General features: G+C 48.3%; 53 protein-coding genes and 4 pseudogenes (1 of these 57 running past the window's edge). 17 read left to right on the plus strand and 40 right to left on the minus strand.

Going from position 1 to position 57671, the window contains the following annotated elements; translation table 11 throughout:
• The 38 genes and pseudogenes from IPL71_RS08510 to IPL71_RS08695 form a co-directional block, all read right to left on the minus strand.
• Nucleotides 1-254, minus strand: a 254-nt coding sequence (locus IPL71_RS08510) for a glycoside hydrolase family 2 protein (RefSeq protein ID WP_345320704.1), incomplete at its 3' end; no start/stop codon positions are given.
• Nucleotides 247-1929: a beta-mannosidase gene (locus IPL71_RS08515; protein WP_345320706.1), complete on the minus strand. Its 1683-nt coding sequence runs from the start codon at nucleotides 1927-1929 to the stop codon at nucleotides 247-249. The genes IPL71_RS08515 and IPL71_RS08510, both read right to left, overlap by 8 nt.
• A gap of 128 nt (nucleotides 1930-2057) precedes the next feature.
• A pseudogene (locus tag IPL71_RS08520) lies at nucleotides 2058-2474 on the minus strand (glycosyl hydrolase 2 galactose-binding domain-containing protein); the annotation flags it as partial.
• A gap of 98 nt (nucleotides 2475-2572) precedes the next feature.
• Nucleotides 2573-3793 (minus strand): MFS transporter, encoded by a 1221-nt coding sequence (locus IPL71_RS08525; RefSeq protein ID WP_345320709.1) that lies wholly within the window; start codon nucleotides 3791-3793, stop codon nucleotides 2573-2575.
• A gap of 28 nt (nucleotides 3794-3821) precedes the next feature.
• Nucleotides 3822-4562, minus strand: coding sequence for a glycoside hydrolase family 3 C-terminal domain-containing protein (locus IPL71_RS08530; RefSeq protein ID WP_345320710.1), 741 nt, complete (start codon nucleotides 4560-4562; stop codon nucleotides 3822-3824).
• Nucleotides 4563-4570: 8 nt separating this feature from the next.
• On the minus strand, nucleotides 4571-5656 hold the full coding sequence (locus IPL71_RS08535) for a glycoside hydrolase family 3 N-terminal domain-containing protein (protein ID WP_345320712.1): 1086 nt from the start codon (nucleotides 5654-5656) through the stop codon (nucleotides 4571-4573).
• A 71-nt stretch (nucleotides 5657-5727) separates the two neighbouring features.
• Nucleotides 5728-6552 (minus strand): ABC transporter ATP-binding protein, encoded by an 825-nt coding sequence (locus tag IPL71_RS08540; RefSeq protein ID WP_345320714.1) that lies wholly within the window; start codon nucleotides 6550-6552, stop codon nucleotides 5728-5730.
• Nucleotides 6545-7552, minus strand: coding sequence for an ABC transporter ATP-binding protein (locus tag IPL71_RS08545; RefSeq protein ID WP_345320716.1), 1008 nt, complete (start codon nucleotides 7550-7552; stop codon nucleotides 6545-6547). Before IPL71_RS08545 ends, IPL71_RS08540 begins: the two co-directional genes overlap by 8 nt.
• Before the next feature lie 9 nt (nucleotides 7553-7561).
• Nucleotides 7562-8119 (minus strand): ABC transporter permease, encoded by a 558-nt coding sequence (locus IPL71_RS08550; RefSeq protein WP_345321109.1) that lies wholly within the window; start codon nucleotides 8117-8119, stop codon nucleotides 7562-7564.
• A 15-nt stretch (nucleotides 8120-8134) separates the two neighbouring features.
• The gene (locus IPL71_RS08555; protein ID WP_345320718.1) at nucleotides 8135-8809 is read right to left on the minus strand and encodes a hypothetical protein; all 675 of its coding nucleotides are present in this window, start codon (nucleotides 8807-8809) and stop codon (nucleotides 8135-8137) included.
• 14 nt (nucleotides 8810-8823) lie between these two features.
• Nucleotides 8824-9827, minus strand: a pseudogene (locus IPL71_RS08560) (ABC transporter permease).
• Between the two features lie 161 nt (nucleotides 9828-9988).
• Nucleotides 9989-11878, minus strand: a complete 1890-nt coding sequence (locus tag IPL71_RS08565) for an ABC transporter substrate-binding protein (RefSeq protein ID WP_345320720.1) — start codon at nucleotides 11876-11878, stop codon at nucleotides 9989-9991.
• A 370-nt stretch (nucleotides 11879-12248) separates the two neighbouring features.
• Complete coding sequence (locus IPL71_RS08570; RefSeq protein WP_345320722.1) at nucleotides 12249-13280, minus strand: LacI family DNA-binding transcriptional regulator; 1032 nt, start codon at nucleotides 13278-13280, stop codon at nucleotides 12249-12251.
• Between the two features lie 229 nt (nucleotides 13281-13509).
• On the minus strand, nucleotides 13510-14544 hold the full coding sequence (locus IPL71_RS08575) for a class II D-tagatose-bisphosphate aldolase non-catalytic subunit (protein ID WP_345321111.1): 1035 nt from the start codon (nucleotides 14542-14544) through the stop codon (nucleotides 13510-13512).
• Nucleotides 14545-14559: 15 nt separating this feature from the next.
• On the minus strand, nucleotides 14560-15183 hold the full coding sequence (locus tag IPL71_RS08580; protein WP_345320724.1) for a carbohydrate kinase family protein: 624 nt from the start codon (nucleotides 15181-15183) through the stop codon (nucleotides 14560-14562).
• The gene (locus tag IPL71_RS08585; RefSeq protein ID WP_345320726.1) at nucleotides 15125-15472 is read right to left on the minus strand and encodes a carbohydrate kinase family protein; all 348 of its coding nucleotides are present in this window, start codon (nucleotides 15470-15472) and stop codon (nucleotides 15125-15127) included. Before IPL71_RS08585 ends, IPL71_RS08580 begins: the two co-directional genes overlap by 59 nt.
• A 1-nt stretch (nucleotide 15473) precedes the next feature.
• A complete protein-coding gene (locus IPL71_RS08590; RefSeq protein WP_345320727.1) occupies nucleotides 15474-16421 on the minus strand; it encodes a tagatose 1,6-diphosphate aldolase in 948 nt (315 codons plus the stop codon).
• 94 nt (nucleotides 16422-16515) lie between these two features.
• Nucleotides 16516-17277: an endo alpha-1,4 polygalactosaminidase gene (locus IPL71_RS08595; RefSeq protein ID WP_345320728.1), complete on the minus strand. Its 762-nt coding sequence runs from the start codon at nucleotides 17275-17277 to the stop codon at nucleotides 16516-16518.
• Between the two features lie 103 nt (nucleotides 17278-17380).
• Nucleotides 17381-18713, minus strand: a pseudogene (gene melA / locus IPL71_RS08600) (alpha-galactosidase).
• Between the two features lie 76 nt (nucleotides 18714-18789).
• Entirely contained in the window at nucleotides 18790-19335 is a 546-nt protein-coding gene (locus IPL71_RS08605; RefSeq protein ID WP_345320729.1) for a GNAT family N-acetyltransferase, read from the minus strand.
• A 72-nt stretch (nucleotides 19336-19407) separates the two neighbouring features.
• On the minus strand, nucleotides 19408-21147 hold the full coding sequence (locus IPL71_RS08610; RefSeq protein ID WP_345320730.1) for a right-handed parallel beta-helix repeat-containing protein: 1740 nt from the start codon (nucleotides 21145-21147) through the stop codon (nucleotides 19408-19410).
• Nucleotides 21099-21566, minus strand: coding sequence for a hypothetical protein (locus tag IPL71_RS08615; protein ID WP_345320731.1), 468 nt, complete (start codon nucleotides 21564-21566; stop codon nucleotides 21099-21101). The genes IPL71_RS08610 and IPL71_RS08615 overlap by 49 nt, the downstream gene beginning before the upstream one ends.
• Nucleotides 21567-21751: 185 nt before the next feature.
• Nucleotides 21752-23320 (minus strand): glycosyltransferase family 117 protein, encoded by a 1569-nt coding sequence (locus IPL71_RS08620; protein ID WP_345320732.1) that lies wholly within the window; start codon nucleotides 23318-23320, stop codon nucleotides 21752-21754.
• On the minus strand, nucleotides 23317-25194 hold the full coding sequence (locus tag IPL71_RS08625; RefSeq protein ID WP_345320734.1) for a DUF4832 domain-containing protein: 1878 nt from the start codon (nucleotides 25192-25194) through the stop codon (nucleotides 23317-23319). The genes IPL71_RS08620 and IPL71_RS08625 overlap by 4 nt, the downstream gene beginning before the upstream one ends.
• Before the next feature lie 5 nt (nucleotides 25195-25199).
• A complete protein-coding gene (locus IPL71_RS08630) occupies nucleotides 25200-26054 on the minus strand; it encodes a carbohydrate ABC transporter permease (RefSeq protein WP_345320736.1) in 855 nt (284 codons plus the stop codon).
• A gap of 1 nt (nucleotide 26055) precedes the next feature.
• On the minus strand, nucleotides 26056-27033 hold the full coding sequence (locus tag IPL71_RS08635; protein WP_345320738.1) for a carbohydrate ABC transporter permease: 978 nt from the start codon (nucleotides 27031-27033) through the stop codon (nucleotides 26056-26058).
• 125 nt (nucleotides 27034-27158) lie between these two features.
• The gene (locus IPL71_RS08640) at nucleotides 27159-28472 is read right to left on the minus strand and encodes an ABC transporter substrate-binding protein (protein WP_345320740.1); all 1314 of its coding nucleotides are present in this window, start codon (nucleotides 28470-28472) and stop codon (nucleotides 27159-27161) included.
• Between the two features lie 77 nt (nucleotides 28473-28549).
• Nucleotides 28550-28828, minus strand: coding sequence for a hypothetical protein (locus tag IPL71_RS08645; RefSeq protein WP_345320742.1), 279 nt, complete (start codon nucleotides 28826-28828; stop codon nucleotides 28550-28552).
• The gene (locus tag IPL71_RS08650; protein ID WP_345320744.1) at nucleotides 28818-29570 is read right to left on the minus strand and encodes an SIS domain-containing protein; all 753 of its coding nucleotides are present in this window, start codon (nucleotides 29568-29570) and stop codon (nucleotides 28818-28820) included. The genes IPL71_RS08645 and IPL71_RS08650 overlap by 11 nt, the downstream gene beginning before the upstream one ends.
• Before the next feature lie 3 nt (nucleotides 29571-29573).
• Nucleotides 29574-30782, minus strand: a complete 1209-nt coding sequence (locus IPL71_RS08655) for an extracellular solute-binding protein (RefSeq protein ID WP_345320746.1) — start codon at nucleotides 30780-30782, stop codon at nucleotides 29574-29576.
• Nucleotides 30772-32772, minus strand: coding sequence for an alpha-galactosidase (locus IPL71_RS08660; protein ID WP_345320748.1), 2001 nt, complete (start codon nucleotides 32770-32772; stop codon nucleotides 30772-30774). The genes IPL71_RS08655 and IPL71_RS08660 overlap by 11 nt, the downstream gene beginning before the upstream one ends.
• The gene (locus IPL71_RS08665; protein WP_345320750.1) at nucleotides 32769-33812 is read right to left on the minus strand and encodes an amidohydrolase family protein; all 1044 of its coding nucleotides are present in this window, start codon (nucleotides 33810-33812) and stop codon (nucleotides 32769-32771) included. The genes IPL71_RS08660 and IPL71_RS08665 overlap by 4 nt, the downstream gene beginning before the upstream one ends.
• A 34-nt stretch (nucleotides 33813-33846) precedes the next feature.
• Nucleotides 33847-34179, minus strand: coding sequence for a DeoR/GlpR family DNA-binding transcription regulator (locus IPL71_RS08670; protein WP_345320752.1), 333 nt, complete (start codon nucleotides 34177-34179; stop codon nucleotides 33847-33849).
• The gene (locus IPL71_RS08675) at nucleotides 34169-34618 is read right to left on the minus strand and encodes a DeoR/GlpR family DNA-binding transcription regulator (RefSeq protein WP_345320754.1); all 450 of its coding nucleotides are present in this window, start codon (nucleotides 34616-34618) and stop codon (nucleotides 34169-34171) included. Before IPL71_RS08675 ends, IPL71_RS08670 begins: the two co-directional genes overlap by 11 nt.
• 205 nt (nucleotides 34619-34823) lie before the next feature.
• Complete coding sequence (locus tag IPL71_RS08680; RefSeq protein WP_345320756.1) at nucleotides 34824-35693, minus strand: cytochrome c; 870 nt, start codon at nucleotides 35691-35693, stop codon at nucleotides 34824-34826.
• Complete coding sequence (locus IPL71_RS08685) at nucleotides 35680-36144, minus strand: c-type cytochrome (protein WP_345320758.1); 465 nt, start codon at nucleotides 36142-36144, stop codon at nucleotides 35680-35682. Before IPL71_RS08685 ends, IPL71_RS08680 begins: the two co-directional genes overlap by 14 nt.
• 69 nt (nucleotides 36145-36213) lie before the next feature.
• Nucleotides 36214-36705: a QcrA and Rieske domain-containing protein gene (locus IPL71_RS08690; RefSeq protein ID WP_345320761.1), complete on the minus strand. Its 492-nt coding sequence runs from the start codon at nucleotides 36703-36705 to the stop codon at nucleotides 36214-36216.
• Nucleotides 36706-36740: 35 nt separating this feature from the next.
• Nucleotides 36741-37934, minus strand: coding sequence for a cytochrome b N-terminal domain-containing protein (locus IPL71_RS08695; protein ID WP_345320763.1), 1194 nt, complete (start codon nucleotides 37932-37934; stop codon nucleotides 36741-36743).
• A gap of 221 nt (nucleotides 37935-38155) precedes the next feature.
• Between IPL71_RS08695 and IPL71_RS08700 the strand changes: the two genes are divergently transcribed.
• The 6 genes from IPL71_RS08700 (at nucleotide 38156) to IPL71_RS08725 (ending at nucleotide 41992) form a co-directional block, all read left to right on the plus strand.
• Entirely contained in the window at nucleotides 38156-39307 is a 1152-nt protein-coding gene (locus IPL71_RS08700; RefSeq protein ID WP_345320765.1) for a DUF2202 domain-containing protein, read from the plus strand.
• A 281-nt stretch (nucleotides 39308-39588) separates the two neighbouring features.
• Nucleotides 39589-40275, plus strand: coding sequence for a 4Fe-4S binding protein (locus tag IPL71_RS08705; protein ID WP_345320767.1), 687 nt, complete (start codon nucleotides 39589-39591; stop codon nucleotides 40273-40275).
• A gap of 28 nt (nucleotides 40276-40303) precedes the next feature.
• Nucleotides 40304-40480 (plus strand): hypothetical protein, encoded by a 177-nt coding sequence (locus tag IPL71_RS08710; RefSeq protein WP_345320768.1) that lies wholly within the window; start codon nucleotides 40304-40306, stop codon nucleotides 40478-40480.
• 6 nt (nucleotides 40481-40486) lie between these two features.
• Nucleotides 40487-40762 carry an RNA polymerase sigma factor gene (locus IPL71_RS08715; RefSeq protein WP_345320769.1) on the plus strand — a complete coding sequence of 92 codons (276 nt, stop codon included), beginning with the start codon at nucleotides 40487-40489 and terminating at the stop codon, nucleotides 40760-40762.
• Nucleotides 40731-41018, plus strand: coding sequence for an RNA polymerase sigma factor (locus IPL71_RS08720; protein WP_345320770.1), 288 nt, complete (start codon nucleotides 40731-40733; stop codon nucleotides 41016-41018). Before IPL71_RS08715 ends, IPL71_RS08720 begins: the two co-directional genes overlap by 32 nt.
• A 2-nt stretch (nucleotides 41019-41020) precedes the next feature.
• Entirely contained in the window at nucleotides 41021-41992 is a 972-nt protein-coding gene (locus tag IPL71_RS08725; protein ID WP_345320772.1) for a DUF5667 domain-containing protein, read from the plus strand.
• 149 nt (nucleotides 41993-42141) lie between these two features.
• Here the strand turns inward: IPL71_RS08725 and IPL71_RS08730 are convergent, their stop codons facing one another.
• Both IPL71_RS08730 and IPL71_RS08735 read right to left on the minus strand, forming a co-directional pair.
• Nucleotides 42142-44085, minus strand: a complete 1944-nt coding sequence (locus IPL71_RS08730; RefSeq protein ID WP_345320774.1) for a PAS domain-containing sensor histidine kinase — start codon at nucleotides 44083-44085, stop codon at nucleotides 42142-42144.
• Nucleotides 44086-44447: 362 nt separating this feature from the next.
• The gene (locus tag IPL71_RS08735; protein WP_345320776.1) at nucleotides 44448-45281 is read right to left on the minus strand and encodes an EamA family transporter; all 834 of its coding nucleotides are present in this window, start codon (nucleotides 45279-45281) and stop codon (nucleotides 44448-44450) included.
• Nucleotides 45282-45516: 235 nt separating this feature from the next.
• Here IPL71_RS08735 and IPL71_RS08740 point away from each other — a divergent pair, with 235 nt between their 5' ends.
• From IPL71_RS08740 to IPL71_RS08790, 11 genes and pseudogenes are all read left to right on the plus strand, one after another.
• Nucleotides 45517-45786: a GntR family transcriptional regulator gene (locus IPL71_RS08740; RefSeq protein ID WP_345320777.1), complete on the plus strand. Its 270-nt coding sequence runs from the start codon at nucleotides 45517-45519 to the stop codon at nucleotides 45784-45786.
• Nucleotides 45750-46262 (plus strand): GntR family transcriptional regulator, encoded by a 513-nt coding sequence (locus tag IPL71_RS08745; RefSeq protein WP_345320778.1) that lies wholly within the window; start codon nucleotides 45750-45752, stop codon nucleotides 46260-46262. Before IPL71_RS08740 ends, IPL71_RS08745 begins: the two co-directional genes overlap by 37 nt.
• Nucleotides 46263-46270: 8 nt before the next feature.
• Nucleotides 46271-46927, plus strand: a complete 657-nt coding sequence (locus tag IPL71_RS08750; RefSeq protein ID WP_345320780.1) for a cobalamin B12-binding domain-containing protein — start codon at nucleotides 46271-46273, stop codon at nucleotides 46925-46927.
• Nucleotides 46928-46954: 27 nt separating this feature from the next.
• Nucleotides 46955-48430, plus strand: a pseudogene (locus IPL71_RS08755) (trimethylamine methyltransferase family protein); the annotation flags it as partial.
• A gap of 151 nt (nucleotides 48431-48581) precedes the next feature.
• On the plus strand, nucleotides 48582-50060 hold the full coding sequence (locus IPL71_RS08760) for a trimethylamine methyltransferase family protein (protein ID WP_345320782.1): 1479 nt from the start codon (nucleotides 48582-48584) through the stop codon (nucleotides 50058-50060).
• 126 nt (nucleotides 50061-50186) lie between these two features.
• Nucleotides 50187-51662, plus strand: coding sequence for a trimethylamine methyltransferase family protein (locus IPL71_RS08765; RefSeq protein WP_345320784.1), 1476 nt, complete (start codon nucleotides 50187-50189; stop codon nucleotides 51660-51662).
• 2 nt (nucleotides 51663-51664) lie between these two features.
• A complete protein-coding gene (locus IPL71_RS08770) occupies nucleotides 51665-53455 on the plus strand; it encodes a S9 family peptidase (RefSeq protein WP_345320786.1) in 1791 nt (596 codons plus the stop codon).
• A gap of 106 nt (nucleotides 53456-53561) precedes the next feature.
• Nucleotides 53562-54980, plus strand: coding sequence for a trimethylamine methyltransferase family protein (locus IPL71_RS08775; protein WP_345320788.1), 1419 nt, complete (start codon nucleotides 53562-53564; stop codon nucleotides 54978-54980).
• Between the two features lie 9 nt (nucleotides 54981-54989).
• Nucleotides 54990-55460 carry a DinB family protein gene (locus IPL71_RS08780; protein WP_345320789.1) on the plus strand — a complete coding sequence of 157 codons (471 nt, stop codon included), beginning with the start codon at nucleotides 54990-54992 and terminating at the stop codon, nucleotides 55458-55460.
• A gap of 132 nt (nucleotides 55461-55592) precedes the next feature.
• The gene (locus IPL71_RS08785; RefSeq protein WP_345320791.1) at nucleotides 55593-57083 is read left to right on the plus strand and encodes an aminotransferase class I/II-fold pyridoxal phosphate-dependent enzyme; all 1491 of its coding nucleotides are present in this window, start codon (nucleotides 55593-55595) and stop codon (nucleotides 57081-57083) included.
• 227 nt (nucleotides 57084-57310) lie between these two features.
• On the plus strand, nucleotides 57311-57671 hold the start of the coding sequence (locus IPL71_RS08790) for a UbiA prenyltransferase family protein (protein ID WP_345320793.1). 497 nt of this gene lie beyond the right edge of the window; only the first 361 of its 858 coding nucleotides appear in the window; it begins with the start codon at nucleotides 57311-57313; its stop codon lies off the right edge, out of view.

The raw sequence follows: 57671 nt of genomic DNA on the forward strand, positions 1-57671 counted from the left end.
CCGTGTGAAAAAGAGTCGTAGACAGAACAAAGGCAAAGCGCTTTTTGCGCTTGTTCCAAAGTCCAACCAGCAGGCAGCGGGCAGGTGACTCGAACAGTTCTACCAGCGGGAAGGTTGAAATAGTTATCGCTGAAAACAACATCTGCATCTGCCAGAGATACTTCCACGAGAAGAGCGAGAGACTGTGAGGTCAGGTCAATAAGTAATTGGCCGCCATCATTATGAAGTTTCGCGGTTACAGATGGTTCACTCAAAGATACATGTTTGATCGGAGCAAAGTTCGCAGTCTGGCGGGATATGAACTTGTCGTCCTTGCCAAAGTTCGGCGACGAAAACCGAGGCGCGGGTGTTTTCGTCTGAAATGCGATCGGAGAAATCAAACTCACAGATTTTCGCAGCAGCTTGCGGCGCGGCATAAACCGGCTCTTGTCCCGAAGTCAAAACATCTCCGGAAAGAGTCTCAAGCGACCAGCGCAGAGTTCCATCCCAAGATTCAAGTTTTTCATTGGTTACATAAACGCTCTGTTTGGGCGGCACATCTTCGATGGAAAGCATGAGCGGCGAGAAGAAGCGGCGCGTGGCGTAGTGCAGCGCCTTCCAACGTCCGAAGTAATCGAGGCTCGACCACGAAGCCACAGGCCAGCAATCGTTGAGCTGCCAATACAAAATTCCCGCAACGCGGTCTGGGTGGCGGCGCCAATGTTCCACACCGTAACGAATGCCTTCTGCCTGAAGCACCATGCTCAAATAAACAAGTGATTCAAAATCTTTGGGCAGGCGGAAGGTATCGAGCATCTGCCCGACCATCAGCGAATTTCCGCTCGCGTTTTTCTGATGCATCTCCATCACGTAAGAGGTCATGTTCCAATCGGATTCATCCGCATAAGTGCGGATGGTCGCCAGCGGCGGCAATGCTTGAAAACCAAACTCGCTCATGAAGCGTGGATACTGATCGCGATACGCGGTGAACGGCTTGCGCCCGTGCCACACATCCCAATAATGGGCATCACCTTGAAGCTGTCCGTTCGGGCTTTCAAACGGAGTATCAGAAGACGGCGAGCTGGGCCAATACGAATGATCGGCGTCTTCAGCCAAACACCACTCGGGCAGCGTGTGATGGAAGAACTGATCGTAGGCGGCTTTCAATCCCTGCAACTCAGGGTCTTTCCAATTCCAATCCACCCAGCCCCATTCCATTTCATTGTTGCCGCACCACAACGCAAGGCTGGCGCGATGGCGCAAACGGCGCACATTCTCAACCACTTCCACATTGAGGTTGTCAAGAAATTCCTGCGTGTCCAACGGGTAAATGCTGCACGAGAAAATAAATTCCTGCCAGACCAAAATTCCATAGCGGTCGCAGAGATCGTAAAAACGTTCTTCTTCATAAAAGCCGCCGCCCCACACACGCAGCATATTCTGGTGCGTCTCAACCGCCGAGCGAATCAGCCCTTCGAGGTACTCATCCGAAATGCGAGTGGGGAAAGAGTCAGCCGGAATCCAATTGGAACCTTTGGACATAATCGCAACATTATTGACCACAAACTCAAAAGATTTTCCCCATTGATCTAGCTGCTGACGCAATTCAATTGTGCGCAGGCCGATCTGGTAATTCCGTTTATCCAATTGTTTGATGTCTTTATCGATGAGGGATATTTCCACCTGATAAAGCGGCTGCGCTCCGTAGCCATTCGGCCACCAAAGCTGCGCCTCTTTTATCTGGACCTGTAAACTGGTCTCACCACCCTGGGCAATTTCTACGCTGGTTTCAAAAACCTTGCCATCCGGCGCAACAACGCGCATGGTCGCAGAACGGGGCGCATCATCCCAGCTTTGAACAGAGACGCGCGCTTCGACAGTCACCTGTCCATCCACATGATCCTGCCGCAGATGAACATCTGCAAAGCGTGCCGCGCTGTATCCTTCCAAGCGAATATCCTTCCAAACTCCAATTGGCGGAAGTTGTGGGCCCCAGTCCCAGCCAAACTGACAGGGAGCCTTGCGCAAATGCGGCCCGCCAATGATGGCCTTGAGACACCCGGCATGGGGCGAATGGCTTGCTTTTCGGCTGTGTATTTCACAGGCGAAGAAAAGGAGATGGTTAATTCGTTGGCGCCCTTTGCATTTAATAATGCTTTGACATCCCATTGATACTGACGAAACATATTGTCCGTGCGACCAAGTTCATGACCATTGAGGACAACTGTCGCCAGCGTGTCCAATCCGTCGCAAACCAGAAAAACTTTTTCTTCGGAAAGCAATTCATCGGTGCAACTGAAACTGGTGTTGTACACCCAATCCGATTCAGCGACCCATTGAACGCGCTTTTCATTATCCGCTACAAAAGGGTCAGGAATACGTCCGATTGCCAAAAGATCAGTGTGGACTCCGCCGGGAACGGTGGCAGGCAGCCATTCATTTGTCCCTGCTTGTTGAAATTGCCACTTGCCAGTCAAAGATTGAATGCTTATCATGTTATTTTCCTATGATCGGGATGATTAATTCTTTTCTACACTTTTTACAAGCCCGCATTGACATTAATCAAGTTGCTGCGGCTTCATTTTTATATTTGTTATAGAGCGTTTTCCAAAACCAGGCTGCCGACCTTCGCACTTCCCTCTTTGACAAGTGAAAGACAGACCATCCCCAAAACAGCCAATCCTGCCCACAGGGCAAACGGAGCGCCGGGCCATAACACAGCCAGGCTATTCCCAAGTGGAGGGGCGACAAAATTTCCAAGTCCGCTAATTGCCATCGTAAAACCGGTGGCTGTCCCGGCATAAACCGGCCCAACGCCATCCACTTCGATGACCATTGTCAAATAGATCGCCATGAAGGCATCGCGCACGAAACCAGCCATCAACACAGCCGCCCAGATCCAAACACCGCTGGCAAAGCTTAGCAACCCCGCGCCAAGCGCCACCATCAAAGCGGCGAGCAGGAGCAGATATTTGCGAGCATTGAGTTTGTCAGACCAGATCGCAACCGGCAGAACAAAGATCATGCTGATGGTATGGAAGGCGGAAAGCGCCCCATCCGCACGGACGGCTTCCCAGCCAATATCACGCAGGTAGGTCGGCAGATAACCAAGCACGCCTTGAATACAGCCGCCCACGCCAAATAAAGTAAAACCGAGCAGCCAGACATTTTTTAATTGGAGAACATGCGAAACCGCAGCCCGCATGGACATATTCTGACCGGCTGCATGATGATGTGAGGGAAGAGTCCGCACAAAAAACCAGGGAGCGCTGAATAATGCTCCAATGACTCCATAGGCAATCATCACATTTCGCCAGCCGCCCAACAGGGGAGAAAAGGTTGTGGCACTGAGCAGTGAACCAAGTAAAAAGCCGAGTGCCATACCCATTGAGATCAGTCCATTTGCCAGCCCCAACTGATGCGGTGGGAACCACTGCCCAACGATTTTGATGGTATTAATGGAAACAAAAGGGATAAGTGCACCCAGCAAAATTACAACAACACTTAATGAGAAAAAGTTATCCGTCAACCCGCGTGTCGCACCCAACAGTCCACCCAGTAAACTGCTTACGATCAACACCCGTTTTGGTCCGACTTTGTCACCGACCGCTCCGCTGATCAAACTGATAAAGATGGCTGGCAGAGATCCAATCCCCCAGACCATTCCAATTTGCACGAGATTCAAATGCAGATCCTGTGCGATCTCTTTGGCTAAAACAGACATGCCCATGGCAGGGATTGCCACCACGAACATGTTTGTCAGAATACTGAGAGTGAGGATGTACCACTTGTAACGATTTGGCTGGCCCGTCATGATTTCCTTTTTGGCTGCTTTCGCTGAATCAATATGACAGACCAAAGCCAAATGAATAGAGTGGATTTTCTGAATCGTATGGAACGTCCGCTTTTTGATTTCGAACAGCGTCCATTGAAGAGGGGAGTTCAAACGGCAGTTTGCCTTCGGGGCGGGCTTTGCCAAAGATGATATTCAATACAGCAGCATCACTGGCGCCATATTCGGCCAGAACTGCTTTTGCAGAGTGGTTGATCTCAGGAATGACCGCCGGGCGATCCAAATACAGAACCACAATGGTGGGTACCGTTCGTATCAGGTCGAGAATTTCAGTCTTCAGCGGTTCTTTGAAATCGAGGTCGCCATGATGGAAATCGCGAGCAAAGAGATTCTTCGTTTCCACCGGAACCCAGGGAGTGTCTAATCTTATGATGGCAAAATCTGCTTCTTCTGGAGTTGTCACAATTTCAGAATATTGAACTGCAACAGAGGGGTCTATATTCTTGACGAATATTTTTGGCTGACCTTTTAGAGGAAGAGTTTGACCTTCATTTTTTAGAAGGGTCATTGCTCTTTGCTGTGAAGCCAGACCAGCGGCAATGGACTCTGAACGCCCCAATACCTTTGGTACATCATCCTCGTTTACAAATGGATCATCGAATAAACCGAGCTCGAACTTTAAGCGCAGCAAGCGCCATACTGATTGATCGATTCTTGCTTCAGACAGGCGGCCTGCTTTTACCAATTCGACAACGTGCTCAGAACAGCTTTCTCCGCCAAATTGATCCACGCCGGCGTTCAGTGCTTTTTCAACTCTTTCAACCTGGGAAAGATGCTCAACACCCCATGCCCGCGCAGGCCAGATGGTATCGGGCATACGGACATCGGGATTAATCCCCAATCAGTGCAAACCACGCCGTCATATTGATATTTCTCGCGCAGCAAATTGGTGATAATGGTTTTGTTAAAAGACATCGCCACATTTTCATCTGTCTGATCGGTGGGGACGCCGTAATAAGGCATGATGGCGGCTGTCTTTGCTGCGAATGCAGCTTCAAAGGGGATCAGGTGATAGTCAAAGTTGTTACCCGGGTAGATCTGTCCCTTTTGAAATTCAAAATGCGGATCCAAGCCTTCATTTTGCGGGCCGCCGCCGGGGAAGTGTTTGGTCATGCAGGCTACACTATGGGAGCCGAGAGTCTCGCCTTGAAATCCTTCGATATACGCTTGAACTAAACGTGCGGTTAGCTGCGCATCTTCGCCAAACGTCCCACTGATACGGGGCCAGCGTGGTTCGGTTGCAAGATCAATTTGCGGGTGAAGAGAGATGCGTATCCCGACTGCGAGGTATTCCTTTCGGACGATATCCGCAAATCGTCTGACCAGTTCAATATCATCAATCGCCGCAAAGCCCAGAGTTTCGCACCATTGAGAAAAATCCACGGCGGCCATTGAAAAAATATTGCGAGTGAAATGATTGCGGGGGTCGGAGGCGATGGTGACAGGGATGCCGAGGCGGGTCTGTTCGGCAAAACGCTGGAGCTTGTTGTACCAACTTGCAACAATCTGTGCGCCCGGTATCTGCCAGAGATTGAAATGATTCATGTGCCGGTGCGTCATTTGCGTTACAGCCGCCTGTGCAAATCCCGGCGAATCAGGTTTATCTTCAATGGAGCTATCTTCATTGATGACAGCTCCATTGATAAATAATAAACCCGCTTTTTCTTCCAATGTCATTTGCTTTAGCAGGTCATTAACGCGGGCGTCAATCGGTTGCCGGGGATCTTCGTAGACATCCAATTTGCCGTTTTTGTTGAGGTCACGGAAACCAAAGCCATTCTCTGTTTGGAGCAAACGGGATTGCTCCAATGTGCTGTTTTGCATGTGTTTGCTCATCTTAACCGGTCGGAAATTATTATGTTGTGCAGCTTGAATCCAAACTCAACAGGAATACATTATACAGTTGAGAGATCCCATGCTTCATAGATCTTTGGAACATCATTGATCAAGCGTTGGGTATAAGGTTCTTTGGGCGTTAGAATCACAGCATCGGCCGATCCGCTTTCAACGAATTTTCCACGCTCCATAATATATACAGTGTCAGAAACATAATATGCCAAACCAATATCATGGGTGATGAAGATGGTGGTCATACCGGTTTCCTTGCTTAATTTCGTTAGATAATCAAGAATGGTTGCGCGTGAACTGGCATCGATCATTGAGGTGGGTTCATCGGCCAGCAGAACCTGCGGCTTTAGCAGAAAGATTCTGGCGATCATCAAACGCTGCATCTGTCCGCCGGAAAGTTCAAAAGGATATTTGTTGGTCAATTCCTCGAACTTTAGGTTCACAAAACTGCACGCCTCTATCATCAACTCCACTTTTTTTGCATGCGAAAATTTTCGACCGCCGCGCATGTGAATACAATCCAAAAGGACAGAATCAATCTTGTTAAATATGTTGTATGAAGAAAATGGATCTTGAAAGATCGCTTGAATGTTTTTCCAATACTCCCGTTTTTTCCTTTGAGTGCGGATATCAAGCTTCTTTCCCTGGAAGTAAATCTCACCCTCAGTGGAACTGATCAACCCCAGGAGCATCTTTGCCAAAGTTGTTTTCCCGCTGCCTGATTCTCCGACGATCGAGACAACTTCACCTTCATAGAAATTGAAATCGACATGATCCACAGCGACTGTTTTCTGGTTGCCAAACCCAAATACCTTGGTCAGCCCTGAACCGCTCAGGCAAGATTTTTTTTCAAGAGAACGGATTTCAGCCATTTTGATAAGCCTCTCTTAGTTTTTCTTCTGAAAAGATACAGCGATAAGCACGGCCGCCTTCAACCTCATTAAGATTGATGGAATGAGTCTTGCATTCAGGCTGAACGTATTTACAGCGTTCAGCAAACCGGCAGCCGGAAGGTGGATTTTTAAGATTAGGCGGTACTCCGGGGATGGCGGTCAGTTTGACATCCCGCAAGCCTTTTTCCGGCACAATGATCGAGCCCATCAAGCCTTTGGCGTATGGATGGATTGGATCAAACACAGTTTGTTTTGCGTTGCCATGTTCCACGATCTGCCCCGCGTACATGACCATAATGTCATCGGCCACGTTATAAAGGAGTGGGAGTTCGTGTGTGATGAAAATTAATGAACTGATCAAACCGGTTTCCATTAATTTTCGCAGCATCTTGATCACCATTTTCTGTGAAGTGACATCAAGCGCGGAGGAGGGCTCATCCGCAATCAGCACTTTGGGCAAAAGCAGAACAGAGATCGCAATCACCGTGCGCTGCTTCATGCCGCCCGAAAGTTCGACCGGATACTTTTGCAATACATCCGCTGATAAACCCAGGGTTTCGAATAATTTTCTGGCGCGGTCATAAATATCCTTCTTGGTGATGTAAAGTTCATGTTCCTTGATAACATCCTCTATAAAGTGGATGATCTTCCGGGTGGGGTTAAGGGCGTTCATCGCGGCTTGAGGAATATAGGCAATTTCCTTCCCCAGGATCGATTTGCGAACATCATTAGGATTCATCCCTGAAATATTACGCCCATCAATAATGATCTCTCCACTCGTATAGTGCAATGGAGCGAAGTAATATCCCATCAGACTAAGCGCCAGAGTCGATTTTCCGCATCCGGATTCGCCCGCGATTCCCAATGTTTTCCCTTCTTCAACTTTCAGAGAAACATGGTCAACCGCGTAAATATCTTCTCCAAACCGGGTAACATATTTTGTTGTAAGTTCCCTGACTTCTAACATTACATTTGACATTGCATTCACCTAGTCCCTCAACGCTGGATTGAATACCTGGTCAAGACCTGTATTCATCAAATTCATTGAAAACGAAACCATCGCAATTGTGACGAGCACGGGGATATACGCCCACCATTTTCCAGTCACATGTGCCGAATAAATCATCGCCCAATTCATCATCAACCCCAAAGTGGGTACTTCAGTAGTCTTTGGTCCCAGCCCAAGGATCGACAAACCAGCTTCAGCCAGAATACCGGAGGAGATCTGCAGAATCAGCGCCATAATGACATAAGAGGCGATATAAGGCAAAATATCCGCAAGGATGATATGAACGATGGAGTGTCCTGAAAGTTTCGACAAATTGACATGGTCGCGGTTGCGCAAAGAAACGACTTGCGACCGCACCGCTCTAGCAGTCCATACCCAGGAGGTAAACCCGATCACCACCGCGACTGTTATGGCTCCACGCTGCTCCTGCCCGATGCTGAATGAAATTAAGATCAACAAAACGAAACCGGGAATGACAGGTGAAAAGATTTGTGATGAACATAATGACGTCGTCCACCAAACCTCCGATATACCCAGCGAACAATCCCAGGGTCAAACCATTAATGTGGCGATGATCCCGGCAACAAATCCGATCTGTAACGATGTGCGGGTCGCCGAAACCAGTTCTGTCAGTATGTCCCGTCCAAAATTATCAGTTCCAAGCGGCAGAATCCGTATGCTCGAAACCTGGCCGATATTCACATAATCAGTTTGAACAATGGAGTTTGTTTCTTCCAACAGACCAGTTTCTGTGTTTTTTATCGCGATGATCACTCCTTCTGTTCCCAAAATTCCCTTGAGTGACTTATCGAGTCTGGCGTAATAATTTCGTTTTGCTGAGGTCATTCCCAGAGCCAGCTTGGAATCGTAGTTGTTCACCCATAATTCCATGAGTTTTGTATTGTCATGGATGTCGATCTCGTTTTCAGGGATGCCAAATGCAAGAAGCCAGTCCTTCATATCAAGGCGTTCCTGATCGCCCAATTTGCTGGCAATCCGCCTGGCGGCGGCATCATTCAGAGACAACGTATAGTGAGTGGAATTAATGCTGTCAAAAACATTCACGTAAATCCCGGGCTCAAAAAAAGTTCCCTGGCCGATGATCGCCAATGGCTCATCTTTTACGATCAACGGATAAATAATGACGGTCAGCAGCATTGTCATAAAGATGATGAAGCCAATCAGAAATTTAGGAGAGCGGAAAACTTGTTGAAGGGTGTTTTTCATAACAGCATCTCTCCTTAATCAGCCTGCGTTGCTTTAATGCGCGGATCGATAATTCCGTAAATAATTTCGATGATAAAGTTCGCGCTTAATACCATCAAGGTGATGATCAGTGTTACGCCGGAGATTAACGGATAATCCTGTCCTACAACGGCCTTCAGAATCGTATTGCCAAGACCAGGATAACTAAAGATAATCTCAGCCACCAGTGCGCCGCCGACCATGGTACCGATGGATAATGCCAAACCGGTCACCTGGGGAAGCATGGCATTTCTAAATACATATCCGACGATTTTTCGGTCATTGATTCCCAAAAAGCGGCTATATTTTACATAATCTGCATTCAGTTCATAAATAGACATGGAACGCATACCGATCGCCTGACCACCGATGGAAATCAACACGATCGACCAGAATGGCAATTGATAGTGGACGATCACTGACCAGACAAATGTCCAGCTCATATTCGGAATTTGGTCAAAACCATACCCGCCTGAAATTGGAAACCATTTTAATGTGGTCGCAAAGATAACCACCATGATGATAGCCATTCCAAATGCGGGGAAATTACTTACAAAAATACTTACGGGCATGATGACTTTGTCAAAGCCCCCTTTTAGATAAGCAGCTAGTGCACCGAGCGTGTTCCCGATCAGCCAGCCGACAATGATCGCCGGAAATTGGAGACACACTGTCCACCAGATGGACGATTTGATAATTTCTGCCACAGGTCTGGGATATTGACTAAACGATATCCCAAAATTCCCCTGCGACACATTTTTTACATAAAGAAAAAATTGTTCGAGCATGGGTTTGTTGGTGCCAAACAATTCCGAGTATTCCTGATAAATTTTAGCAACCCCGGTTTGACTGGTCATACCTGGGTTACTCTTTGTGTGATGACAGCCACGGGATCTCCCGGCATCATACGGGGCAAAATGAAATTCAACAGGAAAGCAAAAACGAAGGTAATTAAGAACCAACCCAACTTTCTGAGGAAATACTCCTGATATCCTTTCAACTTAACGCCTCCTCTCAAACATTAATGGCACTATAACAATACGGTAATAATTATTCCGCCGGGCCATATACAAAGGCCGTAGCTTCATACAGCACTCATGATTGTTAATAAACAGCCATGCCCCGGTTGGCGGAACATGGCTGTTTACTATAAATTATTCTTTACTTGACGAGTGTGAGGTTGTACAAACCTGCGATGCTGTAGCCATCGGTCAGGTCTAGGGGCGGGACGGGCGGATTGGTGCCATCATCGCCGCGTGGGAAGCCTGTCCAAACGCTCTCGTTCACAGCGTGGAACGATTGCGGGCGGTACATGAGTGTGAAGGAAGGAACATCGGTCAAATAGATCTTGACGAGTTCGGTATAGGCTGCTTTTAATTCAGCTTCATCAGTCATGCCGGGGATCGCCTGGATCAGAGCATCAGCATCCGGGTTGCTATATTGACCCCAGTTACCATTCCAGTTGCTTGCCTGTCCATTGAATTCAGAGCTGATCAAATGGCGAATACGTCCCCAAGGCTGGGTTGGGCCAGCACCGTCGCTCCACATCATGAAGATGTCGTAGCCGGCAGGAAGTGGCGCATCAGATTTGGTAACAACTGTCTGGTAAACGGACCATTCTGGGTAGTTGGTTGTGATGTCAATGCCGATTTCTTTTCCGGCGGCGGCAACTACTTCGATCGCGGCCTGCCAGTCAGACCAGCCATTGGGGCAGGTGGCTACGTAGGCGAGATTCTTGCCGTTGTATTCACGAATGCCATCACCATCAGAATCGACGATGCCAGCTTCGTCAAGAAGTGCATTTGCACCTTCGATGTCCTTACCCGCAAATTGCAGGTCTTTGACAGCGTCGTGATCGTACAGAGATTGTTCACCATCGGTCGGGTTCATCAGTGAGCGAGGAACCTGAGCAAAGGTAGCGGATTGATTGGTCATTGCGTTGGCAATGATTGTGTCATAGTCAACTGCCATGGCGATCGCCTTGCGAACTGCAACCTGATCCAAACCATTGGAGGTCAAGTTATAGAAAGCTGTTGGAAGGCTGGCGCCGAGACCGTAAGGAGCATCCGCGAGATATGTGGAGACAGGAAGGTTGTCTTTGATCCAAAGATCTTGAATATTGGCATTGAACTGCTGGCTGACATCAACTTCACCGGCCTTCAAAGCGGCAAAACCGGCATTGTTATCAGCAAAGATGGTGTGCGCAAGATATTTCGGCGCAGGCAGTTTACCCCACATGGAGGCATCCTGACCCCAGTATTCGTCATCACGAATAAGGACAACTTTTGTCTCATCAACGAAGAAATTGGTGTAAGGACCGGAGGCAACGAAATCTTCGGCTGGATCAGCTTTGAAAGCAGTTGCATCAGCAGAGCGCGCTTCCAATGTTTGTGTCCAAGCCTTCTGGATAACATAGTTGGAGCTCAAATAAGCAGAAACAACCAAAGGATTAACGGTTTTGCCTTCTGCATCCAACTTGGCCTTTACCAAAACGGTCTGAGCATCAACGGCTGTGATTGATTCAATGTAATCAATTGCGCCAACGCCGGCAGATGTCTCATATTTGACATTGGAATCCCAAGTATAAGCAACATCATCAGCGGTCACTGGGGTGCCATCGCTCCAATGTGCGGCTTCATTGATCTTGAATGTGATCTCAGTTTGAGTATCATTCCATGTATAAGGACCATCAGCAAGCAGAGGATAAACCTTGCCATCGATCATGTTATAAATGTAAGGGGTTTCAAAAACGGTAACGCGAGCATTGTCCTGTTGGGCGATTACCAATGCGTTATTGTTGTTGGAGGAATATGGATTCCAACCGGCAACGGGTCCCCACTGTTGTCCATTGAAATAAAGGGTTTCAGTGCGGGGCAAAGGATCGCCAGGCTTCAATTCAGCCGCGGGAGCTTCAGTTGCCATAGGGGCTTCGGTAGCAACAGCAGGGGCCTCAGTAGCAACAGCCGGAGCTTCGGTAGCAGCCGGGGCGCATGACGCGAGCAACATGCTCAACGCCACTAAAACTGATAGAACAAAAGATAAACGTTTCATCTTCTTCTTACTCCTTTTAGTTATGGTATATTACGGAGTTAGAAATCTGCTGACCTGTCACGGAGTGCAGACTTCCACTCAACGGCGTCCGGTATCCTTTGGATATCGGACGTCCTCTTTTCAGACGTTCGAAAGATTATTTCTATGTGTTTAATAAATTTGCCTAACACCTCCTTAAAATAAGATGTCCTGTATTTTTTGAAAAGGCACAAAGATCAACCGTGACTTTCCTCACTTCTCCCGTGTAGTCCGAAAATTTCTGGAACACGAGCTCAGCACAATAAAAGAATGCCGGATTTGTTTATCTAGTTCAACAAATCCCCTTTCATTCTCGGTAACGATACCGGAAATGAAAGAAAAAAATCCAGATCTACCCACTTAACAACTGGGCATCCTGGATCAATTTTTGACAAGAATTCCGTATAACCAACTTCGTCGGCATTTTATGAATTTCAAATTCGAGCGATTCACCATTGATCAATTTTATAAGCATTTGAACTGCAACATAACCCATCTCTGCAAGAAACTGATCAACTGTTGTAATCCCAAGGTGCTTGGCTTCTGAAATATTATCAAACCCAACAACAGACAAATCAGAAGGAACCAGCAACCCCAACTCTTCGGCAGCTTGAATTGCGCCAATCGCAGATTGATCATTGGCGGCAAATATTGCCGTTGGCGGATTACTCAATGTAAGCAACTGGCGGGCACACTTGTAGGCAGTTCTTTGAGTAAAATCGCCGGGAATAATAAGCTCTCCATCCAATTCAATACCAGCATTCGTCAACGCATCCTGATATCCTTTTAAGCGACGCTCCGCAGTCCCAGCATCTTGACGACCGCTAATAAAGCCAATACGGTGATGCCCCAAACCGATAAGATACTCCATCACCTCCAAAGAACCATGATAGTTCATACCCTGAACACATGGATAATTCGGATTAAATATATGCGGGTCTACAGCAACAATAGGCGAATTTGCAACAAATTCCGCCGACCCTGACGCCACAACAATCACACCATCAGTGACCGAATTACTTAAAAGAGAGACATAGTGTTGTTCGTGTAACGTTGCGCCATTCTTCTGAGCATCCCCTGTTGTATACGCCAACAGATCAAAAGTTGATTCTGCTATTGCCCGATTAATTCCCTTCATGATTTCAAAGGAATACAACCCAAAATCTGGAACCACAAGCCCGATCAGGTTCTTTTTACGGGTGCGCATACTTCGCGCAGCCAAATTTGATGTGTATCCCAACTTATTAATAATGGAAAGAATGCGAGTCTGAGTATCACTGGCAACATCAGTTTTCCCGTTTAAAACACGGGAAACCGTGGAAACCGAAACTCCTGCCGCCTTGGCAACATTTTGAATTGTGACTGCTCGCTTTTTATTTTTCATACTAAACTTCTGAAAAAAAGGATTTTACCGGTATTGATACCGGTAACGTTACCGACTTCTACATTATTGCACAGATTTTACAGACTGTCAACAAATTTTAAGGTTTGTCCATATCACCTTGTTTTAGTGACAATATACATGCCCCCTCGATGCGCTCACCCTCATCTTTCTGCCCGGGAAACTTACCCACTGATGAAAGACTATTAAGATAAGAAAAGCCAAGTCGCTTTTAAAAAGCACAATCGCTACATGCCATCCAATAATCTTCCAACACCCTGCCGATCTTCCAATTAATGACTTGAGCAGCATTAAGGTTTGCACATCCAACGAATTGGCTTAGCAATGAATAAGACAATTTTTTATTTCCCAGATTTTTCATCAAACACGCAGTCGCACGTTGCATCTCAGGCAGGAGCCAATAATAACGAGCACGGTCGCTCAAACTATATTTGCGTTTAAAAGCCTGCTCATGTTCTGAACCAAAATAATATTTTTTCCAATATTCCGGATAAGCAGTCATCACATCATCCAGCACTTGGACAATATTCGAGCGCGCATCTTTTGTAAACAATTCATCTTCCATCATCGCCAATGCAAAAACAGCTTCACGAAAAGCAAAGGTCAACCCTGGCCCAACCTTAAGAATTCCAAAGTGATCGCGCACCAGATTCTTCAACGCATCTCGCGTTTGATAATCAGTGGAATGCGCCTCATAGATCATCGGCTGACTTTCAATAAAATGCGATAACGCCTTCGCTTTTTCAGGCTGATATTCCAGCACGAAATCATCGCCGAATTCCACACCCGGCTGCACCACCACCGCAATGACTCTTTCCCACGCGGACTGTAATCCTTCTCGATAAAACGCTTCGCGCGTAATCTCAATCGTCTGATTCACATCTTCAACATTCGTTACGCTGACAGAGTCCTCGTGCGCCTGCGCCCCGCCCGGCACAGGGACTTCCGTACCAACGACATAACGCGGCAAAAGATTTCCCGCCCCAATGGCATTCTCTGCAACCTTTGCCAATTGCGCCGCACGTCTCGCAGAAACTTCCACATCCAGCAGACCTTGCGGATCGTCGCCAAGATTCATACTGCAATCCAGATGAATTTTGGAAAAACCCGCCTGCACATAATCCCTCATCATCACCGCGGATTTTTGCATCGCAGACTCGGCTGGTTCATTCTGCCAGACATTCGGTCCGAGATGATCGCCTCCCAAAATTATATTTTCAAACGGGAAGTTATTCTCTTCTGCAATTTTACTACTACCTCATTAAGATACATACTTCAAATCCTCTTCCAAAGTGGGCTGACCTTCCGTCCCGCCTGCTTTTTGCGTAGACATGGCTCCACAAACACAAGCCAGTCTTAACGTTTTTTCAATCGGCCAATTGTTGAGATAGCCATACATAAACCCGGAGTCGAAAGTATCACCCGCGCCAACAGTATCAACAACATGTACAGGAATCGATGAAGACTGCGTCAAGTTGTTTTGACTGCACGCCAGAGCCCCTTCCGCGCCCAGTTTGATAGCCGCGAGCTTGCTTTTATTGGCAAGCTGTCTCGCAGCAGATTCAACATCGGTTAATTTTGTAATAGACAATGCTTCAGTTTTGTTCGGGAGAAAAACATCTGTGGCTGAAAGTAATTCATCGAAGCCAACCCATTTTTCGGATGGGTCATAATTTGTATCAAGTGAAGTTGTTAATCCCAATGAATGCGCGCGCTGAAATAAAGCGGGCAGATCGGGTTGAAGTTTGGTCTGTAAAAAATAAGAAGCTACATGCACATGATGAGATCGGCGAAGCAAATCATCAGGGATGTCTGATGCCTGTAGATCAGCGATCAGGCCAAGGTGAGTCAGAATCGCGCGGTCTTCCTCCCGATTGAGAATCACACTGAGTCCGGTTTGTCCACCCGGGCGGACGAATCACATTGCTGACATCCACATTTCGTTTTTGCATTTCAGCGAGCATGAAACGGCCAAAGACATCGTCACCGCACACGCCAATAAAAGCAACTTTCAAACCAAGCCGCGCCGCGCCGCAGGCAAAGATCGCAGAAGACGAACCCACTGTGAGCGCGGCTGTATCAATTAACTTTTCAACTTGATTGAATTCAGGGTTTACATCGCCCCTTAAAATCAAGTCGGGATTAATTTCGCCAGCAACAAGAATATCAAACATGTTAATAATTTACATGCCAGCCAAAGGGAGCATCGGCGGTGTAGAAATCAGTATATGGTTTTGCGAGCGCGTGACACAATGATGTCAGGCGCGAGATTCGCGGACGCGCTGTGGTGCGCAAAAACTTGATGCGCTCATCGCCGTCCATCATGACGGCTTCCTTCCACACGGCGCGGCCCACGGCAATTCCGCTGGCGCCAGCGTTACAGGCAACAATAACCTGCTGGACGAAGATTTCATAATCGACTGCGGCGGATAAAAGAATCCACGGGATGGGAGATGCGGCGGAAATTTCTTCGCACGCGTCTTTCCATAACGTCTGGTTTGATTCAGTCACGTCGAGCGGGAACTCCGCTTTGAGAATATCCGCGCCCAATGGAGCCAGGCGTTTTGCAGTTTCGACCACTACATATCTTTTTTCTTCAGATGAAAGTTTTTTGCTTTCATCAAGTGAATAGGATAATGGTTCGAGCATAAGAACGAGATCGTGTTTATCACATTCGTTTGAGATGTTTTTTGTAAAGGCTTCGATCTCAGGTGCAGTCGGTGAATCAGGGTGATAGTAGACCAGTAACTTAATGGCCGATGCGCCCATGCGCTTGGCTTTCTCCACGCTCCAGCCGGGGATGATCTGCGCCTGACGCGCGGTTGCATCGCCCGTATAGCCCGTGGACTCAACTGCCACGACCAGCCCCACGTTGTTGGGAATGCTGCGCGCGGCAATGGCTTGCGCGGCAGAGACTTCGGGGTCGAGCAGAACGGCAGTAGCTCTCGAAGCCAGCGTGGATGTTACATCCAGTTTGAAGCGGGAGAGTTGTTCGTCACTGGCGAGCAAGGGATTTGCTTTGCGCAGGTTTTGACGATGGTCAAGTGCGAGCGCGGTGAATGTTCCGCGTTGAGAAGAGATTTGTTGAAGTCCACGTAGTTTTCCGATTGAGATAGGTTTCATAGGTTGGGTTCCAAGTTATAAGTTATACGCGTCTAACGTCAAACGTCGAAGGTCTGACGTTCGACGCGTAACGTTCGACGTGTAACGTATTTTTTTACGGGCAGTTCTGAATCCATGCGTCGAGATTTCGGTTCTTTAAGATGGTGCTGAAGTTTAGTTGTTTTGATTTTTCGCAAAAAGATTCAAAGTCGCCGCCAAGGTCGGTATATTCTGCGGCGAAGACTGGTTTGCTGGCGTTGATATATGGCTTCATGGTTTCTGCTTCATCGTAGAAAAAGTAATCTTCGGTGATGGCAAAATCATAAACATTCACAAGGTCTGCAACTTGATCGGATGCATTTTTCTGGCCGATGGCAAGTCCGCGCTGATGGGCTTCGTCTGCGAGCCAGAGGGCAAACTTTAGTTGATCTGCGTAAGTCAGCGGGAAGCCGGTGTCGTTGGTGTAGATTTCCATGTTGTCGGGTTCAACGGCGTCGAAACCTTTGGATTTGCACAGGTCGAGGCGGGCGCGCATGATCGGTGCAAGCTTATCGATCTCGCGGATGTCGAGCCATTTTTCACCGGGCCAGCCATCGTAATCATTGCCCAATACTTCGGGCGGAAATTGGTCTTTGTCTGGCCGCCAATCTTCCCATGAACCCACGCTCATATAGCAGATCACCTTGCGGCCTTTGGCATGTAATTCGTCAATTGTGGCTTGCGGAGCGTACAGGTCAATATCATAGACATCGGCTTCGATGGATGTGTCTACCTCTTCGCCGTTGATATGCCATTGCCAGGTGAGTCCCACTGTGGGATGCCACCAGCTTGTTTCAGGTGTCGGGTGTGGAGTGTCAGGTTGCGAGGTGGAAGGCATAAGGGTAGATTCTCTCGTAGAAACTGAAGCAGGTGTCGGGTCGTCGGATGCGGGTTTACATCCGAAAAGAAAAGAGGAAAGAAGAAAGATGAAAAGAAGTTTCTTAAACGACATGATGTTTGAATTGCGGCAGATAGTCTTTATGTTGCGCGAATAATTCGTTGGTCATCTGGCGAATTTCGGCAAGGGATAAGACAGCCGATGTGAGCGGATCGTGAGCGATGGCGCGATAGATCATGGTCGGGTCGCCTTCGATGGATGCAGTGATTGCCATTTCTTCGATGCCGCTGGAAAGGCTGGTGAGTAATGCGCATTCCGCGGGCAGCGCGCCGACGTGAATGGGATGGAAACCGGCTTTATCAACAACGACAGGCACTTCAACACATGCGCCTTGCGGAAGATTGGTGATGAGATTCGTGTTGCGGACGTTGCCGTTGAATTTGAACATCTCGCCGCCTTTGAGGGCATTGATGATGTATGCGGCATATTCATGTCCGCGCTGAAGGTCTTCTTCGGTTAATTTTTCAGCGAGGCGATCTTTGACTTGTGTCTGCCAGGTGGCTTCGTTGTGTTGATATTCTTTGAGAATGTAGGCATACTCGCCGGGATTCCAGCCAGTGCCGTCTTTGCAATATTTTTCGATCAGGTCGGGGCGTTTGCGGAACCACGGGTTGTATTCAGAGTTATGTCCGCTGGACTCGGTGACAAATTTTCCAAGCGCGAGATACATTTCATTGCGCACTTGTTCATGGTTATAAATTTGCGGGTTCTCTGTCACGGCTTTATGAATTAAAGGATACGCATCCTGACCGTTCCATTTGAAATCAAGATACCAAGCCTGATGATTAATTCCAGCGCACAGATAATCAATCTCGTTGAATGGCGCGCCGATCCACGCGGCAAGCATCATGGCTGTGCCTTGCACCGAATGACAAAGCCCGGTGACGGTAATAAAACTTTGGCGGTCAATCGCGGCACATAACATCGCCATTGGATTGGTGTAATTCAACAGCACCGCATTCGGGCAATATTTTTCCATGTCACGCACAATATCCATCATCGGGATTGATGGTGCGCAAAAAGCGGAAGATGCCGCTCGGTCCGCGCGTATCACCGACGTTAATATCGACGCCATATTTTTTGGGGATTTCAATATCGTGCCGCCAGACATCGGTGGAGCCGACAAGAATCGTAGTAAGAACAACGTCTGCACCTTTGAGCGCTTCGGCGCGATCAAGTGTCGCTTCAACCTTTGCGGGACGGTTGCCCGCCGCGATCAATTTTTCGACTCCCTTTTTGGCCCATTCGAGTCTTTCGGGGTGAATGTCCATCAATGAGATGGTTGCATCCTCCAAAAGCGGAAAAGTGAGAATGTCGCGCACAAGTTCGGATGTAAACCCGAGGCTGCCTGCGCCGATAAATGCAATTTTTGTCATGTCGTCTCCTGATCTTTTGTCAAAGTATCATTTTGTTTTTCGGCATAAACATCAGCCGTTATTTTCTGTTTATTAACTACCAGGGCAATCCACGTAAATCAATTTCACCTGAAGGCCACACCTCTGTCGAGAGCGGCAAAATCATCACGGAGGTTTTCAAAGAACGGCGTTCACCATTTTGAATGAAAAATAATTTATCGGCGATCAACTTCCAACCGGCACGTCCATAAAATGATCGGCGTTCATCTGCACAAACCAGCAAGCCAAAAGGAACTTTCATTTCTTCGCGCATGAATTTTTCTGCAACATTCAAGAGTGTGGATGAAAATCCGCGTTTTTGCCAACTGGGATGAGTCGCCACGCCGCCAACGCCCGCCACCCAAACAGGTTTTTTACCGACAAGGATCTCGCGTTTGAGCAAACCCAGCAAAGTCACGAGTTCATTGTCCACGCGGCCAAGTGCCATATACTCAATATGTGACGACCAGTCTATGCTGTTAAATTCAGGGTCGTCATGTTTTTCATCGGCAAAAGCGAGATGATCAAGTTGGTCAATTTGTTTATCCAACTCGGGAGATATTTTGTCGGTGGAGATAATTTCGATTTGCAAATCTTGTGTCATATTCTTCCTGTTATGGAGCAGGCTTTGAAAAGCCTGCTCCATATTTTATGTCATTCCATCTTGTTGCTTTTCTTACTGTTTTTCGTCCGCGCCTATATCAATGGACGTCCCCTGCACACGGAGCTGACCGTCAATATCGAAAGCACCAGCTTCGGGAATGGACTGTCCGGCATTGATAGCAGGCGAGCCAGCCTGCAGGTGCAAGTCACCTGTCGTAGCGTTGACAAATAGCGGATTAACGTTATTAAGTCCGTTTGCGTCGTTGCCTGTCCCTGCTTGATAAGCGGCGAACGTTGCATAGTTGACGTTCTTCCATTGCCAGGTTGTGCCGCCAAAGAACAGGTTGTTATTCATCACGTTGTTGGTCATAACCGGACTCCAACTTAGGATATATGGCAATCCGCTCTTGGCATAGAAGATGTTGTTCTTAATGATGTTGTTGCGTGTGTCAAACTGAACATATAACTCCGCACCCCACGCTGAAGCGATCGTGGCATTGTTATAGAGTGTATTGTTGGCGATCACGCAGTTTTCCGTTGAGCCTCGTCCTGTATCGTAACCGCCCATCGAAATTCCGGCATCCGTGTTGTTATAGATGAAGTTGTTTCGAATGGTAACAAAGCTGGTGGATTTTCCAGGCCATTCACTGGCAATTTCCACGCCGATGTTGCAGTTGTGCGCTTTATTGTATTCAATGGTGATGCGTGTGCCGCCGTCCACATAGATACAACCTGCCGAGCGCTCATTTCCGTAGGCGACATTTCCGGCGGAGTTAATGTTGTACACATCATTGTAGGCGATCAAACCATCACGCGCCTGATCGTTAGCCGGGGCTGTTCCTTCCGCACCAATGGCGTCAATGCCGATGTTGTTGACATCGTGAATGATGTTATTCGTCACCTGCCAGTTGGTCACGTTGCCATTGATCACCAACGCTTCAGAGGAACCAAGCTTCATACTATAGAGTTGATTTCCATCAATGATGATGTTGTCGAGCGAAGCTGTACCCGAAGTGCCATGCACGGCGATGCCATGCGCATCCGTTCCGCTCTTTGTTGTGCCATTATGCTCAATATTATGAAGTTTATTATTGCGGATTTCAATGTGATGTGAAGTTCCGGTAATGCGAATACCGATCGGCACACGATTCTTGGTGGAGGTCTTGTAATTTTGAATCTCAAATCCCTTGAACACAACATAGGATTTGTCCACGATAAAGATCATTCCATTATCAGCCGCAGGGATGGTAATGCCTGTGCCATCCAGGATCGGGGTCTCACCTGCATAGTTCTGGAAAGTAATGTACGCGCCTGCAGTGCCTGAAACATTCAAGGTCACTTTTTCATTATATGTTCCACCGCGCACACAGACAATATTTCCGGCAACTGCGGATGTTGCCGCTTTCTGCATGGTCTTCCAGGGTGTGCTAATGGAGGTGCCGTTATTTGTATCCAAACCGGTAGTTGCAACGAAATGAGTACAAGTGCCAGCTTGAGCAGTGGCTGTTGGTGGAACAGGTGTATTCGTGGGCGGAACGGAAGTGAATGTGGCAGTTGGTCCAACTTGCGTGAATGTCGCTGTGGGTGGAACAGAAGTGAATGTAGCAGTTGGCCCAACGGGAGTAAATGTCGCAGTTGGTGGAACAACTGACGGTGTAGCGGTTGATCCGCTGTTATACGTCAGCGTTACAGATTCAAAGTCAAGGTCCGCATTATCGGCAGTGTTGTTTGATTGCAATCGAATCCGAATCTGATTTGAAGCATTCACATAATTCGCCATCGTGCCGGTTGCATTAAAATGAAAAGTTTCCACGCGCTCCAACTTGAGCCGGTGTTCGTACCAAGGTTAACCCATGCAGATGTGTTCCAGTTATAAATTTTCCAGGTCCATGTTTGGGTGGCAGGTGCCGGGCCAAGAAAATTTGCCTTTACTTGAATTGCTGTAATGGATGCAGCCGGAATCGTACCGGGCACTGTATATACGCGATAGCCCGCGTACGTATTTGTACTGGGCGTGGTGAACTCCACATAGTTATTCCAATTGTTCTGCGAGCCAGATTGATCCTGCACAGTCAACGCCGTTACAGGTTGACCGCCATCACCACCGCTGGTCGTGGTGTAGGAAACCGGTAGAAGTGTGCTGGAGGCCGCCCAAGCTTGAGATGGCACGGCAAACAAACCAAACAGCAATGCCAAAATCGTGCATATCGAGAAAGCCAGATTACGTTTCATACCTTACTTACTCCTCTGGATTTTATAAGACCGCTGTGACATCGCGTTTCCGCATGCCAGACAGGGAACACAGCTGGTCAATGGGCGCACCCCGCCGCTCGCAACAACAAGGTAGATCATGGATTAATATCTTTTAGACGTACCTCCTTAACAGATCTGGATTTACGCAACAGCCCGGATTTCATTTATTTTTTTACGAGTCGAAACAAGCCCGAGCCTGTTCGCTGGATCTGATAGAGAACTGCCAACTCTGACGGACGCTCCGTGAAATAGATGGGGCGTGCATCAATATTGCCTGCAATATATGCCAGCGTGGACTCAGCCAACTCCCTGACACCTTCCTGTGGATACGTTTCATGGAAAGCCATTTCAGTACGTCCCTGCAAAACATGAGCCGCGTAATAAAAATTGTAGGCGGTGTCCCAATCTGTGAAAATGATGGCATTGTCTTCAATAGCATCAAGTACCTGCTCCGCTTCCATCAGACGCATTTCGGGAGATGTAAACAACATCGCTTCATAATCATCTGTAAACGGAGGAATGCGACTCTCCAAAGCAGAAAGTGTGTTTGGAAACAAAAACCACAGACTGGCAAGAATCAAAACTGCAACGAAACCAGCGGGGATAAATTTTGGAAGAATTGAAATGCTTGAGAGCGCTTCATTGATGGCGCTAAACCCCATCCCTACCGCAATCACAAAGATCAAAACAGCCGGAATATAAAAAACATAATAATCATACACATCATAGGAAACAGCAAAAAATAGAAAGGTAAAGAATGCAACCATCAATAAAACAGCCTCGCGCCAACGGGAAGTTAGATCCTTGCGTATAATAAAAAGTGAAACAATACCCGCCGCAGCAATAACCACCATCCATGAAACGCCGCTGAAAAACTCAAGCAGACGTTCCAAAATCAACTCATTGGAAACCGCAAAAAACTGTCCGCTAAATTGCGGAGGAAAATAAAGAAATGCAAGGCGCTCAAAAGGCGAATCAAAATCCGCAGGAGTCATACCCCATATACTCAGCGCGTGACGAACGACAGTGTTGTAGTAACTTGCAGAGGCATTGAGGTTATCAAGAAAGAGGAATGAGGAAAGAAAAATGGCAAATCCGAGGAGTGCGCCTGTTGCGCCAGCCTTTATATCTGCAAAATACTCTTTCTTCTTTCCTCTTTGATCACCTGATGAAAGTGGAAAGAAGAAAGAGAGGAGGAGATAAATAAAAATTGCGATCGCACTCAAGGCAACAGTTGTGTGGATTCCCAAACTTAATCCGCCAACGAGTCCCGCTGCAAAGAGCCAGCGCGGATCGTGAGACTCTTTCCACGCGAGCAGGGAATAGAAGATAAAAGCAAGACAAGCCGAGGAAACTGTGTAAATCTCGGCAATGGACGCATGTTTCCAAAATAATTCAGCGAATGCCAGAAAGAACACGCTTAACACCGCTGGAATTTGCAACGCTCCAAGTTTACGCAAAATAAGATATACCAAAGAAACTGTCAACGCGCCTGCAACAGCAGATAGTAAATTAACCCGATATGCAATGTCGCCGACAGGAAGGAATGTAAAAAGTTTTGCAAGAAGAATATAAACCGGATAGCCCGTTGGATGTCCAAGTCCTAAAGTAAAGGCGATCGTTTGAAATTCTGCCGAGTCACCATACAACAAGGACGGCGCAAGCGTGCGGAGATAGAGTGTCAATGACACACTAAAAATTAAAAACGCAGCGCCAGCCTCAAATCGTTTCATTTCAAAGTGTAAGTCTGCTTGCTGGTTGTAGATACAGCATTCCAATTTACATCAACCAACTGACAGACAAAATCAATGGCAGCAGGCTTCCCCAACCCTTCGCTATTGAAAAGCCATTGAGCCGAATTACCTGCATTGTCAAAAAGAATCTCATCATCGGTTGGAGTCCAAGTCCAATCACTGCCGCTGCCTGCGTATTGATTGAGCACGCCGTTCTCAAGTAAATAATCCGCGCCGATGCCATTCACCCCATATCCCGTGGATGAATTCTGATCGGTATCAAGAAAAGTTTGATAGCCGTTGTAATCTTCAGCCTTTCCGGCAAATGCAAATTTGATCGTTAGGAATGAAGCCTGATTCAAAATCTGTATTTCAGAAATCAAACTTAAGCCATCAACCACAGCATCAGGAGTGGATGTTGCAACGACTTCAACTGTTGGGACTTCGTCTAAAACAGGAGATGCGACATCTCTAACTGTTTGCGACTCAGCAGAGATGACCGTAAACTCTTTACCGCGTTCAGAATCACCGCCAGCTGATTCTGTTACGAGAATATTTCCCAGCGCGTTGAGGCCTGTCGCTTCGTCCCAGACATTTTCGTTGGCAAATTGAATCGAATAAAGCGGATTATCGCGCAAAGAGTCATATCCATCGGGAAGCCAGAGAGCGAGTTGATATTCACCATCTTTTGCATTGAATGGAATATGCAGCTTCGCGGTGAATGTAGTTGTGCCAGGTTCCCATTGGCGCGGATCAATGTCAAGTTTTACTTTGTAGGGTGAAACAGTATCTACACCTGTGAGGACGACATACAACTCACGCTCGTTGACAATGGATGCAAACCCTGTATTTTCCAGATTGACCGTAAGATTTAATACGCCGCCCGGAACAACCTGCTCATTAAAGTTCGCGGTGGTCAATGCGAGGCGATAGCCCATGCGATTGGATATTTCTTCGTAACAGCCGCCTTCTTCCCAGCTTCGTAAAATCCCCTTGTGATAGGCTTCATTGATGGCGGAGAAATGCAACATCTCCATTTCCTGTAAAGCAACCGCACATTCAGAGCGCGGCGGATTGGGCGCACAGGATTCTCCACTCATGGGGGTAAAGCGAGTCAACTCGGCGAGATAGGCCTGATCGCGTTCAATCGTAATTGTGCCGTCACGTTCGTATGTGCCCACATCTGTATTGCTTGAAAGGAAACAATCATTATGATGTGCAACGCGCGCGCTGACAGCATCTGCGGGGTTTGGATACATTTCAATGATATTGGCGGGATAACGAACTTGCACATAACGATTTGGAATGGCATCAACAAGCGCGTTAAGAATTTCGCGCTTGTCTGTGATATTGTCCAAGCCATTTGTGGAGGTGTGCCATTCGCCCCACGCGCCGATGAACCCCGCTTCAAGCCACGCGACCACATCTGTATTGTTTTGCAGGAGCGGAGTCAACTGCTCAATGTGACGCAGAATTTGCTCCTTGCTTGCATCTGGTTCGGTATCGGGATATGGTCCCAGATTATAGATAAAGCGGACAATGGCTTTGACTCCGCCATCGCGGATATCATCAAAGTTTACTTGTAAGCCATCCAGTACATCTTGTGGGATATCAGTCTCGCGCCAATTGTCGAAGTTAATGTTCAGATGAACAAGTGTGTTGCCGGTTGCACGCACAGGACTGAACCCTGCCGAACCGGGAAGCGCGTATGGGGTGAAGAATCCGCGCTCAGGGTTGAGGATGGATGCATCAGAGGCAGAATAAGCATGGGTCACAGGAGCAGGCTCGGGGGAGTCTGATGCGGGTTGACATCCAGTCAGGAAAGAGGAAAGAAGAAAGATGGAAAGAAGAAAGCGAGAATTGGAGTGTCGCATGATTTTTATTTGAATGCTGATGAAGTAGCCTGGTCCACGATCCAGCGTTGCAGGAAAATGTAGACGAGGAAGATGGGAAGGAGGGTCAGAATGGAGGCGGCGAGAATAAGGCCTTGATTGGAAACATGCTGAGTTTGAAACCAGACGACCAACAATGGAATGGTGCGTTTTTCTGGAGACGTAAGAACGATCAACGGCCAGAGATAATCATTCCAGGTGGACATGAAAGTGAAGATGCCGAGCGATGCGAGCGGCGGCCCCATCTGCGGAAGAATGATGCGCGTGTAAATACCAAACTCTGATGCGCCATCGATGCGGGCGGCGTCCATCAATTCGGCGGGCATGGCTTCGATAAATTGCTTCATCATGAAGATGCCGTATGCGTCTACAAAGGCAGGGATGATGAGCGCCCAAAGCGAATCGATCAGGCCAAGTTTTACAACAAGCAAATAATTGGGGATCATAACCACTTGAAACGGAATCATGATCTGGATCATAATCACACCAAACGCCAGATTTTTTCCTTTGAAGTGATATTTCGCAAAGATATAACCCGCGAATGAACTTGTAAATAAAGTGATGACCACACGCGAGAGCGAAACAAAAATGCTGTTATACAGGTTTTGCGTGAGTGGAATTTTTTCGTCGTTTAAGATGGTGGTGTAATTTTCAAGAGACGGTTTCTTGGGGAAGAAATCGGGCGGAGTTTGGCGCAGTTCGGCGGGAGTTTTGAGCGATGAGACGATGATGTAGAAGAACGGCAAAAGCGTGGCGACGAGTCCCAGAATGAGGATGGCGTACGCGCCGGATTTTCCGATCACAAGACCAACGGAGGAACGTTTTTTACTGGGTGCTTTCATTTTAGTATTCCCATTCTGTGCGCAAAATTCGGAATTGGGTGACGGTCAGGATCAAAATGATGATGAATAAGATCATCGACATTGCGGCGGAGAGACCAAGATTGTTGGCAAACTTAAATGCATTCTCGTAAATACTTAACAGCATCGTCTGCGTTTGATTCTTTGGTCCGCCGCGCGTGAGAAGTTGGAAGATGACAAAAACTTGAAGCGAGGAAATCACTGTCAGAACGCTGGTCAGCATCACGGTCCGGCTGAGAAGCGGAACGACGACCAGCCAGAATTCCTGCCAGATGTTGGCACCGTCCACGCGGGCGGCTTCGCGCAGCGTCTTCGGGATGGATTGCAAAGCGGCGACAAAGATCACGAGGTTATAGCCAAAATCCTGCCAGACATGCGCGACGACCACACAAAGCATCGCCAGCGGAACGCCAAAATAAATTGTGTTCGGGTCTTGAAGCCACGACTTGGGCGGAACAAGTCCGACGGCTTTGAACATGATGCTGAGCAAACCCCAGCCCGGTGCGTACATGTAACCCCAGATAATGACAAGCGCGACAGAAGATGAAATGGTCGGAAGAAAATAGATCGCGCGGAATAAGGTCTTGAAGCGATCGCCGATGCTTTCAAGCAGAACTGCAAGAGGCAGGGTGACGATCAGGTTTAGAGGAAGAACGAGTGCGGTAAAGAGAAAAGTATTTTTTACAGCAAGGCGGAATACTTCAGCGGGTTTGCCTGTGCCTGTAAATAATTCAATATAGTTTTCGATGCCAACGAAAGGATTTTGTCCGCCGAGGCCGAGAAACCAGCTCCCCTGACGGATCGGGGTGTAACTAAAAAAGCTCATTACCACTGCCCAGAGAATTGGAAACAGAGTGAACAAACCCATATAAAGAAGAATGGGCACAATGCCTGTGTAGGCAAAGCGACGCTGTTGATTCATCAGCGAGTTGCGCTTGGGTTTAAGAGTTATCTCTGTCATGGAACACTCCGGGATAAAGGATGAAAGATGAATGCGGAAGGATGAAAATAAAGAGGCGGCTTGCTTTTTAGCGACTGTTGCAAAACAAGCCGCCCCTTTAACTATCAAACTACAAAATTTTCAAACTATTGAGCCGCATCAACCATGGCGTTGGCTGCTTCGTGGATGCTGTTCGCAGCTTCTTCGGCTGTGAGATTTCCCTGGATCGCATCGAGAATGGTCGGGTAGACGATCTCATAAGCCAGTTGATCGGGGTCGGTCAGATTGCCCTGATATTGACCGAAATCAAGCAAAGGCAAAGTGGCAGCAATGAATGGAGCGCTTTCCAATAATTTTGGATCTGCTGCAACAGCCTTCATCGCAGGGACAGTTCCTGATGTGGAATTGAAAGCGAGCACATTAGCTTGATCGGCGCCCATGAACGCGGCAAGTTTCCAGGCAATTTCAGGGTGCGCGGTGCTCTTGCCAACCACATAACCCCAACCGCCCACGGAAGCGAACTTATAGTCAGAGCCCATCATTGGGGGCAGGGTGACATAGTCAAATTTCAGATCGGGATAGGCAAGTTTTGCATCGCCTGCATACCATGAACCAAGAATTCCGATGCCGTTATGTCCCTGCGCAAATGATTCACCAACCCATTCGCTGTCCGCGTTAAAGATGATCGGGTCAACGACTTTATTGGTTTGGGCCATATCCATTAATTTTTGAATGGTGGCAACCGCTTCAGGTGAATTGAAGTTGAAGTGTTTGCCATCTTCAGCAAAGTAATCGGCGTTCTGTTCCAAAATACCGGCGAGGAAATAGGTGAATAACTGATCGCTGTTGGTATAGTGCAAACCGGCAACGGTCATCACGTTATCAGAACCGAGCGTGGTCATCTTCTCTGCATCGGCGATGACGGCATCCCAATTTTCCCATTTGGGCGGATACGCAACACCGGCAGCTTCGAACAAGGCAGGGTTCACGTACGCGCCGCCATATTCAATGTTGTATTCAGCGGGGAAGCCATACATTTTTCCATCACAGGTTTGACCGCCCAAAGGAGCGGCGTAGAACATTTCCTTTGCGGCATCGAGTGTCATCACATCAGCAGGGACTTCGAGCAACTGTCCGCCCGCTGCGTAACGGCAGGTATAACCGCCGGGGATCAGGATCACATCGGCAGTGTTACCGGCAGGCAATGAGGTTTGAATGGTCTGAATGAAAACATCCCAGGGGAAGGTTTCATATTTGATCGTTACGTTTGGATTTTGCTTCATGAATTCATCAAGCATGGCTTGATCGGCAGCATTGAAAGCCGGAGCCTGATGTCCCCAAACGCGGAGTTCGATCTTCTCATCGGCTGCGGGAGCCGAAGTCGCACCGCCGCCACAGGCACTCAACATGAGGGAAAGCATCACGAGCAGACTTAATACAAACAGAAATTTCTTGTTCATTTTCTTCTCCTTTGATTTAATGATTGACAAAAGAAATATCAGCGACACAGTGAATCATGATCCTGGCTTGCACCTCCTCAGAGATTTAACTTCACAACCGCAGTTAGATTTGTCGGCCTGTCTGGATTTAGTCCCTTTGCCAGAGAGCGATAGTAGGCCATCAATTGCAGCGCAGGCAGATATAAAACTCCACGCACCTGCTCTGGAATTTGACTCATGAATGACACATCCGCATTGGATTCGGCTAACGCCACGATCTTTCCCCCGAGTGCCTGCATCTCGTTTAAGACGGCTTTTTCGTGGCTGTAATTGGACTCTGAAACCATGCCGATCACAACCGCATTTTCATTGACCATGCTCATCGGTCCGTGACGGAATTCCATAAAGTGAAATGGCTCGCTGTGCGTTAAAGGTCATCTCTTTCATTTTGAGATTCACCTCACACGCCAGCCCATAACGAATACCGCTGCCGAGGAAGTAGAAACGGTCAAAGTTGAGATTCTCTCCAATTTCGCGGGCAGCAGGCTCAAAGTCACGCATGATGCGTTGACCTACTTCCGGCAGCGCAGACATCGAGTCCACGAGGTCATCACGGCCAGCCATGCGCGCGCACATCGCCGTGGCTGCCACAAACATCGAAGCGAACGATCGGGTCTGCGCGACAGATTCTTCCTGTCCGCTGGGGATGATGATATTTACATCGGCAAATTTTGAGAGAACTTCATCGTAATTACTAATAACGATCACATCGCCGCGATTTTCTTTTTTGAATTTCTCAACCGCTTTCACAGTTTCAGTGGTCGTGCCTGAGCGGCTAATGGCAACTAATAAAGTTTTTTGGCTGGTCAAAATAATTTGAGAGTTGAGCAGCAGCTCTCCGCCGGGCACAGCACGCGCCGAGCGGCCGGTCAATTCCTGGTAAGTCGCCGAAGCGGCCATCGAAAGATAATAAGTGGAGCCGCAACCGGTAAAAACAACCTGCTCATATTTTTCTGGATCCGGCAAAGTTACAGCACGAGTTACTTCCAGTGCCTGTGCCCATGCATCTGTTTGCGACTTTATTTCGGTGTAGGTGGCGTGATCGTGTGATGATGTCATTGTTTATCCTTTGAGCATTGCGGCTAATTTTTGTTCGTACTCAGCAAGCATACGTTCGGCAATTTCTGAAGCGGAAGTTTCAGGTTTACGCAAAACTGCACTGCCAATGTCAGTTAACATTTCGTTGAGAAAAGCCTCGATACGCCGCCACAACTGAAGCGTTGGGTGCGGGCGACCTGTTTGAAGAATGCGTTGAATAGTGGCCGCAGTGCTATCAAGAGAAAATTTAATTTCCGAATACGCATCAATGCGGGCTGGAAGAATATTTTCTAATTTATAGAATTCCAGTTGAGTTTCTTTTTTGCTTAAAAAGCGGAGCAGATCAAGTGCAGACTGTTCAAGCTCGGCATTGGCACGCACACTTTTCCAAATAACAAGATGATCGCCGCCGATCCATGGTACGCCGGGCGGGGTGGTCATGCCGAGGTTGTCACGAACTTCCTGTATTGAGTCAGGGCTGTTAAGTAATTCATCTGCGATTTCCACACCACCAACCAGAACCGCTGTCTCGCCGCTTGCGAAAGCCTGCGCGCAAGCCTCGGAAGAAAGTCCATGCATGGCAGTTGGGATGAATGAATATAGCTCGAAGAATTCCTTCAATCCCGCGCTGGACTCAGGACTTGCAAACATCGGCTTGCGCCCATCCGCGCTGATAAAATCGCCGCCATTGGCACGCGCAAATGAAGATGCAATATGCGCCAGATCGGCATACGGATGCAAACTGGGAAAAGCCCAAGGTGTTATTCCGTGTTGACTCAAGATCTTGAACGACTCTCGCATCGCCTGTGGTGTAGCAAATGCTTTTTCAGGATCAAGCCCGGCACGCTCCAACAAGTCACGCCTGTAATAGAGAACGAAAATATAGATCGACCACGGGATCGCCCAAATCTCAGAATATTTTTCTGATTTAACCGAGCTCCATGCCGCAGGCAGGAATTGAGCTTCTCCGCCCATCGACTCGATCTCATTCGGTTGGAAGCGGCGCAACGCATCAAGCATGGACATGGTTGCGGTCCATGAAGAGCCGATCTGCGAAACATGCGGTCCTTTGCCTTCAAGCGCATCCATTAATAAGGTTTGCCAGGCTCGGTCCCAGCCAACCCGTTGTAATGAGATATGCACTGAAGAATCACTTTCAAACGGGCGCAATAATCCGCGCAAAGGTTGAAGATCTTCAGCCAGGTCTGCAATGGTTAGAAAATTAAGATCCATGCTTCATCCCCTCCATCGGCGTCGCTTTGAGAAGCAAGGCGCCCTTCATGTCGACTTGAATGAATGTATTATTCCCAATCACTTCACCGAGAATGCGGTCATCCACATAATTTTGAATCTGATATTTTTTCGTGTCGTCCAATCCGCGCAGCTGAATTTTTCCTGTAAAAATTTCATCCGTGTTTTGCACGAAGAAAGCGTAATAGATACTGTCATCTTTGCGAATGGTGTGAGTTTCAGGAAAGTCAAAAGCCATATCGTACAGGTTGAGATATTCACCGTCAGCCAGAGAATGCTGTGCAGAAATATCGAACCATTTCTTCCACAGGATTTCTTGATCTTCGGTCAGCGCCCAATATTCCTTGAGGCGGGTCTTTAGAGAATCATCCAACGGGTGGACAAATTTTGTTGCCAGCACCCCGCCCGTCCCGAAGCAGGATGCGAAGTCCACGCCTCCATCAGACAGTTCAACATGGTCCGCAAAAACAGCGGCGCGCGGTCCCATCAATCCTTTATAGAATTTAATCCGCTGACGAATCTGCGCACTGGAAGTTGGATCAGCTGTGACTGTTTGGTCTGTGGCGGGGATCAATGTGTGTGTGAGCGTTGTACCGCACGGACAAATTTGCGTCACTGCCTCAGGCTTAAGCTGGCGGCTGATCTCAAAAATCTGACGATACACTTCAGCGAATCCGCGCACCGATTCTTCGGGACTTTCATGCTGATGAGCCGGGTTATAACAAGCCGACATGCCATAAATATTATCGAGCTTGTGACCATCAAAGCCCCACTCGTTGATAAATTTACGAGTCAACGCGGCGGTATATTCACGTACTTCAGGCAAGCCGGAGCACAGCATTGCAAGTCCGCGATTGTTGCGTGCGATGGAACCATCAGCATTATGCACAAGCCAATCACTGTGATCCTGCAATATATGCGAAATCCCGTAAACTTGTTCATCCCATCCGCCGACGCCATCTTCAACGCATAACGGATACCACCATATCTGCGAAAGTCCGCCTGCGGCATGGATATTATCGTTCATTTGTTTAAGTTCATTCACGCCATTGGGAAATGTATCCTCACGCGGATTCCAATCTCCGTAGCGGTCAAACCAGCGGTCATCGAGAGTCAGCCAGTGAATTCCAAGCTCGCGCAGTTTTGGCAAAACACCAGTCACTTCAGAAGGACGCACATCAAACTCATAGCCCCACGAACACCATGCCGGAGCGAAATCTTCGTGATTGGGTTCGGGGGCTTTTAATCCCTGCAAAGCCATTACCTCACGATAAAGCTTCAACGGCTCAAAAAAATCGCCCTGATGAACAGAAAGCAAAACGCGCGGAGTTTGAAAAACATCACCAGCGTTCAAAGTCTGTTCGCGGCGATCTTCAAATGCAACTTTTATTTTTCCATTTTGCGCCGAGACAGGCATGTACCATAATTCCTGAGTCGGTTCGATGTGCGCGAGGCTTAATCCGCCGGCTTGATTCCAGAAATACACAATCGGAATTCCGCCGCCCTCTCCGTTTTGAATGTGACCGAGATAATTCTCACGTTCCAATTCAGGCGGCATTTTGAAAGCGAAATCATGTCCCCAATGAATCGCCGCACCTTGCATCGACCAGAGATCATTCGCCCAATTCGAATCCAATTCAAGCGCAGGCGCGGAAATGGAATTTAATTGAATCGGAGTGCTTCCAATGTTTTCAAAAGACCATTGCATCACAACACTGTCATTTAAATGTTCGTAAGAATCAATTGTCAATCGAAGCGCAAGGTCACCGCGCCGGCCTGTGAATTCAAATCTACGGCTAGCCCCAAAAACTGTAGTGATCGATTCTTCTTTTGAAGAATGAAAATCACCCGCTTCTCCATGTTCGCCAGAAAGAAAAATCTTGCCTTTTGCCAAACGGAATTTTCCCTGCCCGTTTATCTCAAAGGCAAAGTCATCCTGCACAGCAATCGAAAAATTATAGTTTACGATCACGCTTTCACATCCACGTTTAAAAGTTTGGCCGCATTTTTGTAATACACTTTTTCCAACACATCATCAGGCAGATACATACCATACGCATACCAGCGCCCCTGCCCCGGAACTTCGGAGGTGTTGTAATTGAAATATTCATCGTCTGTTTCAAGAAAGCGATAGCACAGCCGGTACGCATCCAGATCAGGACTCATATCCGAGCCGAACAAAACACGGTCTTGATATTGAATAAAAAACTTCCGCGCCGAGTAGGGCTGTCTTCCAAGTTCACCCAACCGCGCAGAAATATCAATGTAATAATTCGGGCACTCATCCAGCATTTTCCCCACCCAACTTAAATTCTCTCCATAGCAGCCCACATGCGCGCCAATAAATTTTGTGTTCGCATGCTGCTTCACCAGATTAAAAAATCCATTCATGATCTCCATGAACGAAGGGAAAGGCGGACTCGTAAATGCCCAGTCGGGATGTCCGCCAATTTCCTCCCAACGTTCGTTGGTTTCATCGATCGGGTCAAAGAACGCCACGGGGTCGGCCACGTGGATCATCACGGGAAATCCCAACTCACCCGCCATCTCCCAAATTGGAGAAAGGCGCGCATCGTCCACTTTGACCAATTGCCCTTTATGGTCTTTGACATGCAGCCCAAACGGTTTCCAGATCTTCAGTCCCTGCGCGCCCGCATCCTTCTGGACCTTGAGCCTGCCAGCCGCCCATTCAGGAAATCCGTCGCCCATGCTTTCCCACTTCGACCAATCCACACCGCCGAAAACTTGAAATCGTTCCGGCGCTTTTGCTTTGAAATAATCAAGATGATGATAAAGAATATCTTCGCCCCAGCCGCCATCCAGATCTATATAATGTACAACACCTGCTTCATCCAGCAGGTCTAATAATTCATTTAATGGCTTCCTGTCCCAGCCGCCGCCGAAAGGGTCGGCCAGATGATCGTGCGCGTCAATCACAGGAAACTTTGGCTTGTTGACCAGAGTCGTTTTTGTCACCAGCTTGGATCGGGGTTTGAAATCTTCCAGGTTCATAACTGCGAACACTCCATAAACTTGAATATAAATTTCACGCAAGAATTACATTGATATTCTGTTTCTTGATCGCTTTCACAAATTCCTTGTCCGCATCTTTATCCGTCACCAGAGTATGAATCTTTTCCACCGAGGCAAGAAACGCAGTGGCTACTCGATTTATTTTTGTATGATCTGCAACGATCACAACTTCACGCCCGATCCTGAGAATGGCGCGATCTGTCATTGTTTCCTGCAAATAATCATTGGTCAAGCCGTGCTCCAAACTGACGCCGCGCGCACCCATAAAGACCTTATCTGCACGCACTTCACTCAATGCTTGTTCTGTGATGTGCCCGATAAACGAAAGTTCTGTATTACGCAGCATTCCACCCAGAGAAACAACTGTAATTCCATCCAACCCGGCCAAAGTGTTTTAAGACGGGTAAAGAATTGGTGATGACAGTCAGGTTGCGGCGATTGCGTACATTACGAGCCACTTCAAGCACGGTCGTGCCGGAGCCAAGGAAAACTGTCTCGTTGTCAGCGATCAAAGCTGCGGCAGCACGTCCCACCCGCAGCTTTTCATCCGGCTGCTCAGTTTCGCGTTCAAGAATCGGCAGCTCTGGAGGCGCCTGCTCAACTGTGATGGCTCCGCCATGCACCCGTTGAAGTTTTCCCTGCTCAGAAAGCGTTTCCAGATCGCGCCGGGCCGTGGCTTCACTCACACCAAAATGATCGCAAATCTGCGAGACGGAAAGACGGCCTGTCTGCTCAAGCAAACGGGTCAATTTTTGTTGTCTTTCAAGGCTTGAAATCTCAATCATAAGCAATCACATCCAATCATATATAATCATTAGTATAATCATTTATGCGGGAAATGCAAGGGGGAATTTTTAGGGTTTTTCTGGGATTTAAGGAATGAATTAAATCGGATTTTTTACTCAGCAGGCATTTGGATAAGAAACAGGCTCGCATCTTTTCCAAACGCGAGCCTGTTTCTGTTTCTATGAAATTATCTTTGCTGATGCATCATTCCCGCTTACGCGGCCTGCGATGCAGAGACTCAAAACCCAAGAAGATCAACGTAAACGCAATGGACAATCCGCCGGTGAGCAACAAGAGGATGCGCCAGTCAATTGCCTGCCACCATGCAGTTTGTTGAGACTGGGCTTGTCCCTGTCCCTGTCCTTGCCCTTGTACAGTTCCCTGCCCGCCAGATGGCGTGGTGGTTGTTTGTATATTATTTCTCATCCACGGCGGACCACCTCCCCCGCCTTTGGCCGGCACGGCTACTTCAGGCGCAGTCGCTTCCCATTGACGAATGAAGCCTACAATGGCTTGAATTTCAGACTCAGTCATACGATCTCCCCAAACAGGCATGGCGGTGCCGGGCACGCCATTTGTGACGATCTGTTGAATGGCGAGATCGCTTGTGTCGGTTAAAAATAATTTAACGTTCAGCGCGGGCGCGCGCGGTGTGCCTTGTCCCTCGGGACCATGACAACGCGAACAGTTGGCTGCGAACAAATCTCCGCCCAATGCAATACTTTCTTCCGTCGTTGGGATGGGGACATTGGGTGCGGGCAAAATTTCTGCGGGCACTTCATCCCAGCGTTGAACGAGTGAAATCATGGAGGCAATTTCTTGTGTGGTGAGTGCATTGCTCCAACCGGCCATAAGTGTGCCGGCGCTGCCAAAGGTAACAGTTCGAGTTAATTCATCAGTTGTTTTTTCGCGCACAAGTGGATCATTCAAAGCAGGCGCGATGCCTGTGCCAAGTCCATCGGCACCGTGGCAGGCGACACAGTTGGCGGCGTAGATTGTGATGGCGTTTTGCAGAGTCAAGCCGTCGGGGAGATTCGCTACTTCGGCGAGCAGAGCAGGATCAGGGTCGGTCACGAACGGGACGAGCGGGGCAAGTCCCAGATTGACGACCCGGTCCCGGAGTCGCGTTCCAGTCGCCTGATTGAATTAATCCAACCAGTTCTGAAATTTGATAGTCGCTTAATGCGCCGCCATCTTCCTTGCTCCAGGCGGGCATGGCGGTATTGAAACGTCCGCGCGCGATGGTTTTTGTAAGGTCTTCATACGCCATAGTTTGCAGGGCGGAATTATTAAGCGCAGGAATTGCACCGATGCCTTCACCTGCCAACCCATGACAGACGGAGCAATTTTGGGCGTAGAGAGTCATCGCATCGTCAAGCTGGATTTGCAGAATTTGAGTTTGTGATTCCGCGATGCGCGTTGGTTCATTGAGCATGTAATACCCAAGCCCAAAGACGATGAGCTGCGTTGCCAGCAGACCGGCCAGAGTTTCAAAGAGTCGTGTACGATCTTGAGGGATGTTCATAGGATTTCCTCTTCAGACCTGACAGGTTTTATTGCGGAACTTTAATGAACATGTCAGGTCTTTTAGTATTTATGGATAGATAACCTGCGCGCTTTCAAAAGATTGGCGCTGCAGCAGATTGCCAGTGTCAACTTTGACCTGACCATCTTCAATGCTGACCCCGAACAAATCAAGCGGACGCGGGGCGGGCGGATTTTCGACTATGCCTTGCTGATCGAACTGCGAGTTGTGACAGGGACAAATAAATTTCTGCGCGGTTGAATCCCACGGGACGGTACAGCCGAGATGTGTGCAGCGATGATAGACGGCGAGAAAACCGCCATCTCCAAGCCGCACAATATAGAAGCGCCCGTTGGTAATATGCGTAACTGAATTAGGCGGAAAATCATCCACAAGACCGGCGTTGATCAGCGAGCCGAATTCGCCTTCGGTTAAGCGCGGTTGTAAATACGCAATGAAGATACCTGTGGTTTCAAGCAGAGCAAGTCCGCCGAAGAAGGCCCAGGCAATTTTTAGAAAGTCACGGCGGGTGACGGGGTGTTCGGAGGTTGTTTCAGACATAAGAACTCCAGTAGTTAGTTATCAGTAAACAGTGATCAGTGTGCAGCAACTGGCATATTCCACGGCCAGTAGAGCGCCATGCCTGGTCCGCGAAAGAAGATGCCGATGATGGTTAATACAACGAAAGCGGTGAAGAGAAAAGTGGCAATGAATAACACCCGTTCTTCGGTATCCGCGTGAAAAAACTTTACTGTCCATTCATCCAGCAAAATGAGCGGGACGAGGATGACTGCCATGGGGATGAGTCCGTTTGAGAGAAGGGTGTTCCAGGTTGGAAGCCAGAGACTCCAATTCAAAACGAATTCGTCGAGCAGAACCCAGATGGGTGTGATGACAAGTGCAATGCCCACTGCAAGAATGGCGAGTGAACGTCCGCGGTGGGAGCGGAAGTAAATGCCCACGCTGTTGAAGTTGATGTCAAAAAACGGCAGGAGGAAGATGCCGATAACGGCCAAACCCGGCAAAATGATCGCTCCGATCAGCGGGTGAAAGTGCAGCAATAATTCCTGCAAGCCCATGAAGTACCACGGCGCTTTGGCGGGGTTGGGAGAAATATCGGGGTTGGCGATGCCTTCAAGCGGAGCGGGCACAAGCATGGCAAACACTAAAAGCACAGCGAATGCCGCTAGTGCAAAGACCAACTCACGGCGGACGAGATGCGGGATCGTTGTCACGCGTTCAATTTTCTTCGTGCCGACAGTGATCGCCCAGAAGGCGAGTTGATCCCAAGGCAAAAGATAACCTGTGAAATTGGCGGCGACCACAAGCAAAAGCATGGCGACGCCGATCAGCCAGTTTAGTTCGCGCGGCGGGCGGTACGCGCCCGTGGCAAAGACTCTAATAAGATGAAGCACCGCAACCACGATAAGCAGATTGGCGCTCCAATGATGCAGATTGCGGACGAGTTCGCCAAACCAGACATTGGAATTAATTTCGAGAATATCAAGATAGGCTTGCGGCGCGGCGGGTGTGTAATTATTTTGCAAGACGACGCCTGTTAATCCCAACACTGCCATCAATAGAGCAGAGAGACCGCCCAGCCCCCAACTGTAGTTCCAGTTCATGGTGGAGGCGATGACTTTGGTGGGATGTAGATGCAGCACGAGGCTATCCACGACCATGCGCATACGCCCGCGGTCATCCACTGGCATGGCTTCGGGGACGAGCCGCTCACGTATACGATCGAGCATGGAGTCTTCTTTTTCGGGCGTAGATGATTCTTTGGTCATGGCTTCTCCTGAGTGATAAGAATATTGCCATTTGTATCAACCCAGTTTATTAACCAAAGAAAGAATTTATAAAGAGTTGATAAAGAATAGGTGTCACATATTTTGCACAACCTTATCTGTATATTTATTCAATCTTTACATTTGAGTTCTATCATGGGGGCAGAGTTACGAACAAAACCGTAACCAAAATTTGAAACCAACCAATAAAAAAAGAGGACATCATGTTCAAAACACTTAAAACCCTTCTGGCCGGAATTCTGGCTGCAGTCATAATCATCGCCATTGGAGCGAGCGTCTACACCGCGTTTGCCGCACCTGGTACAAATATCTTCTCCACGCAGTCACAGACCGCTGCCACAAATGGAAATGGAAATGGGAACGGCGGCAATGACGGAACAGGCACATCAGTGCTGGATATCCCCGCTTCTGACCTGAGCGCTGAAGAAGCTGCCGCCCTGCTTTTCATGCGTGAAGAAGAAAAACTCGCGCGCGATGTTTACAACGCACTTTACACAACTTGGGGACAACAGACCTTCACCAACATTGCTTCCAGTGAACAGATGCACATGGACGAGATCAAAGTCCTGTTGGATCGCTACGCGCTGACCGACCCCGCGCTTGCTCCTGGACAATTTACAGATCCTGCGCTTCAAGCTTTGTACACCCAACTGGTTGCCCAGGGCAATCTCTCCCTTGCAGACGCTTTGAAAGTCGGCGCAGCCATCGAAGAAATTGACATCCGCGACTTGCAAACCCGCATGGCTGAGACCGACAATGCCGATATTCAACAGGCTTATACCAATTTGATGAATGGCTCCTACAGTCACTTGAAAGCTTTCACGGGAACTTTGCTCACCCAAACAGGCGAAACTTATGTGCCGCAATATTTGACCGCTGAGCAATATCAAGCCATCATCTCCAGTGCTGGCAATGGACAGGGCAACAGTGGCGGCGGACAGGCAACTGGTGGACAAGGTCAGGGCGGACAGGGTCAAGGCGGACAAGGCGCTGGGCAGGCTTCTGCTACAGGCGGCGTGGCTCAAGCTGATTTGACAGCCGCAACCACAATCCACGGCACAGTTGTCAGCTTCGATCAAATGGGACTCAGCCTGACTCTTGACGACGGCTCCGCGTTCTACATCCAACTTGGAAACTCACGCTACAGCCAGTCCATCGGATTTGCCCCCGCAATTGGTGAAGGCGTCACGGTTTATGGTTTCCCTGGTGACCAGGGCGTATACAGCGCAATCACCGTCACACGCGACTCAACCGCACAGGTCTATGCCTTCCGCGATGCAACAACGGGTCAACCGCTTTGGTCGGGTGGTGGCAACGGCGGAGGCGGAAATGGTAATGGCGGAGGAAATCACTAATCTGAAGTGAGAAGTAAAAAGTGAGAAGTTCACTGACCAGACTTACTTCCAAATGACAAATAATGTGGATAACCATCGGTGAGGGTGGTTATCCATGTTTTATGTAAGGAGGCGGCAATGAAATTGCCCAAGTTCCAACTTTTTCGCAAGCGCAGTATTTGGGTGCGCAAGGTTTTACAAGTTTTATTTTTTCTTCTGATTGCCTTCATCAGCGTTAATCACACGCTTGTCAGGAACGGCGGCGGATTTGACTTTTTATCCAACGCCTCGCTTCATGCGCTGTGTCCCTTTGGCGGCGTGGAAACGATGGCGCAACTTTTGATGACAGGCACGTTGATTCAAAAAGTGCGTGCCTCATCCGTGATCCTGCTGGATTTAACGCTGCTTCTCTCCTGTTGCTTGGTCCTGTTTTCTGCGGCTGGGTCTGTCCACTGGGAACGATTCAAGAGTGGGTTGGCAAACTGGGGCGCAAATGGTTCGGCAACAAAATGTACAACCAACTCATCCCACGCAAACTTGACCGTGTTCTGCGCTACCTGCGCTATGGCGTTTTGGCCTGGGTGCTTTACGTCACTTTCGCCAGCGCAAGCCTTGTCTTTCAAAGTTACGACCCCTACTTTGCGCTGTTCAACTTTTGGACAGGCGAAGTCACCATCACCGCCCTGTTGATTTTGGAAAGTATTTTGCTCCTCAGCCTGCTGGTGGAACGCCCGTGGTGCAAGTACGCCTGTCCTTTTGGTGCGGTGTTGGGAATCAGCAACCTGTTCCGCATCTTCACCATTCGCCGTAATCAAGACACATGCAAGTTAAAAGGCGACGCCTGCTCCACACTTTGCCCGATGAATATTGAAATCAGCAAGCATACCGTCATCCGCGATCATCAATGTATCACCTGCATGGAATGTACTTCCGAGGCGTGCTGCCCCGCAAAGAATACGATCTATTTGGGATTGGGAGGCATGGAATGAGATTGAATTCAAGGTTGTAGCGATCATCGTGCTGGTCGTGATCTTTGGTGGAATCGCGCTGACCATGGGTCTCGGCTGGTGGCAGACTGGGGGAATGGGGCGCGGAAACGGCAATCATAACGGAAGTACAACCAACAGCCCATTTGAAGTAGCCGCATTATTTGTCCCCGTATCTTTTCCGCCCATTCAACGTCATATAGAATGAAAAGCCGTGATTCCAGAAAAAGAGCTATTAACGCAGGCAGGACAATTCGATACCCGCGCGCTGACTGAGATTTACGACCTCTACAGTCCGCGGCTGTATCGCTACGCCATGCGCCTGCTCGGCGATGACTGCGCAGCGGAAGACTGTGTATCTGAAACATTCAGCCGTTTTCTTAAAGCTCTGCAGGCAGGCAAAGGTCCGCGTGATTATTTGCAAGCCTATTTGTTTCTGCACGGCGCACAACCTTATTGTGGATCATTATCGCCGCGAAACCTCCACTGAAGAATTGACAGATAACCTGCCGAATACCGAAGATACCGAGAACGCTACCGAGCACAATCTGAGTCAGAATCGTGTACGAGAGGCATTGCACAAGCTGACCGAAGATCAACAGCAAGTGATTGCACTCAAATTTCTCGAAGGCTGGGAGAACGAAGATATCGCACGTGTATTAAACAAACCTGTTGGCGCAGTCAAATCCCTTCAACATCGCGCACTGGCTCGCTTGCAGAAAACTCTTTTAGAAGACGAGGTATGAATATGACTAAAGACAAAGAAATTGACCCGCGTCTCACGGCTTTACTGGATGAATTAAAACCCGCATCTGTGCGTGACCCTCAAACTGCTGCCCGCGCCCGAAGCAGATTCCTAGCCCAAGCCGTATCTGCAAGCGAAGAACAACGTCACAACTGGTGGACGACAATCTTTCAACAAAAGGAGAAATTTGCTATGAATCTGATCATGTCTGCCCTTGTTGTTCTTGGCCTGCTATTCGGAGGAAGCGCCACCGTTTCCGCCGCACAGGATGACCTCCCAACCCAACCGCTCTATCAGATCAAACTGGTAAGCGAAGATGCAAGCGTCTGGCTTGCGCCTGACCCCATTACAAAAATTGAAAAACTGATGGAGCAGGCACAAACACGCACCGAAGAAATGGCCGCATTAACTTCAGAAGGAATTACGCCGCCCACTGCATTACTCACCCGCACGCAGGATCGAATTCAACAGGCGCTGCAATTGACGGCAACACTTGACGATGCCTCAATGACAGCAACACTTGAACAAATCCGCGCAGACCTGCAAACACAGGAACAACTGATGCTTCATCTACAGGATGGAACCTGTGCCGAGTGCGATTCAATTTTGCAGCAAACGCATGAGATGTTGCAAATTCATTTGGAACAAATCGAAAGCGATATTGCCGACCCGTCAAATTTCCGTAACCAGTATCAACATCAAAATCAGCACCAAACTACACAGACTCCGCCGGCAGCCGACAGCCCAGTCACACCGCAAACATCCTGCACACCCGCGCTGGACGGCACTGGTCAACAAAATGGAAATAATGATCAACCAGCCAACACACCCATCCCGCAAAACAACGGGACAAATCAAAACAATAATGAAAATAGTAATATGAACGACAACGAGACTACCAACGGAAATGGGAATGGAAACAGGAATGATAACGACTCCGTTCCCGACTCTAGCGATCAGGGCGGAAAGCCCTAATAAAAAAATAGAACATCCTTCATGGATGTTCTATTTTTGCGGGGGAGGGTAATAAGTAAACTCAATAATGGATAAGGAGTATTTACCGCAAAGAGTGGCAGAATTTACTGGGATTCAAGAATATCCATTATCGCACACCAGTTTTTTCTTTAATTTCCTTCCCCTTCTGCAAAAGGCAGGGTGAAATAGAAAGTGCTGCCTTTATTTCTTCCCGCCGATTCCAGCCAGATTCGCCCGCCATGAACTTCAATAATTCTTTTTACAATCGCCAGCCCAATACCTGTGCCTTCATTATCAGAGCTCAAACGATTAAATAAACCAAATACACGCTCGTGATATTGCGCCTCAATCCCAACTCCATTATCTTTAACGAACAGAATGGGGTATCCACTATTGTTGTCAAAACCCGCAGCGCCGATCTGTATATGCGGCGCGGATTGTTCCCCCATAAATTTTACAGCATTAGTCACAAGGTTTTGAAGCACCTCCACGATCCGCGCACGATCACAGCAGACAATTGGCAGAGGATCCAGTATCTCAACCTGTATCGCATCAAGCATCAGAGGATTTAATACCAGGCTTAATGTTTCTTTTATGATCTCTGAAAACTCAATGTTCTCCAGAGGATTAATAATACGACCCACTCTTGAAAGTTCAAGCAGGTCACTCAAAAGGTTTTGCATTTTATCTGTGGCATTGATCACGCGCGCAAGGTCATTATCAAAACGGATCATATCGCCTTTTCTGGCATCTTCACGCAAGTATCCAACGAAGCCGCGAATCGTCACCAGCGGGGATTTTAAATCGTGCGAAACTGTATATGAGAACCGCTCCAGCTCCGCGTTTTTTGTCTCTAATTCCTTGATCAACCTGGAACGATCATCAAACAACCGCGCTGTTTCGATCGCGTTCGCGACCTGATCAGCCATTGTTTGTAGTGCGGTAATATCCGCCTCGGTAAATGCGGCAGCGCGGTCTGATTGAATGGTCATCGCACCAATGACATCACCGCGCGCCCTTAAAGGCAGGGCGAGTTCAGAGCGCGTAAGCGGCAAAATCGGATTCTTGAAATGTACCGCATCTTCACCCACATCCAGGGCAATACGCGCCTGATTATTTTTTACACACCAGCCGACCATGGATGAACTTGCAACTGGCAGCGAGTGCTGAAAATTCAACATAGTCTGCCCCATTTCTCCAGTGGCGGCACGCAAGACCACGATTTCATGTTTTTCATCCGCTAGAAAAATACCCACATAATAGTAATCAAAATGTGAACAGATCAACTCCACTACTTTCGAAAGCAAAACATCCAACTCCAAAATAGACGTGGCCGCGCGGCTCACCTCCCCGGCAGTCTGCAGCTGGATCGTGCGTCTGGTAAGCGCCTCTACAACATTGCGTTGAGCAGTTTCTGAATTCTTTCTCTGTGTAATATCAGTCCAGGCTCCCAGCCAGTATTGGGGTTGACCTTGTTCGTTACGTATCAGGCTGGCTTCATCCCGCACCCAAACCACCTGCTGGTCTTTGGAGATCAGGCGATACTCCATAAGGAATGGCTCGCCAGTTTCGGAAGTCCGATTATTTTCCAAAATCACATTTTCACGATCAGCAGGGTGAAGGATATCCATCCACAATAAAGGATTTACTAAAAATTCATCCTGAGAATATCCAATTATTTTAATTACCTGAGGACTGACATATGTTGTCAATGAGCCCAAAGAAGTGTCATTAATATAAGTAACCGTTGAGATGTTCTCCAGGAAAGAGCGGTACATCATTTCACTCGTGTTCGCACGTGAAATAGCGTTTCTGGTTGTATCCACAGCCGTTTTTTGCAGTAGAAGAATCACAAAAAAGAAAAAAGCGTAAATAAATAATCTGGACATGAGAGAGTATTCTTTAGCATCAGGCAAAAAATGATATGCATCGGCATAGATCATAAAACCGCCAAAGCCAACGCTAAGAAAGACCAGCCATAATCCAGTTCTAACCCCAAGGACAAGAGCACCGATAAGAATCACTGCTGCATACCCAAAAAAGATCGGTGCAGCTACTCCGGTCGCTGTGTATGCACCGAAAGAGACGATCAACCAGAGAAATGCGACAAAAATCAATCCAGCAAGGCGAAGTTTTCGACGGCGAATCAGCCAGAAGGTTAATAAACAAATCAGCGCGGCCGTCCCTGAGAAAAAAAGCCGCTCGCGCGATCAATTCATGAAAGACCAACAATGCCGATAAAATAAACATCCCGCTCAAAAAAAGAATGCCAATCACAAGTGAACGCAACAAACTTGCTGAAAGTTCTTTTTCTGAATCTCCAAGGATAAAATCAATGTAATTATCTTTCATTGGGTATGCCTGATTTTACTGTAAAACCATGTAATCACGTCAATTGGATAAGGCACAAAAAATCCAGGGTAAAAAACCAGGGCATTTTATCTTTGACCTTCACTTATAACGCAATTAAAGCAATGGCAGCCACCGCCAACAGTACACCAAACCATTGTGAGCGCGAGATGCGTTCCTTTAAAAAAATCCACGCCAGCAAAACAGTGACACTCGGATAAAGCGAAGCCAGAACCGCCGCAACATCCAACCGTCCCACGCGATTCGAGAGGATGAAAAACATGTTTCCAGTCACATCAAAAACGCTAATCATAAGCAGCAAATACCATTGCCGAAACGGCGGAGTCAACGGTTGGTGAATAAGATATGCAATAAAAACAAGAACAGCCACTGCAGAGAAACGCAAAATAAAGATCGGCCATAGTATTGATTCACCGCCTATGTCATGCATCAAAACAAAAAACATTCCGAACAAAATACCTGCAATTAATGGAAGCCGAACATTCACCCAATTAAGCTGCAACGAACTTCCTTCTTCACGGGCAATAAACCAGATCGCGATCAAAGCCAGCGCCATGCCTGCAAAAACAAAAACACCCGGCAACCCTTGCGTAAACATGCCAACCACAACGGGCAGCATTCCCGCCATCAAAGCCGAGACGGGTGCGGCAATACTCATTCTGCCTTCAGCGAATGAGCGGTACAACAATAAAATCCCCACCCCGCCGAACACACCACTCAACAACGAAAGCCACACTCCGCGCACAGACGGAAACGTGTCGCCGGACAACCAGGCGGCAGCCGCGATGATGGGCATTGCCAGAATATCAGACCAGATCACAACCGCATATGAGTTGACACGTCTGCTTGCAAAGCCGCCGGTAAAATCCGCTGCTCCATAGGTTAATGCAGAAAACAAACCAAACAAAATCGCGGTCACATTTTCCTCTTCTAGAAAATATAAAGATATTCACTCAATATGCTGTGTTTGTGTCTTTTCCATTGAAAATATCTTTGGCGCAGAGCCTTTCAAAGTCCCATGCCTTCATGTTCGCTGAATTATATACCGGCTCTGATAGTTTTCGGCATTTAGCAATTTTCTCTGCCGACAAGTCAAACTTTTGATGACAAATTGGACTTCCGAATTCAGACATGATTATATATAATATATAATCATGTCATTAACTGCTGAAAAAGAACTTACCCACAAACCTCTTAAAGAGGAAATCTTCGATGCACTGCACCGTCAGATCATCGCCGGAAAGTACTCACCCGGTGATTGGCTGCGTCAGGAGGATATCGCCAGCCAGATGGGCGTCAGTATGACTCCGGTGCGCGAGGCATTGGACCTGCTTGTTGCGGCCAGTCTTGCTGAACGTGTTCCTATCGCGGCGTGCGTGTGCGCGAAATGTCCACGCAGGATATTGTGGAAGCCTACGGTCTAAGGTTGATGCTCGAAGCGTTAACTGCCCGGGAGGCGGCAGTGCGTATTACACCCGAGCAGATTTCAGGCCTCGAAAAAATAATGGATGAGATGAAGAAGCATGTCAAATTAAATGAGATGCCTCAGGAGCGGCAGTTAAGCCGCGAGTTCCATTCATTGATCGCTGAGGCTTCAGGAAATAACCTGCTGATAAAAATGTATGCCGTTGTCACAAACGCATTCCCCGATTGGCTGCTTTATGAAGCAGTGTTCCGCAAACCCGAATTGCTTGCGAGCAGTGTGGCGCAAACCTATGAGGAACACTCAGCCATCGTGAACGCGCTCAAAAAAGGCGACGCAGACAAAGCCGCACAATCGTCCGTTGAACATGTTCTTGATTCAGGTAAATGGCTGGAAGAATATCTTGGCATTCCAGGGAATTTATTAAGAGAAAAAGAAGAGCAAGTGAACCACTTAGTAATAAAGAAATCAAAATAGGAGGCAGTATGTCAGAAGAACTATATAAAGAGATGGCTCAAAGTATTATCGATGGTGACTCGGATATCGCTACCGATCTCGCCAAAAAATCCATCGAGTTGAATATGCACCCGCTGGAGACGATCACAAAAGGATTCGTGATCGGAGTAAATTACATTGGCGATCAATTTGGTCTGGGCGAAGCGTTTCTGCCTGAACTGGTAATGGCCGGTGAAGCAATGAAAGCCGCAGTTGCCGTGCTCGAACCCGAATTGCTCAAACTTGGCGAAGCGCGCGAGATGATGGGAAAAGTGGTTCTTGCCACCGTCGAAGGTGACATCCACGAGATCGGCAAAACCCTTGTCGGCACCATGTTGAGCGCCTCCGGTTTTGAAGTCGTTGACCTCGGCGTGGATCAACCCGCTGACAAGATCATCGGCAAGGCGCTTGAGATCAACGCCGATATTATCGGCATGAGCGCGTTATTAACCACCACCATGGTACGTCAGCGCGAAGTGATCGAAGAATTGGACAAAGAAGGCTTGCGTCCGCGCATCAAAGTGATGGTTGGCGGCGCACCGATCACCCGCGACTGGGTGACCAAGATCAAAGCTGACGGGTACTCTGAAGATGCGATCGGTGCAGTCAAGATCGCCAAGGAACTGGTCGGCAAGGCAGATCAATAAACATAAAAGACATCAGAGAGAGAAGAGAGACATATGCCTCGGGAGGGCCTTATGTCTTCTAAAACGATCAAGACCATCAGCAATCCAAAACTAAAATTGGAAGTGCTGACAAAAGATGAAGTAAAACAAATTCACGAAGCGACTCTACAGATCATTGAAAAAGTCGGTGTGAGATTCCCGTCAAAACGCGCACTGGAAATTTGGGCAGCCAACGGCGCAGATGTGGATTATGAAAAGAAGATCGTGCGCGTCAAACCGCAGATCATCGAAGATGCGATCAAAAAAGCGCCGCCTGCGTACAAACTCGCAGCACGCGACCCGCAGCAGGATCTGCAGCTTGACGGAAACCATGTCAACCTTGGGACTGATGGCTGCGGCGTGGAAGTGATCGATATTAACACCGGCGAAAAGCGCACGTCATGTTTACAGGATGTGCGTGACATTGCCAGGGTTGCAGATGCGACTGAAGAGGTTGCATTCCACTGGGTTTCTGTCTCAGCACAAGATACACCCGCAGAAGCCCGCGGACTGCACGAACTGAAAGCTGTTTGGGAAAATTCCACCAAACACGTGCAGACCGAGTCCATTTACAACGTGGAAGAAGCAAAAGCTGCAATTGAAATGGCAGCATTGATCGTCGGCGGAAAAGATAAACTCCGCGAGCGGCCCGTACTTTCACTCATGCAGTGCACAGCTCCTCCGCTCGGACATGACGGCGGCAGCCTCGACGCAGCTCTCCTCGCCGCAGAAGTCGGCATCCCAACCGGATTTATGACAATGGCCGCCTGTGCTACAACAGGTCCCACCACCATGGCTGGCAATCTCGCAGTCGGCAACGCGGAAGTAATTGCCGGAACAGCCCTTTTACAACTTGCGTTCCCCGGTGCGCCTGTCTTTTATGCGGCAGCACAAACCGCATCAGACCTGCGCACAGGCGCATACACTGGCGGCGGACCGGAGGATTTTCTCTTTGGCGCAGCGACCAATGTGATGGCAGATTTCTACAACATTCCGCTTTCGATGGGCGCATTTGCCACAGGTGCAAAAGAACCAAACTGGCAGGCAGGCCTCGAAGGTGCAATGTCCAGTTTTATGGCGAGCATAGTCATGTCTGATATGCTGCTCGGGTGCGGATTCCTGCACGGCAGCCGCATCTGGTCATTCGCAGAGATGATGATGGACTGTGAAATATTCTCCATCGTTCACAAAATGATGGAGGGCATCGTCGTCAATGAAGAAACTCTTGCGCTTGATGTGATTGCCGCAGTCGGGCCGGGCAGTCACTATCTCGGGCAAAAGCACACCCGCAACCATATGCGTGAATTGTTCATGCCCAAATTCATGGATCGCCGCCCATATTCCGAGTGGGAAACCAAAAAAGACGACGCGCGTGATTGGGCAACAGCCAGGGCGCGCAAAACATTGAAAGAACATCAGCCAGACCCGCTGGACGAAAACATCAGCAAGGAAATGGAAAGAATTATCAAGTCGGTCGAAAAGTAATAAGGAAAAAAGTGATGAGTAACAAGTGACGAGATACGAGACTTGTTACTCATCACCCGTATTTCAATGCAGTTTCTCGCATCTCATTCTTTATTACCTATTCTCTAAAAAATCTTATTACTCGTTACTCGTATCTCATTAGAGGTGTCTTATGCAACCAAAGCTCACACTGTTAAGCGATGAGATCATCGCCCGTATTCTGGAAGAAGCGTATGAACTTCTTCTAAAGCCTGGCATCAAAGTCCAGAATGCTGAAGCGCGGGAATTGCTTGCCGCAGCCGGCGCAATCATTGACCCGAAAACTGACGTTGCACAGATTCCTGCATCACTCGTCCGCAAGGCGCTGGAGACCGTACCGCGCGAATTTTATCTCTATGATTATGATGGAAATCCCACCGTACACTACGGCGGTGACTCCGTCCATTTTGACCCGGGGTCATCAGGTATCACCATGCTCAATCCTGAAACACTTGAGCACGATACCACCGAAACAGAACATCTTATTCGTCTGCTAAAAGTTGCAGAACAACTTCCGCAATATGACGCGCAATCCACCGCCGTCATTTGTCACGACGTACCCAAAGATATTCAAGATTCATATCGCCTATATCTCGTTTTACTTCACTCAAAAAAACCGATCGTCACCGGCGCATTCACGAACAAGACCGTGCAGGAGATGATCGACATGCTGACAGTCTTCGCGGGTTCAGCACAAGCGGCCCGCGAAAAACCACGCGCCATCTTTGACGTGTGCCCCGCTCCGCCATTGATCTGGAGCAACTTCGGCGCCGGCAATTTGATCGCACTCGCCCGCGCCGGCGTGCCCGCGGAAATTGTCTCCGTGCCGCTTTCAGGCGCGGCGGCTCCCGTCACCATGCTTGGGACTGTCACACAGCACACAGCGGAATGTTTCGCGGGCATCGTCATTCATCAACTTGCGCACGCAGGTTCGCCCATCGTTTGGGGCGGCGCAGCCGCCATCTTCGACATGCGCAAAGGCGCAACACCGATGGGCGCGGTTGAAACCGCCATGCTTGATTGTTCATATGCGCAGGTTGCGAAAACTCTCAACATGCCGACGCACACCTATCTTGGCGCAACCGATTCAAAACTCGTCGATGCGCAAGCTGGTCTCGAAAGCGGAATCTCCGCGATGGTCGGCGCGCTGAGCGGCATCAATATGATCTCCGGCTCAGGCATGTTGGACTTCCTCGCCTGTCACAGCGCGGAAAAACTCGTCCTCGATGCCGAAGGCATTGCCATGGCAAAGCGCATGATCGGCGGCGTGAAGCTACACACTGACACACTTGCCACAGGTTTCTACGATGACAAGATCAACTTCAAAGGCGGCGACTTCCTCAAGCAGAAAGCCACCATGCAGCTCTTCCAAAAGGAGCAGCATCTTCCCAGCAGCGTCATTGACCGCGACTCGACTCGCGCCTGGAAAGCCGCCGGCTCACTGGACGCCTTCGGCAGATGCAAGATCCGCGTGACCGAATTACTCGCATCCTACAAGCGGCCTGAAATTGATCCTGCCCAGGAGCGCAGACTCTACGACTTCATGCTTGATCTCACAAAAAAAACCGGCGTAGACATATTGCCTTTGTTGGAACATTACCAACCCGCATAAATAAAAGACTGGGACTTCGGAAGTCAAAAAAGACTTCCGAAGTCCCTTACCTCACGCTCCTGCGGATTGGTAATCCTTATCAGGAATTTCTAATTCCTAATTTCCACACCACCCAGGAGGTGCATTATGCAACCGAAACTGTCCTTGCTCAACGATGACCTGATCTCACGCATCATCGCAGAGGCCTATCAACTGATGATCAAACCCGGCATCAAAGTGCAAAATGCCGAAGCGCGTCAACTGCTTGCCGAAGCCGGCGCACAAGTTGACGAAGAGACAATGATCGTCAGAATCCCCGAACAGATCGTTCTCAAAGCGCTGGAAACCGTCCCGCACGAGTTCTTCCTCTTTGACTACTACGGCAGCCCCACGGTCCAGTATGGAGGCGACGCGGTTCAATTTGACCCAGGCTCCTCAGGCGTCACCATCCTCGATCCCCTCACACTCGAACACAAAACCGCTGAAACCGCAGACTTGATCCGCATCATTAAAGTTGCAGAAAGCCTGCCGCAATATGACGCGCAATCCACGGCTATTGTTTGCCACGATGTACCCAAAGATTTGCATGACCTATATCGTTTATATCTGGTCATGTTGTATTCAAAGAAACCGATCGTCACAGGCGCATTCACAAACGCAACCGTGCATCACATGATCAATATGCTCGCCATCTTCGCCGGCGGACATGATAACTTGCGCGAACATCCACGCGCAGTTTTCGATGTATGCCCATCACCACCGCTGATCTGGTCAAACTTTGGCGCGGGCAACTTGATCACATTGGCACGAGCCGGCGTCCCCGCAGAGATCGTCTCCATGCCGCTGGCAGGTGCGGCTTCTCCAGTCACATTGCTTGGCTCGGTCACACAACACGCTGCAGAATGTTTATCGGGCATCACCATTCATCAACTGGCTCACGCAGGTTCACCGATCGTTTGGGGCGGCGCACCCGCCATCTTTGACATGCGCAAAGGCGGCACCCCATTCGGCGCAGTCGAAACCGCAATGATCGACTCATCCTATGCACAGGTTGGAAAATCACTTGGCCTGCCCACACACGCATATCTCGGTGCAACTGAAGCAAAAGTTTTGGATACACAAGCCGGCCTCGAAAGCGGAGTAGGTGCAATGATCGGCGCATTGAGCGGCATCAACATGATCTCCGGCTCAGGCATGTTGGACTCCCTCATTTGCCAAAGCCCTGAAAAATTAGTCACCGACGCAGAAGGCATCGCAATGGCGCAGCGCATGGTGCAAGGAATGAAGATTCACACCGAAACACTTGCCACAGCTTTTTATGAAGGTGTTAACTTTAAAGGCGGCGATTTTCTCAAACAACGGGTTACAATGCAACTCTTTCAAAAAGAACAGCACATGCCCGGCAAGGTCATCGACCGCGACTCAATGCGCGGCTGGAAAGAATCAGGTTCAATGGATACATTCGCTCGCGCAAAAATCCGCGTAAACGAAATTCTCGCATCCTATCGCCGCCCCGAGCTTGACCCCGCCAAAGAAAACGAACTCCACGCCTTCGTGCTCGACCTCGCCAGAAAAGCAGGCATCGAACACCTACCCATACTAGAGGATATGCAGCCCGCATAAACATGCTCACACTCTCCCAACTTCTGCGCGTCCCCCATGTTGACAGTACATTAAGATTTGACATCTCACCCGACGGGCAGAGGTTGGTTTTTGCCTGGAACAAAACAGGCCGTTGGGAATTATATGAAATGCCATTGGATAAAAAGAACGGATCAGACTCACCGCAGCTTGTTTCTCAAAAACAAGGAAGCAAATTCTCCCCGATCCATTCTCCCGATGGCACAATGCTCGCCTACGCATTAGATCTCGACGGCAGCGAGTCATATCACATCATTGTGCATGATCTCAGCACCCACATCAGCAGAGATCTCACACCTCAAATCGCCTACGCGCACCAACCAAATATCACCTGGTCGCCCGATGGAAAAGTACTGGCTGTGCTTTCTGACAAGCACGGACAGTTTGCTTTGCACCTGATCCATCTGGATGGTACACCCGGACGCATGATAAAAAATGTATTCCACCCCTGCTGGGATGCGAAGTGGTCACCCGATGGTCAGTGGATCGCGATCGAAGCTGAGTCAACTGCCAGCGACCGCAGCATTTATGTCATGCCTGTTAATCGTCCGCGCAAGGGCGTGAAAGTAAATACGGTGCAGCTTAAAGTAAATGGTCAACTCTTGAATGCACAGCAACCTGCATGGTCACCTGATTCTAAATTTTTGGCATTCTCCGGCGAGAACGGCGAATGGCACGATATTGGATTATTCAATGTCGAGTCAAAAGAAATTACATGGGTTAACGAATCAACTGGCGATGACACACAACCTGCATGGTCGCGGAGCGGAGAAATTATCGGTTGGGTGCATTCTGAAGGTGCAAAGACCAGCTTACAGCTTAAAGAAGGAAGCGATGTTATTCGCGAGAAAAAGATCGGGGATGGAGTCCATTACTTTCCGCAGTTCACTGATGATAGCGTTGTAATTCTATATGAAGATACGAGTCATCCGTGCGATTTGTGGAAGATAAATCTTAAAGATAATTCGATCAGGCAGTTAACAAATTCATTGCCCGATGACTTGCGCGACGCAGGGTTTATTCAGCCTGAAGAAGTTTGGTACACCAGCAAAGACGGGACGCAAGTGCCGGCCTTGTTATATCGTGCAAAAGATAGCACACGGGGAATTATCGACATTCACGGCGGACCGAACTGGCTGTATCAATTTTTATGGTCGCCGATGATGAGTCATCTGGCTTCACGCGGCTGGACGGTGCTTGCGCCCAATTATCGCGGGTCGACGGGCTATGGCAAAAAATGGCAGAACGCCAGCCGCTACGACATGGGCGGCGTGGACACCGATGATTGCGCGGCGGGCGTGAATTATTTAATTGAAAATAACTTGGCTGACAAAAACAAGATCGCCGTAACAGGCAGAAGCCACGGCGGTTTTCTAACGATGTCTTGCATGACAAGATACCCTGAATTGTTTGCGGTGGGTTCAGCAGTGGTTCCATTCTTAAACTGGATCAAATCACACAAAGACTCGCGTGAAGATTTGCAGCATTGGAATATTGAAAACATGGGCGATCCTGAAGACAATCATGACCGATGGGTTGAACTTTCACCTTATTTCTTTTTAGACAAAGTCAACGCGCCTGTGCAAATGATCTGCGGCGGAAACGATCCGCGCTGCCCGGCATCTGATTCGATCGATGCTCGTGATAAACTGGTTGAATTAGGCAAGGAAGTTGAGTTGTTGATTTACAAAGATGAAGGCCACGCTTTTTTAGATATTGAAAATGTGATCGACTCGGAAGAAAAGTGCGTGGAATTTATAGTGAAGAATATTTAAAACCAGAGATCAACAGCGATAAACAAAGATGTTTTTATTTTTATCTCCGTTGATCTCCGTTTATCATGGTGAACATTTTATTTAGTCTTATCAAAGTGGAGTAGACATGGAACCGTTGAAGTTTCTTAGCGATGACGATATAAAAGCAATGCATGAAGCAACACTTCACATCATGAGTGAAGTGGGATTGATCTGGCCGCATAAGCCCAGCCTTGATATTTTGCTGGGCGCGGGCTGTACAATAAAAAATAATCGCGTTTGTATGCCGCCGCATTTGGTTGAAGATTGCATCGCAAAAGCCAACAAAAGACCCGTCATCCGCGGGCGCAACGGGCAGACCAATGAACTGGGCGGCGGCAATTTATATTTTCACAATCTGGGCGGCGCGCGTGATGTGTTCGATGCAAAGACCGGCACCCGCAGAATTGCAACCGATCAGGATGTGATCGATGCCACCCGCGTACTGGATGCCCTCCCCAATTGCCACACAGTCACCCCGTTCTTCACGCCACAGGATGTGCCCGGTGAATTAATGTCACTGTTCATGTACCGTCATTCCATTCCGCACACGGTCAAGCCTTTGCAGGGACCCGGCATTCAATTTGCAGAGGAAGTAAAGTATGCGGTTGAAATGGCACAAGTGATCGGCACGCCCGCCAATGAACTCACACTCTCCCTCTCCCCCGTCAGCCCGTTGACGATCCACGACCCCGCTGCTGCTGCGATTGTTGAAATGGCGAAGGCCGGTGTGATCTGCGCCAACCTGCCCGCGCCCACCGGCGGAGCCACATCGCCGATGACCATCACAGGCAGTCTTGTGCAGCAAAGCGCAGAAACGCTGGCGCTGCTCGTCCTCGCGCAAATCGTCAACCCCGGATGCGGTGTTGTATATTGCGGACGCCTCGGAATGCTGGAGCCGCGCACCGGATTAATTTGGGGCGGCGTGGAACTTGGCATGTCATCAGCCGCCACGGTTCAACTCGGACATTTTTACGGATTCAGTGTCAATGTATATGGGTTTTCAACGAACGCACATACCCTCGACGCCCAAAACGCATTCGAGCGCGGACTTAACGCATCGATCCCTGCTCTGGCCGGCGCAGACGAATTATCAGGCATCGGCGAAATGGAAGCGGGCGTAATGGGTTCATACGCTCAAATGGTTTTGGACAATGAACTTGTTGGCAGTATCATGCGCCAGCGAAAAGGTCTCTCAGCAGATGCTGCCCATCTTGCAGTGGACATCATCGAAAATGTGATGAATGGCACGCGCAACTTTTTAGGTCAGCGCCACACGCTGAATCATTTGAAAGCCGGCGAAATCGCACTGACAAAACTTGCCGAACGCAACTCATGGGAAACATGGGAAGATAAACTGGGCCGCAAACAAATGGCAGATTACGCCGCAGACGAAGCAGAAAGGATTCTGCGCGAACATCAGGTCCCGCCGCTGGAGCCTCAGCAGGAAAAAGAACTTGATAGAATTATGGCCGCTGCTGAAAAAGAAATGGTAAAGAAGAAATAAGGAGTTGATATGTCTGAAGTTGACGAAATTGCTGAAAAATTGAGAGCTGAAGGCGAAAAATTTGTCGGGATTTTCTCTGCATTAACTGACGAACAATGGCAAGCGGAAGTCTACACCGAAGGTACGACATGGACCATCCGCAATGTCCTTTCGCATTTTGTCACCTCTGAGCGCGGACTGGTGAAGCTGTTTGAGCAGATCCGTCTGGGAGGAAGCGGTGCCGCAGACGACTTCTCAATTGACCGGTACAATGAATCGCAGCAGGCGAAGACCAAAGACTTACCCGTTGCAGAATTGCTTGAGAAATACGAATCCACTCGCGCAGAAACAGTCACATGGGTTTCAGGATTAAAAGACTCAGAACTTGAGATGGTTGGTCGACATCCATTTCTCGAACAAACCACCCTGCGTGAAATGGTCAAGATGTTGTATATCCATAACCAAGTCCATTATCGTGATTTGAAGAAGGTATTGAAGTAGAAAGTTGGGAGTAAAACGTGAGAAGTGAAAAGTGAGAAGTAAACGCAAAATACACACCTCATTTCCGCTCTTCTCTTTTCATCCTTCATCCTTCATCTTTCATCCTTCATCCTTTTCCCCATCCTTCCCCACATGAACCTTCCTCCTTTCAAACTCGAACGTTATTTCGCCAAATATGAATTCAATACTGAATTCCTGCTGTGCTCCTCCGACTGTGAAGCCATGTCCATTGCGGATTTGCTTGCCTTCGAAGAAGGTGCAGCGGAGAAACTTCAAAATACATGGCTCGGCTATACCGAGTCGCAGGGCAGCCCTGCTTTACGAAAAGAGATCTGCAATATTTACACCACCATGCAGCCGGAAAACATCCTTGTCCACACCGGCGCGGGCGAAGCGATCTATCTTTTCATGCACGCCATGTTAAAAGATAATGACCACATCATCGTGCATTCGCCGCACTATCAATCCTTGAGTGAAGTTGCAAAGGGAATCGGTTGTCAGATCAGCCCATGGCTGGCGCGTGAAGAAAATGACTGGGCGCTTGACCTGAACGAACTCCGCCACCTCATGCGCACCACCACAAAAGCAGTCATCATCAACATGCCGAACAACCCAACCGGCTACCTCATGTCTCGCACGGACTTTGACGAACTGAATAAATTTGTGCAGGAGAAGAAGTTGCTTCTCTTCTCCGACGAAGTCTATCGCGAGTCAGAATACGACCCGGCAATTCGTCTGCCTGCCGCCTGTGACTATGGCGAGCACGCCGTTTCACTTGGCGTCACATCTAAAACCTATGGCCTCGCCGGTCTGCGCATTGGGTGGATCGCGACAAAAAATAAAAAAGTCTACGAGAACATGGCTTCCCTCAAAGACTACACCACCATCTGCAATTCCGCACCCAGCGAACTCCTTGCGGAAGTTGCCATGCGTCACCGCCAAAAACTCATTGACCGCAACCTCGGCATCATCAAAACCAACCTCGCCGTCGTTGATGATTTTTTTGCTGCTCACTCTTCGCTTTTCACCTGGGTCCGTCCACAGGCGGGTTCAATGGGATTCCCCAAACTCCTGAAAGGCGACATCGAAAAATTCTGCGATGACCTTGTCCGCAAGGCCGGCGTTTTACTTCTCCCAGGCACCATGTATGATGACTCAAGAAATCATTTCCGCTTAGGACTCGGCAGAAAGAATTTTCCGCAAGGCATTGAAAGATTGAATGAGTATTTAGGAAAAAAACAAGTGCATGACTCACCAATATTTTGTAAAATATGTAATTATTCATATTTTCCTTCTATAGCAGGTGAATCTGAACATCATGAAAAGTTTCACGAAAGTGCTGTAAAAGGCATTCAAATTAGAATATCAAAACTTGATCGTGTTATAGCGAAAAATAATGATTATCAATTAATAATCATTGACTCAAACTCTACTCTTCCGCAATTTAATCGTCTAAATAAAATTTCGAAATTTATAAGCGCCTCATTATTTCGTGATAATTTTACTTATCACGTCCGACTTCTTTTTCCTGTTGTACCTGAACATAAGTTTTTCCTGCTTTGCACCAAAAGTAGAATAATTGGCTACTTTGACATTAAGTTTTTCCCCAAAAAGCATAGATAAACCTGTGTGGTTGGTAAAGATGATTTGGCTAGCTGGTAATTATAGAAACAAAGGGCTTGCAAAATATATTATCGAATCCTCTTTGAGCATTCTCGAAACAGATTTATCATCTGTAGTCTGGGAAACTCCGTTCTCAAAATCGGGTTTAGAATTTATTAAATCCTTATGCCCAAATGGATATACTGTTAGCAACCAAAAATCGTAAATCCAAAATCGGAAATCGTAAATTGCTAAAACTCTCCCGTCCTCTCCACCTCCTTCTCGCCGCGTTGACATATACGCTCGGCGCGAGCATCCCTGCTTATCTCGGGAATTTTTTGCAGCCAACAATCTTTGCACTCGGACTCGCAGGTGTTCTCCTCGCACAACTCAGCATGTCATTGCTCGCCGAAGTTTTTCGTCCACACAATGAACCACTAATCGAGAATGAAACTCCGCAGCAAAAAGAGACTTTGCGCAACAACCTACTTTATATCTCAATCGCCGCATTAACCGTCACCGCATTTATCGTCTACCTTCTCTATCTCAACAAAGCCCTCGCGCTTTCCTCTTTCCTTTTTCTTCTTTCATCCTTCATCCTTATTCTCT

The sequence above is a fragment of the Candidatus Villigracilis proximus genome, assembly GCF_016717045.1.
Lineage (GTDB): Bacteria > Chloroflexota > Anaerolineae > Anaerolineales > Villigracilaceae > Villigracilis > Villigracilis proximus.

Excerpts from the sequence above, each read along its gene's own strand:
- IPL71_RS08525 (WP_345320709.1), bottom strand. The coding sequence starts at position 3,793 with ATGACGGGCCAGCCAAATCGTTACAAGTGGTACATCCTCACTCTCAGT.
- IPL71_RS08535 (WP_345320712.1), bottom strand. The coding sequence starts at position 5,656 with ATGCAAAACAGCACATTGGAGCAATCCCGTTTGCTCCAAACAGAGAAT.
- IPL71_RS08540 (WP_345320714.1), bottom strand. The coding sequence starts at position 6,552 with ATGGCTGAAATCCGTTCTCTTGAAAAAAAATCTTGCCTGAGCGGTTCA.
- IPL71_RS08545 (WP_345320716.1), bottom strand. The coding sequence starts at position 7,552 with ATGTCAAATGTAATGTTAGAAGTCAGGGAACTTACAACAAAATATGTT.
- IPL71_RS08555 (WP_345320718.1), bottom strand. The coding sequence starts at position 8,809 with ATGAAAAACACCCTTCAACAAGTTTTCCGCTCTCCTAAATTTCTGATT.
- IPL71_RS08565 (WP_345320720.1), bottom strand. The coding sequence starts at position 11,878 with ATGAAACGTTTATCTTTTGTTCTATCAGTTTTAGTGGCGTTGAGCATG.
- IPL71_RS08570 (WP_345320722.1), bottom strand. The coding sequence starts at position 13,280 with ATGAAAAATAAAAAGCGAGCAGTCACAATTCAAAATGTTGCCAAGGCG.
- IPL71_RS08585 (WP_345320726.1), bottom strand. The coding sequence starts at position 15,472 with ATGTTTGATATTCTTGTTGCTGGCGAAATTAATCCCGACTTGATTTTA.
- IPL71_RS08590 (WP_345320727.1), bottom strand. The coding sequence starts at position 16,421 with ATGAAACCTATCTCAATCGGAAAACTACGTGGACTTCAACAAATCTCT.
- IPL71_RS08595 (WP_345320728.1), bottom strand. The coding sequence starts at position 17,277 with ATGCCTTCCACCTCGCAACCTGACACTCCACACCCGACACCTGAAACA.
- IPL71_RS08605 (WP_345320729.1), bottom strand. The coding sequence starts at position 19,335 with ATGACACAAGATTTGCAAATCGAAATTATCTCCACCGACAAAATATCT.
- IPL71_RS08615 (WP_345320731.1), bottom strand. The coding sequence starts at position 21,566 with ATGAAACGTAATCTGGCTTTCTCGATATGCACGATTTTGGCATTGCTG.
- IPL71_RS08620 (WP_345320732.1), bottom strand. The coding sequence starts at position 23,320 with ATGAAACGATTTGAGGCTGGCGCTGCGTTTTTAATTTTTAGTGTGTCA.
- IPL71_RS08625 (WP_345320734.1), bottom strand. The coding sequence starts at position 25,194 with ATGCGACACTCCAATTCTCGCTTTCTTCTTTCCATCTTTCTTCTTTCC.
- IPL71_RS08630 (WP_345320736.1), bottom strand. The coding sequence starts at position 26,054 with ATGAAAGCACCCAGTAAAAAACGTTCCTCCGTTGGTCTTGTGATCGGA.
- IPL71_RS08635 (WP_345320738.1), bottom strand. The coding sequence starts at position 27,033 with ATGACAGAGATAACTCTTAAACCCAAGCGCAACTCGCTGATGAATCAA.
- IPL71_RS08640 (WP_345320740.1), bottom strand. The coding sequence starts at position 28,472 with ATGAACAAGAAATTTCTGTTTGTATTAAGTCTGCTCGTGATGCTTTCC.
- IPL71_RS08645 (WP_345320742.1), bottom strand. The coding sequence starts at position 28,828 with ATGGTCAATGAAAATGCGGTTGTGATCGGCATGGTTTCAGAGTCCAAT.
- IPL71_RS08650 (WP_345320744.1), bottom strand. The coding sequence starts at position 29,570 with ATGACATCATCACACGATCACGCCACCTACACCGAAATAAAGTCGCAA.
- IPL71_RS08655 (WP_345320746.1), bottom strand. The coding sequence starts at position 30,782 with ATGGATCTTAATTTTCTAACCATTGCAGACCTGGCTGAAGATCTTCAA.
- IPL71_RS08665 (WP_345320750.1), bottom strand. The coding sequence starts at position 33,812 with ATGAACCTGGAAGATTTCAAACCCCGATCCAAGCTGGTGACAAAAACG.
- IPL71_RS08670 (WP_345320752.1), bottom strand. The coding sequence starts at position 34,179 with ATGCTGCGTAATACAGAACTTTCGTTTATCGGGCACATCACAGAACAA.
- IPL71_RS08675 (WP_345320754.1), bottom strand. The coding sequence starts at position 34,618 with ATGATTGAGATTTCAAGCCTTGAAAGACAACAAAAATTGACCCGTTTG.
- IPL71_RS08685 (WP_345320758.1), bottom strand. The coding sequence starts at position 36,144 with ATGAACATCCCTCAAGATCGTACACGACTCTTTGAAACTCTGGCCGGT.
- IPL71_RS08690 (WP_345320761.1), bottom strand. The coding sequence starts at position 36,705 with ATGTCTGAAACAACCTCCGAACACCCCGTCACCCGCCGTGACTTTCTA.
- IPL71_RS08695 (WP_345320763.1), bottom strand. The coding sequence starts at position 37,934 with ATGACCAAAGAATCATCTACGCCCGAAAAAGAAGACTCCATGCTCGAT.
- IPL71_RS08700 (WP_345320765.1), top strand. The coding sequence starts at position 38,156 with ATGTTCAAAACACTTAAAACCCTTCTGGCCGGAATTCTGGCTGCAGTC.
- IPL71_RS08725 (WP_345320772.1), top strand. The coding sequence starts at position 41,021 with ATGACTAAAGACAAAGAAATTGACCCGCGTCTCACGGCTTTACTGGAT.
- IPL71_RS08740 (WP_345320777.1), top strand. The coding sequence starts at position 45,517 with ATGTCATTAACTGCTGAAAAAGAACTTACCCACAAACCTCTTAAAGAG.
- IPL71_RS08745 (WP_345320778.1), top strand. The coding sequence starts at position 45,750 with ATGTCCACGCAGGATATTGTGGAAGCCTACGGTCTAAGGTTGATGCTC.
- IPL71_RS08750 (WP_345320780.1), top strand. The coding sequence starts at position 46,271 with ATGTCAGAAGAACTATATAAAGAGATGGCTCAAAGTATTATCGATGGT.
- IPL71_RS08760 (WP_345320782.1), top strand. The coding sequence starts at position 48,582 with ATGCAACCAAAGCTCACACTGTTAAGCGATGAGATCATCGCCCGTATT.
- IPL71_RS08765 (WP_345320784.1), top strand. The coding sequence starts at position 50,187 with ATGCAACCGAAACTGTCCTTGCTCAACGATGACCTGATCTCACGCATC.
- IPL71_RS08770 (WP_345320786.1), top strand. The coding sequence starts at position 51,665 with ATGCTCACACTCTCCCAACTTCTGCGCGTCCCCCATGTTGACAGTACA.
- IPL71_RS08775 (WP_345320788.1), top strand. The coding sequence starts at position 53,562 with ATGGAACCGTTGAAGTTTCTTAGCGATGACGATATAAAAGCAATGCAT.
- IPL71_RS08780 (WP_345320789.1), top strand. The coding sequence starts at position 54,990 with ATGTCTGAAGTTGACGAAATTGCTGAAAAATTGAGAGCTGAAGGCGAA.
- IPL71_RS08785 (WP_345320791.1), top strand. The coding sequence starts at position 55,593 with ATGAACCTTCCTCCTTTCAAACTCGAACGTTATTTCGCCAAATATGAA.